This is a genomic window from Methylobacillus draconifructus (genome assembly GCF_045984355.1).
GTDB classification, from domain to species: Bacteria; Pseudomonadota; Gammaproteobacteria; order Burkholderiales; family Methylophilaceae; genus Methylobacillus; species Methylobacillus flagellatus_A.
This window is the reverse complement of the sequence record NZ_JBJQII010000003.1, coordinates 172,241-228,008: the sequence shown is the minus strand read 5'-3', so window position 1 is coordinate 228,008 and position 55,768 is coordinate 172,241. Positions and strand designations below refer to the sequence as shown.

The following is a 55,768-nucleotide window of genomic DNA, read 5'->3' as shown; positions in this document are numbered from 1 at the left end:
GCCGTCGCTCAAGGAATCGGCCAGGGCCTGGCGCTCGTCGCGCAGGAACTGGCGCGGAATGGGCTTGGGAGAAGGCGGCTGATGGTATAGCCGGGATGGCTTGAGCGGGCGCACATCCTTGACTGCATCAAGGAACAGCCTGCTTTCATCGTCCTTGTCGTCTTGTTCTGCCATCTGCTGCCAACCGAAAAAGAGGCCCGCAGGGAGGCCCTGCGGGAGTGTGGTTTAGGACAATTGATCCAGGTAGCGCTCGGCATCGAGCGCCGCCATGCAGCCTGTACCGGCGCTGGTCACCGCCTGGCGGTAGATGTGGTCCTGCACATCGCCGGCAGCGAATACGCCGGGCACGCTGGTGGCAGTGAAGTTGCCTTCGCGTCCGGCCTTGGTGACGATATAGCCGCCCTCCATGTCCAACTGGCCCTCGAAGATGTCGGTGTTCGGCTTGTGGCCGATCGCGATGAACACGCCCTTGAGCGCGATCTCCTTGGTCGAGCCGCTGTTGACGTCCTTGAGGCGGACGCCGGTGACGCCGGAGTCGTCGCCCAGGACTTCGTCCAGGGTCTGGAAGGTTTCCAGCACGATACGTCCTTCCTTCACGCGCTCCATGAGCTTGTCTACCAGGATGGCCTCGGCCTTGAACTTGTCGCGCCTGTGCACCAGGGTGACCTTGCTGGCAATGTTGGCAAGATAAAGCGCTTCTTCCACTGCGGTGTTGCCGCCGCCGATCACGGCGACTTCCTGGTTGCGGTAGAAAAAGCCGTCGCAGGTGGCGCAGGCGGACACGCCCTTGCCGGCGAAAGCTTCTTCCGAAGGCAGGCCAAGGTACTTGGCGGAAGCGCCGGTCGCAATGATCAATGCATCGCAGGTGTATTCACCGGAATCGCCGACCAGCCGGATCGGCTTCTCGGCGAGATGGGCGGTGTGGATATGATCGAAGATCATCTCCGTGTTGAAGCGCTCCGCATGCTTCTGGAAGCGTGCCATCAACTCCGGGCCCTGTACGCCGTCGGCGTCGGCTGGCCAGTTGTCCACCTCGGTGGTGGTCATGAGCTGGCCGCCCTGGGCGATGCCGGTAATCAGCACGGGCTTCAAGTTGGCACGTGCCGCATACACGGCGGCAGAATAGCCTGCCGGGCCGGAACCCAGGATCAGCAAGCGAGCATGTTTTGTTGCCATACAGTGAGTACTCCTAATGCAATATTTCTAAAGGTGCGATGTTCGAAAGGTCGGAATATTAGGGTTTTTCCAGCAGGCTGCGCAACATCCATGCGGTTTTTTCATGGATTTGCAGGCGCTGCGTCAGCAGGTCGGCCGTCGCTTCGTCAGCTGCCTTTTCCGCGGTCGGGAATACCGAGCGCGCAGTGCGCACCACGGCCTCGTGACCGGCTACCAACGCCTTGATCATGTCCTGGGCATGCGGGACGCCGTCGGTCTCCTCGATGGAGGTGAGCTTGCTGAATTCCTTGTAAGTGCCGGGAGCGGGGAAGTCCAGGGAGCGGATGCGCTCTGCAATCTGGTCGACTGCGGTCCATAGCTCGTTGTATTGTTCCTCGAACATCAGGTGCAAGGTGCGGAATTGCGGGCCGGTCACGTTCCAGTGGAAGTAATGGGTCTTGAGGTACAGCGTGTAAGTATCTGCAAGGAAACGCGCAAGCCCTTCAGCGATTTTCTTGCGGTCTTTTTCACTGATGCCAATATCTACCATCTTATTCTCCTTTATTTGAGGTGAAGTACCATCCGCAATCAATGCATGCGGAATCTTTGCGGATGAGCTTAAGCCTGCTTGTTACCAGACCATTATGGCAATGCTTAGTTTCGCTAGTTTAGGCGTCGCTACAGGGGAGTGCAAATTGATTATGTTTATAGGAATGATAGCCTGGGTTAATTGCCGCGGCCCCATCAAAAGAGCCGGCAGGTGATATGAGCATGGGTAAAACGGCGAAGTAGGAACTATCTGACAAGGATGTCATCCAACTGCGTGACGGGAACACAATTCCTGTCGAGTCGATTCACCTCCCAAAAGGAAAAGGAAGTAGCATATGTTGGTACTAGAAGTTCGTCACCCTCCAGGACATGCGGACGACGTTCTGCATCCTGAGCAAGTTGTTCCGCGTTTCAACCACGCTCAATATGTTCCCGCAGAAAATGTCGCAGAAAAAGAAGCGGCATTCGACCGTATCAGCCGCGCAGGCAATCAAGGCGCGCTGGTCAGGAACATCGATGCGTTTTGCGATTGTGTCTGAAGCGGTTCGATAGCACGAGTGGAAATGGCTGGGGCGCGCTCCGGCCATCATGTATTTGCCGCTTCATGCTGCTGAGCAGCATGCCGGAGCGAAACAGGGTTGATGCTGATATAATCGGGACAGCTTAATTTTGTGCCGGGTACTGAATCATCTTGTTTTTCCAGAAAAAAAGCACGCCGCTCAATAGCCGTCGTCAAGCCGAGCCTGAAGCCACCCCTGGCATCGTCAAGGAAGCCTGGTGGCTTGTGTTGGTCGTCGTCGGCCTTTATCTTGCCTTAATCTTATTCACTTACCGCAGCACCGACCCTTCATGGTCGCATAGCACCAGCGACGGCGACGTGACGCAGAACGCAGGCGGGGCGCTGGGCGCCTGGCTGTCCGATATCCTGCTGTACCTGTTTGGCTTTTCCGCCTGGTGGTGGGTGGTGCTGGCGTTTTACGCCATGTGGCTGGTATACCTGCGCCTCGAAGTCGTCGATGCCGAGCGCAAGCCATTGATCTGGCTCAACCTGGCTGGGTTCGCCATGTTGCTGCTGTCCTCGGCTGCATTGGAGGCAGGGCATTTTTACGCCATGACGGTGGAATTGCCGCTAGCCGCCGGCGGTATGCTGGGTTCACTGGTGGATGCCGGCCTGCAGGCGATACTGGGCTTCGCGGGTTCAACACTGGTGCTGCTGTTGCTGCTTGCGGTGGGCTTCAGCCTGTTCACTGGCTGGTCGTGGATCGCGATTGCGGAAAAATTCGGCGCCGGGCTGGAGTTCAGCTATCACTACGTTATCGAGCGCTGGCAGGATTACCAGGACAGGAAAGTGGGCAAGGCCGCCGAGCAGCAGCGCAACGAGTTCGTGGGCAATGAGCGCAAGCGCACCGAGGACCGCCTGCCTGTACAGATCGAGGTGCCGCCTACGTTCGAGATCGCGAAAAGCGAGCGGGTGCAGCGCGAGAAACAGACGCCGTTGTTCGAGGCATTGCCGGATTCTCCTCTGCCGCCCTTGCATCTGCTGGATGAACCCAGCGGCGTGGTGGAAGTGCAGTCTGCCGAGACCCTCGAATTCACTTCGCGCCTGATCGAGCGCAAGCTCATGGATTTCGGCATCGAAGTCAAGGTGGTGACCGCGTTGCCCGGCCCGGTGATTACGCGCTATGAAATCGACCCGGCGGCAGGAGTCAAGGGCAGCCAGGTCGCCAACCTCTCCAAGGACTTGGCGCGGGCCTTGTCTGTCATCAGCGTGCGCGTGGTGGAGACCATCCCGGGCAAGACCTACATGGGCCTGGAAATCCCCAACCCCAAGCGCCAGATCGTCTATCTTTCCGAGATTCTCGGCTCTCAGGTGTATGCCGACGTGAGTTCGCCATTGGCGATCGCCATGGGCAAGGATATTTCCGGCAAGCCCGTAGTGGCCGACCTTGCCAAGATGCCCCACGTGCTGGTCGCGGGGACTACCGGCTCGGGCAAATCGGTGGCGATCAACGCCATGATCCTGAGCCTGGTCTACAAGGCGGAACCCAGCAAGGTGCGCCTGATCCTGATCGACCCCAAGATGCTGGAACTGTCCGTGTACGACGCGATTCCGCATCTCCTGGCCCCGGTGATTACCGATATGCGTCAAGCGGGCAATGCGCTCAACTGGAGTGTGGCGGAGATGGAGCGGCGCTACAAGCTGATGTCCATGCTGGGCGTGCGCAACCTTGCTGGCTACAACCAGAAGATCCGCGATGCGGAAAAAGAAGGTAAGTCGATTCCGCACCCGTTCAGCCTGACGCCGGACGAACCCGAACCGCTGGAAGAACTGCCATTGATCGTCGTGGTGATCGACGAATTGGCCGACCTCATGATGGTGGTCGGCAAGAAGGTGGAAGAGCCGATCGCGCGTCTCGCCCAGAAGGCCCGCGCCTGCGGCATCCATCTCGTGGTGGCGACCCAGCGTCCGTCGGTGGACGTCATCACCGGCCTGATCAAGGCCAATATCCCGACCCGCGTGGCGTTCCAGGTCTCGAGCAAGATAGACTCGCGCACCATCCTCGACCAGATGGGCGCGGAAGCGCTGCTGGGCCAGGGCGATATGCTCTACCAGCCGCCCGGCACCAGCGATCCGCAGCGCGTGCATGGCGCCTTTGTTTCCGACCAGGAAGTGCACCGCGTGGTGGAATACCTCAAACAGCAAGGCGAGCCGAATTACATCGAGGGCATCCTCACCGGCGGCAGCGAGGATGGCGGCGAGGCAGGTGAACTCGGCGAGAGCGGCGGCGAGGCAGACCCGCTCTACGACGAGGCCGTCGCCATCGTGCTCAAGTCGCGCCGCGCGTCCATTTCATCCGTCCAGCGGCAGTTGCGCATCGGCTACAACCGCGCTGCGCGCCTGATCGAGGAAATGGAGCGGGCCGGGCTGGTGTCTGCCATGCAGAGCAATGGCAACCGGGAAGTGATTGCGCCCAATAACCATGAATAAGCACGAAAGATTGAGCAAATGAGGGTTGTAGCAGCATTGTTAATGATGATGCCATTGATAGCACAAGCTGATGGTGTCGAGTCGCTCAAGGCGTTTTTCAAGTCCACCAGCGCCATGCAGGCGCATTTCCACCAGGTCGTCACCGACGCGCAGGGCAACAAGGTGCAGGAAGTCGCAGGCAATATGCAGTTGCAGCGTCCCGGCAAGTTCAGGTGGGATTACGACAAGCCCTATGTGCAGCAGATCGTGGGCGACGGCGAGAAGGTCTGGCTCTACGATCCCGACCTCAACCAGGTGACCGTGCGGGCGATGGGCAAGGCGATCGGCTCCAGCCCGGCCTCTCTGCTGGCCGGTGCGCAGGATGCCGAGCGCAATTTCACCTTGACCACTGTCAGCCGGTCCGACGGCCTGGAGTGGGCGCAGGCGGTGCCCAAGGCGGAAGAGAGCGGCTTCGACAAGGTATTGCTCGGCTTCAAGGGCGACGAATTGCAGAAGATGGAGCTGCACGACAGCTTCGGGCATACCACCAGCATCCAGTTCAGCAAGTTGCAGCGCAATCCCTCTATCGCCAACAGCCAATTCAAGTTTGTGGTACCTGCGGGGGCCGATGTGGTGGGCGAGTAAGTGGCCGTATTCAAGCAATGTATGGCGGGCAGCAAGGCTGTATTATTGTACAGGGCCGCTTTCCACGGCATGGTGGGGGCGGCCTTGCTGTTGATGGGCGGAGCTGCGGCTTGCGGGCAGGATGCTGACTTGCTCGTCAAGGCAGGAAGCCTGATAGCAGGCCGCGACTATGCCGCCGCATATGCCCTGCTGGAGCCGGTGGAGTCCGAGCATTCGGGCGACCCGGCGTATGACATGCTGTTCGGGCTGGCCGCGATTGACAGCGGGCATGTGACGCGCGGTGTGTTTGCACTCGAGCGCGTGCTTGCGGTGCAGCCGGATAACGCCAACGCCAGGGCGCAGATCGCCCGCGCGTATTTCCTTTTGGGCGAGCAAGAAGCCGCCCGCGCCGAATTCAGGAACGTGCTCGACCGGCAGCCGCCGGAAGACATGGCCCGGGTGATCAATCGCTATATGAGCGCGATCGACAAGGCCCAGGGGCTGGCGACGACGTTCTCGGCGTATCTTGAAGGCACGCTGGGCCATGATTCCAATGTGAACAGCGCTACGACAGCATCCTCAGTGGCCGTTCCTGGAATCGCGAATAATCTGGATTTGGTGCTGTCTCGCGCATCTCGGGCGAGTTCGGATAACTTCATGACAGTTGCAGGCGGCATGTCGATGAGTACACCGTTGACTTCGCGCTTATCTGTGTTTGCCGGGGCTAATGGTTCGCAACGTCTGAATCATGATGAACATGCGTTCGATATAGGTTCGCTAGACGTGAATGCAGGTCTGCGCTATCGCCGGTTTGTCGATACGTTTACATTGGCTGTACAGGATGCCAATATCTGGGTAGATGACCAGCGTTTCCGCAGGGCTTATGGCTTGAATACCCAGTGGCAGCATGATGTGGATAATAAGAATCAATTGAGCCTGTTTGCCCAGTTGGTGCGTATCAGCTACCCTGAGAACGAGATTCGCGACGCAAACCGCTATGTGGCGGGAGCTGGCTGGGCACACGTTTTTTCCGGAGATAAGACCCCTGTGCTTTTCACTAGCGTTTATATGGGACGTGAAAAAGTCAGGTCATCGGGATATGATTTCCTGAGTAATGATCTCCGTGGGGCAAGAGTAGGGGGGCAATTGACGCTCACACCGGCAGTGGTTGCATACGGCGCCCTGAGCTATGAACATCGTCACCACGATGCACAGGACCCTTTCTTCCTCAAGACGCGCCAAGATAATCAATTTGATATCAGCATGGGCCTGAGATACCTGCCTGGCAGCGATTGGGTGATCAGGCCGCAGTTGAGTTATATCCGTAATCAGTCCAATACCCAGATCAATGATTTTGATCGGTATATGTTTTCAGTGAGTGTACGACATGATTTCAATTGGTAAGGCATTGCAGCGTTTCGCCCTTCGTCCATCGCCTACAGTGATACTGCTGGCATCGTCCCTGCTTGTTCCGCTTTCTGGTATGGCGGCTGCAGGCAAAGTAGAGTTTGTACATGGCCTGGCTAGCATTGTCGATCAGCAAGGCAACTCCAGGGTTGCTAGTAAAGGCAGTGAGTTTGACAGCGGCGAAACATTGCAAACGGTGGATGGACGCATGCAGGTCAAGTTTATTGATGGTGGTTACATTTCCTTGCAGCCCAATACCAGCTTTAAGGTCGAGGAATATCACTATAACGGCCAGCAAGACGGCAGCGAACGAGGCATCTTCCGCCTCATCAAGGGAGGTTTGCGTGCTATAACCGGCGTGATTGGACATGCAAACAAGCCTAACTACCGTATGGATACGCCCGTTGCCACTATCGGTATACGCGGAACTGAATTCACGGCTTCTCTCAATGACGCCCAGCGCCTGTTGGTGAAAGTGGGGGATGGAGCCGTCTTTATTGAAAATGATGTCGGTAACTTGGTGCTTTACAAGGGGCAAGCTGGTGAGGTCGGTGAGTTGAATAGGCCTGCTTATAGCGAGCAGCAGCCATTGCTCGCTGCTGCAGGGCCTAGCGGAGCAACTTCTGAGGATGCACAACAGGACCAAAAGCGAGAGCAGGCGGAAACCCAAAGTTTTGTGCTTGGAGATAACAAAAGTATTAGCGGGGGGCCTTGCTTAGGCGGGTTGGGCGGGCAATGCGTCTGGGGAACAGATCCAAGCGAACGTCTGATCAGTGCCTACCACTTGGCTGGAGTGCAGGGACAATGGTCAGGGACGTCTCAAATAGAAAGCACCGCAGGGGAATTGGAAGCCAAAGGTTCGTTGAGCGTTGACTTCAGTCAATATAGCGCCAGATTTGGTTTGGAGCTAACCAATATTATTGAAAGCCGTAATGAAGTTGACATGAGTGGCGGGGCTACCGGTAAGCTATCACACGATGGTAGTTTTGCCTTTTCGCAAGGTACTTTGGAAGGAGTTGGTTGTACCAATACTTGCGACTTGGTTGTGCATCAAGGTCAGCTAAGCGGTAATCAGCTTTCTGATGCTAGTGTTAATTTTAGTGTAATCAGAAATAACCCTGTTTTCGGCCCGTCTCTTCCTGAGCAGCCATTTGTAAATAATCAGGTTGTAGAAATGCAACGTGTCGATAATCAATCAAATGTGCGTTAATCAGGATTTCATACCTTGTCTGAATATGGATCTATAGATAGGGGACGATTGTGACCGGACTATTCGAACCCGTTGCTCCCCAAGCCCCGCTGGCAGAGCGCCTGCGCCCTAAGTCACTGGATGAAGTGGTCGGGCAAAAGCACCTGTTGGGCGAAGGCAAGCCTTTGCGCTTGGCTTTCACCTCGGGCAAGCTGCCGTCGATGATACTGTGGGGGCCGCCGGGCGTGGGCAAGACCACGCTGGCCAGGCTGATTGCCAATACCGCGGATGCCGAGTTCATTCCCTTGTCCGCCGTGCTGGCCGGGATCAAGGACATCCGCGAGGCCGTGGAGCGCGCCGAGCATACCTTGCAGCAACGCGGCCGCCGCACCATCCTGTTCGTCGATGAAGTGCACCGCTTCAACAAGGGCCAGCAGGACGCTTTCCTGCCGTTCGTGGAAAGCGGCCTGATCACCTTCATCGGCGCCACCACGGAAAACCCTTCGTTCGAGGTCAACAGCGCCCTGTTGAGCCGGGCGCAGGTGTTCGTTCTCAACGCCTTGTCCGAGGACGAATTGAAACAGTTGCTCGAGCGCGGCAAGCAGGAAATGCAGCTGGATATTCCCTTGACGCCGGATGTCGTGGAGCAGGTGCTCGGCTATGCGGACGGCGACGCCAGGCGGCTGCTCAATTTTGCCGAAGGCTTGTTCAATGCGGCGATTGCGGCCGGCGTATCGGAGATCAATGCCGAATTCCTGCAGTCGACCATGGCGAGCAAGCTGCGCCGGTTCGACAAGGGAGGCGAGGCTTTCTACGACCAGATATCCGCCCTGCATAAATCCGTGCGCGGCTCCAACCCTGATGCGGCCCTGTACTGGTTCCTGCGCATGATTGATGGCGGGGCCGATCCGCTTTACCTGGGCCGCCGCATCGTGCGCATGGCGGTCGAGGATATCGGCATTGCCGACCCGCGCGCGCAGACCATGGCGCTGGAAGCCTGCCAGATTTACGAACGCCTGGGGTCGCCGGAGGGGGAGCTGGCATTGTCCAATGCCGTGATCTACCTGGCGGTGGCGGCCAAGAGCAATGCGGCCTATATGGCCTACAACCAGGCCAAGGCCTTTGTCGCCAGCGACAAGTCGCGCCCTGTGCCCTTGCATCTGCGCAATGCGCCGACCAAGCTCATGAAGGCATTGGACTACGGCAAGGAATACCGTTACGCGCACAACGAGCCGGGGGCTTATGCCGCCGGCGAGGACTACTTCCCCGACGACCTTGAGGCGATGCAGTTTTATGTGCCCACGCCGCGCGGGCTTGAAGGTAAAATTGCCGAGAAAATGGCGCACTTGAGGGCGCTTGACGAGGATGCCCGTGCCAAGAAGCGGAAAAAATAACTCAACGTGCCTATGCACACTTGCAATCAAACCCAGGAATTTTCATGTTAGACATCCAGCAGTTACGCAATGACCTCGATAACGTCGTGGCGCGCCTTGCCAGCCGAGGCTTTGCTTTTGATACCGATGCTTTTACAGCACTTGAGAACGAGCGTAAGACCGTGCAGACGCGTACGCAGGATTTGCAGGCCAAGCGCAATGCCACTTCCAAGCAGATCGGCATCGCCAAGTCCAAGGGCGAGGATGTCGCCCCCATCATGGCGGAAATCGCCGGCCTGGGCGCCCAGTTGAAGGAAGATGAGGAACGATTGGCAGTTATTCAGGCCGAGCTGCAGCAACTCCTGTTGAACGTGCCAAACCTGCCGCATGAAAGCGTGCCTTCCGGCAAGTCGGAAGAGGACAACGTCGAGGTACGCCGTGTAGGGACGCCGCGCAGTTTTGACTTCCAGATCAAGGACCATACCGATATCGGCACGCCGCTGGGCCTGGATTTCGACACCGGCGCCAAGCTGGCCGGCGCGCGATTCACCCTCATGCGCGGGCAGATCGCCCGTTTGCACCGCGCGCTGGCGCAGTTCATGCTAGATACGCAGACGGAAAAGCACGGCTATACCGAATGCTACACACCCTACATCGTCAATGCGGACACCCTGCGCGGGACCGGCCAACTGCCCAAGTTCGAGGCGGACTTGTTCGCAGCACAGAAGGGCGGGCAGGGGGGCGACAGCAACGAAACCCTTTACCTGATCCCGACCTCCGAGGTGACGCTGACCAATACCGTGCGCGACGAGATCGTGGCGCTGGATAGCTTGCCGATCAAACTTACGGCGCATACGCCATGCTTCCGTTCCGAGGCAGGTTCTTACGGCCGCGATACGCGCGGCATGATACGCCAACACCAGTTCGACAAGGTGGAAATGGTGCAGATTACGCATCCCGAGCGCAGCTATGAAGCGTTGGAGGAGATGGTCGGCCATGCCGAGCATGTGCTGCAGGCGTTGGGATTGCCGTATCGCGTCGTGCTGCTCTGCACCGGCGATATGGGCTTCGGCGCGGCCAAGACCTATGACCTGGAAGTCTGGCTGCCTGCGCAGAATACCTACCGCGAAATTTCTTCGGTCTCCAATTGCGAGGCGTTCCAGGCGCGCCGCCTGCAGGCGCGTTTCCGCAATGAAGGCGGCAAGCCCGAGTTGCTGCATACCTTGAACGGCTCGGGCCTGGCAGTGGGCCGTACCCTGGTGGCCGTGCTGGAAAACAACCAGCAGGCGGACGGCAGCGTGGTGGTGCCTGAGGCGCTGCGGCCTTACATGGGCGGGCTGGAAGTCATCAACGCCTAGAAATAAGCAAGCCTCCGTCAACTGATGCCGCAGCGAGCAATCGCTCGCTGCGGCATCAATGTTCTTCCTTTTCTTGGCTCAACGTTTCGATCAGGGCAATCTGCATGCGGTAGTGCAGCATCACGAACCAGCGCCAGAGCAGGGCAACCAGTCCTGCGACGATCAGCAGCACCACAACCCAAACATCCAGCGGCGGCATGATGCGATGGCTCAACGCCAGGATCAGCAATGCCATGCCAACGACAGCCAGCACGTTCACCGCCTTGGCGATAAAGCGCTGCACGCGGCCACAATCGTTTCCCGTCATGCCTTGCGTGGTATGGTCGGCAAGCAGCAGGCCGAGGGATTGCAGCTTCCTGAAGGCCGCGATCAGGAAAGGCGCTGCCAGCAGCAATGCCGAACCCCAGGTGAGAGCTTGCTGCCACATGATGTCGCGCATGGGAGACGGCAGGCTGACCAGGTGCACATTGACTAGCCAGACAGCCCCCAGGAACAGCGCGCTGACCATGCACAGGTTGACGAACACTTGCAGCAGCAGCTTGCGGTAAATGCCGGCGAGGATGGCGCCGTCGCTGTCCGGGGCATGGTTGTTGGAGGCCAGCCAGTCGCTGTACAGCCGGAAGAATTGCGAAATCCTGGCCGGCATGTTGCGGGCCAGGGTGCTGGACAGCGGGTCGGCGGCCTTGATGAGGTAAGGCGTGGTGAGCGTGGTAATGACGGAGGCGGCCACGGCGATCGGATAGAGGAACGAGCTGGTGACGCCGAGCGTCAGGCCCAGGGAGGCGATGATGAACGAGAACTCGCCGATTTGCGACAAGCCCATGCCCACGCGCAAGGAAGTGCGTCCGTCGTTGCCAGCGGCCATGGCGCCCAGGGTGCAGGCGAAGATCTTGCCGAAGATGATCACCAGGATGACCACGATCACGGGCTCGGCATATTCGATAATGATGGCGGGGTCGAGCATCAGGCCGATGGCGACGAAGAAGATGGCGCTGAACATGTCGCGGATCGGCATGATCAGCCGCTCGATCGCCCGGATGCGGCGCGATTCCGCCATGATGGCGCCGATCATGAATGCGCCGAGCGCCACGCTGTAGTCCAGCTTGATCACCAGCAGGCAGAAGCCGAAACACAAGCCGAGGATGGTGATCAGCAGCATTTCGTCGCGCTTGAAGCTGGCGACGTATTCGAGCAGCTTGGGCACAAGGATAATACCGAGCACCAGCGCAACCACCATGAACAAGGTGAGATTGGAAATGGTGACGGCGGCATCCAGGGTGGATACCTGCCCGGTGACTGCAATGCCGGAAAGTAGCGCAATAATGCCGATACCGAGGATATCCTCGACGATCAGCACGCCGAAGATCATCTGGGCGAAGCGCTCGTGCTTCATGTTGAGCTCGTCGAGCGCCTTGACGATGATGGTGGTCGACGAAATCGCCAGCATGGCGCCCAGGAAGATCGAATCCATGGATTTCCAGCCAAAATAACTGCCTATCTCATAGCCCAGCCAGACCATCACGACGATTTCCACCAGCGCCGCCACCACAGCAGTGGCGCCTACCGCCCGCAACTTACGCAGGCTGAACTCCAGGCCCAGCGAAAACATCAGGAACACGATGCCCAGTTCTGCGAGGATCTCGATCGTATGGTTGTCGTGCACCATGGCGAAGGGCGGGGTGTGCGGGCCCAATATCAGCCCGGCAAGGATGTAGCCCAGCACCACCGGCTGTTTCATGCGGTGGAAGATAATCGTGACCATGCCTGCCACCAGCATGATGACAGCCAAGTCCTGTATGAAGGCGGCGGCGTGCATAATCGTATATTTTCTCTATGGTAGAGACATGACTGGAGCCAATGGCTGCGTCATGTTTTGATTGAATAGAACTGTTTCAGCCCTATTTTATAACGATCCCGGCAGAGCCAAGGGCAGGATAAAGCTTGATTCTGCTACTTATTCTTGGCTAAGCGTATTGCCGAAGCCGTTCAAGCTTGCCACCTCGAAACTCGGGAAGATGGGCGTATGCCGGGGCTCACGCCGCGCCAGTATCTTGTGGTAGGTACGCACGGACTCCACAAACACGACAGGAGCGCCACCGCGTGCAAAACCATATTTGAGCGTTGAAAAGTGTTCTTCCTTGCTCAGCAACGGCAAGGCCTTTTTTACGTCCACCCACCGGTCAGGATTGAGCTTCAACCGTTTTGCCAGGATGCGCGCATCCTGCAGGTGGGCATAACCGATGTTGTAGGCCGCAAGCGCCATCCAAGTCCGGTCCGGCTCATGTACGCTCTCCGGGATCAAGTCCTTGAGCATAAGCACATACCGTGCCCCGGCGATAATACTTTGGCGCGCATCCAGCCTATCGGTGACGCCCAGCCTGTCGGCGGTGTCCTCTGTCAGCATCATCATGCCCCGCACATTGGTGGGCGAGGTGTTGAACCTGTCCCAGTGCGATTCCTGATATGCAATCGCGGCCACCAGGCGCCAATCCAGCCCGGTCAGTTCCTGGGCTTCGTGGAACAGGCGCCTGTATTGAGGCAGCAAGGTCTCGGAGCGCTGCATGAAGGTGGTGACGTCCACCGGCTTGAGGCGGTCGGCATGGCCATAGTAGCGGTCGATCAGGTTGCGCAGCGTGCCATCCTGGCTGATGCGCGTAAAAAACGCATTGGCCTTTTCATACAGCCATTTGTCGCTGGTTTTCGGAAAGGCCCAGGCCACTTGTTCGGGCTTTCCTAGCGTCAGGCTTGCACCAAGGTTGGGATAATAGTTCTGCACCAGTGCAATCAAGTGTCCGTCCGCCACGGTGAAATCCAGCTCGCCTTCGGCGACCTGGGCCATCAGCTCGTCGGAATTCGCATTGGGGGTCTCCGTCCAGCTGAGTTGGGGCTCGTGCTCCTTCAAGCGTTGAAGGCGTTCGGAGTAGCTGGTGCCGGAGGAGACGGTAATCTGTCTGCCCAGCAGTTCCTTGATATTTTTTGGCGCTTTTGTCAGCTCGCTGTTAAAGACAATTTGCTGCTGCACTTTCTGATAGGGCAGGGTGAACCTGACCAAATGCTCGCGCGTATGCGTAATGCTGAGGTCAGCAGCCGCAAAATGCGCCTTGTGCTTGAGCAGTGCGGGAATTACCTGGGAGATATTATTGACTACAAGGAATTTGACACTGTACTCAGGACCGAGCTCACGTACGAAGTTTCGCACCAGATCGTGCTCAAGCCCGGCATATTGATTATTGCCGCTATAGTAGTACGTACTTGGTCCATTGTGGGTGACCACAATGATTTCCTTGGTGGTGCGAGGGTCTGCCAGCGGTTTGGGCGCTTCCTTACAGCCCATCAGCAACAGCGCTAATAAAAAGATAACCAGTGAACGCATCCGGTCAAGTTTCCTAAAGATTGCTGTCTTTGTCCAGTCTGAGCATCTTTTAGTTCTTGCCCGCAAATGAAAATACTTGTATTTCTTTTATTTAACAAGTAGTTAGTGCGCTGCAAACAAAAAAGGCTGCGGAAGCCGCAGCCTTGAAGAAAACTTGATTGCTGATTAGGCGAACTTGCTTGCGTTCTTGCGGCTGCGAGCAGCAAAACCAACCAAACCAAGACCCAGTGCCAGCATGCCATAGGTAGATGGCTCAGGAACCGCAGCGGTGAACGTGATGTTGCCGCCGTAGGAAGCCTTTGCAAATTCTGTCGCGGTAGTACCGGCAATACCGGCAACAGTCAAGTTATATGTGCCAGCACTCAAGCCAGCCAGGGAGAATGTCCAGGTGTCAGTGGTGGAAGTCGCGTTACCCAGGTTCAGTGTCAAAAATGTTTCCGTCGCGGATGTGCCTGCCAAGGTGACGCTGGTCAGATCGACGCCTTGGAAAACCAGGCCGCTGATAGAAATATAAGTCGAGCTGGCTGTGCCGGAGATATCGGTAAGATCGGTCAGTGTGAATGTGAAAACATCAGTAAATTCACCGCCGGATGCAAAATCGTTGCCGAAATGCACAGAACCGTTTGTTACTTGAAGTTCAATAGGATCAGCAGCAAACGCGCTGGATGCTGCCAGAGTGGTCAAACCAAAAGCCAGTGCGATAGCACCTTTCTTGAATGTAGTAGCTAACATGATAAACCCCTAAAAAATTTAAGTATGGACAACTAAGGTCAAGCTTCTATTGAATTTATTGTCAGCCTGTGGAGCAGATATTCACTGATCTCTCGTTGCTCCTCAATAGTGCGAATGGACTAAATAGTCTGATCGGACTAGAGGTGAGGAATCAAACGAAACGCAAGGGATTGGATTGGGATTGCAGAGATAGAATTACGGATGGCGGAGAGGGAGGGATTCGAACCCTCGATACGCTTTCACGTATGCCTGATTTCGAGTCAGGTACATTCAACCAGCTCTGCCACCTCTCCGGGAGCGCGGATTATAGCTTACGGACATTTCTAAGTAAAACTCATCGTCTGCAAGCCTATTGGCGAAAGGAATCGCTTTGCAGCCTTTTACGCTGCCGTCCTGGGTTTTTGCGATAGCACCAGTATGCCGCTGGTGCAGATGATGGCGATGCCAATAAAACTGTATAGGTCCGGCACGTGGCCGAAGATCAGGTAGCCGATCAGTCCGGCGAATATCAATTGTCCATAGGTGAAGGGGGCCAGCGTCGCGGGGTTGGCATGATGGTATGCCTCTGTCATCAGCAGGTGGCTCAGCAGGGCGGAAACCCCCAATGCAAGCAACAGGATGGCATGGTGTGCGCTGGGGGTTTGCCAGAAGAAAGGCGCAATGAATGTCAGGGCGGCGCTGCCTATCAGGCCGCTGAGCAAGTTGGTCGTGGCGGAGCTGTCGGTGGCGTTGAGCTTGCGCGTAATGATCTGATACAGGCTGAAGGTGAATGCCGCGCCTACGGCAAGCAGGCTGACAGGGGTGAACAGTGCGCCGCCAGGCCGCAAGATCACGAGCACGCCTATAAAGCCAAGCGATACGGCAAACCATTGCAGCGGCCTGACCCGCTCGCCCAGCAACGGACCGGACAGCATGGTGACGATCAACGGGGTCAGGTAGACGATCGCGGTGCCTTCCGCCAGGGGAATGTAACGCAAGGCGGAAATGAAGAACATGTTGGTGCCTACCATGCATAAGCCGCGCAGCAGCTGCAAACCTGGATTGCGGGTTTTGAAGATGGCGAAGCCGGAGCGCGGGAACAAGACGGCCAGCATGAGACTGCTGTGGATGACGTAGCGTATCCAGATGATCATGACGACTGCATAGAAGCCTGCCAAGTATTTGGAAAGCGCGTCGCTGCCTGCAAACAGAAAAATGGCGCCACACATGCAGAGGATGCCTTGGAGCAGCTGATGCCTGAAGGTTGGGTTCATATTGGGATAACTTGAAAGAGTGCAGCAGATGGTTCGATGCTGTAGCTGCGGAGTGTATCACGGCCATCGATGCAATGATGTATCGGGCTCATCAATCACGTCGTTGCGAGTTTCCACATCAAATATCCAATACGAAGCCCCGTGAAGCCTCTTTCGCTGCCTCCATCAGGTGAGCGCGTATAATGCGGTACTTTTCGGCCATGCCTTTCGGGCGTTCATGGGTAGTGATCATGCATTGTGGAATAGATTACGGGACTTCCAATTCGTCGCTGGGAGTCGTGAAAGACGGAAAGGTCGTTCAGGCCAAACTGGAGCAGGATAGCGTTTACCTGCCTTCGGCGATTTATCGGGCATTCCCGGAGCATGAGCTCAACGAGGATATGGAGTCGCGCAGCATACGCCAGCAGTTGGGCAACGCGCAGGGCTTGTTGTATGGTTCCGAGGCGATTGATGCCTATATCCGCAACCCGGGCGATGGCTTGTTCATGAAGTCGCCCAAGGTGTTTTTGGGGAGCGACCTCAATAAGGACCAGATGGATTTTTTCGAGGTGGTCATTGCCAAGATGATGACGCACATCTTGGAGCAGGCCAGGGCTTTTTATGGGAAGGATCTGCGCCAGGCAGTGATCGGCAGGCCGATCCGCTATCACGGCATCCGCGGCGAGCAGGGCGATAAGCAGGCATTGGCGATCATGGAACATGCCGCCGCCGAGGCAGGGCTGGAAGAGATTGTCTTCATGTATGAACCGCTGGCTGCGGCGCTGGATTATGAGCAGGGGCTCGACCAGGACGAGGTGCTGCTGGTGGTGGACGTGGGCGGCGGCACCACGGATTGCTCGGTGGTGAAGGTCGGGCCATCCTACCGGGACAAGCGCGAGCGCAGCGACGATCTGCTGGCATATTCCGGCAACCGCATCGGCGGGGTGGACCTGGACGTCAACCTCGGCTGGCATAGCATCATGCCGCTGTTCGGGCGCGGCACGGACGAGTTGCACAACAAGGCGTTTGACGCGATTGCCGTAAACAGTATTCCCAGCCAGCAGGCATTCTATTCGCGCTTCGAGATGCCGGTGCATGCCAAGGCGGATACTGCGCGCGAACGGCTTTACAAGGTATGGCAGGATAAGCTCAGCAGTCATCTGGTGCGCAGTGCAGAGCTGGCAAAAATTGAATTGTCGACTACCCAACGGCACACGCTTGGGCTGGAGTATGTCGAAGATGGTTTAGATGTGCAGGTGGCACGCGAGGATTTCCGCGAGGCCATTACACGTTCTACAGAAAAAATCCGGCAGGTGATCGACGATGCACGGCAGGCGAGTGAGTCCAGGCTCGACAAGATTTACCTGACCGGCGGTTCCGCCGTCTCTCCCGTCATCCAGCAGGTGATCCGGGAAGTGGTGGGCGATGCCGTGCCGTTTGTTTCCGGCAACATGCATGGCAGCGTCGCTTGCGGCCTGAGCGTGTTCGCCAGCCGGCATTTTTCTTAGAGCTTGTTCACCGTCTTTTCATGGATACGCATGATTCCAAAACATGTCCGGTCAGTCCGCAGGTGATGCTCATTGCCCCGCCAAGGATTGCAGCGCGGAGCAGGCCCGTCTTGGAACATGTTGTCGTGGGTTGTCCTAGGGGCGTAGCTGGGCAACGCACTCATGAAAAGATTCTGAACAGGCTCTTAATCCTTGCTGTCACTCCATTGAATCATATAAAGTATTGCCATGTAACAGCGGCTTAGCCATTGTGGCTGGTGTTGCGCGTGGATACTTGTTTTCGTCACGATACGGCCGCAGCTCTTGTTTCCAGCCGGTCCTGACCAGGCATGGATATCGGGGGTGTCCATCCACGTAGTGTTTAAGTACCAATAGAAGCATTGTCGAAGAGGTAACGAGATACTGGCAGCCAGGCTGCATCTCGCGTACTTCATAACAATTACACTTGACGAAAGTGCTTATGGGAAAGAAAAAGCATGGCTGGCCGTTGGCACTGGGCGTATTCATTCTCGGCATGGTGGTTACTGCGATCATCGCCCGCGCCCAGTTCTATAACAGTAGCTTGCAGTCGCGCCAGTTCGAGTTGGCGAGGGCGGCCGGGCAGGAACTGCACCATTCCATCCAATCCGAGATACAGCATGCCGTAGATTTTGTACAAGCCACGGGATGGCTGTTCAATGCGAGCGAATCCGTCAGCCGCGCCGAGTTTACCGAATTTTCGGTTAACGCAATCCATCATAGTCATTTGCTGAAAGAACTGCAGTGGCGGCCAAGGGTCAAGGCTGCCGATGTGCCGGGCCTGGTCGAGGCCGCAGCCAGAGACGGACTGACCGGCTTCCGTTTGCTGGAGCAGGACGCCGGCAGTGACGCGTTTATCCCAGCCCGCGCACGTGACGAGTATTTCCCCATCTTTTATAGCGAAATGGCTTTCGAGGAAACGGCAAACCCTTCCTTGCTGGGGGTGGATACATTGATCGGCACGCCGGACTTCAAGACGCTAGAGCAGGGCATTGCCGGAAAGCACAGCGTGGTGATGTCCATCATGGATGCGAATCAATTCATGGTCATGGTGCCAGTGTTTGCTGGTGATGAACGGGATATTGAGCATCTTGCCGGTTATGTGGCCGGGCGTTTGTCTATCCAGCAGTTGCTGCATACCTTGGAGCAGCAAGCGGCGAAACTGGATATGGACGTCATCCTGCTGGACCGGGCAGGCATGAGGCTTCCCATATTGCAGGTGGTGGCTCCTGGTAGTCCTTTGCGCCAGTTGGATTCTCAACAGCCTTATGAGCCTGAAATATGGGATGTCAGCCTGCCTTTCAGCATTGCCGATTTTTCCGGTACGCTGGTCGTGCATCCCCATGCCAGCCTGTCTTATCAGCATGCCGGGTCGATACTGGCGATCGTCGTATTGGGCATGTTGATTTCCGCACTGCTTGCGGGCTTGCTTTATCGCATGCTGGGTGAGCAGCGCGCGGTCAAGCTGTCCGAGGAGCAGTTGGATAGCCTGACCGGCAATCTGCCTGTGGGCGTTTTCCAGATGCATGCGGGCAACGGTACGCCAGCACGCTTCACCTTCGTCAATGCCAGCGCCTGCCAACTACTCGATGTGCCGGAGGAAAGGATACTGGCGGATTGGCAGAACGCGTTCCTCCACGTGGTACCGGAGCAAAGGTTGGAACTGTTGGCTGCTCTGCGCCGGGCCAAGGACAACAAGCAGGTATGGGACGGAGAATTCAGGCTGCAAGTAGGGCCCGATACGCGCTGGCTTCGTGCGCGTGCCGTTCCTAGGCATACGATGTTGGGGGAGCTGGTGTACAACGGTTTCGTCGAAGACGTGACCGAGCGCAGGCGGATTGAGCAAGAGGTCAGGTCGCAAAGCCTCTTCCTGCAGCAGTTGATCGATAATATTCCCAGCCCCTTGTTCTTCAAGGGCAGCGACAGCCGCTTCCTGGGCTGCAACCGCGCCTATGAGCATGAGTTCGGCGTGTCCCGCGACCGCATGATAGGCAAGACCGTGCTGGAGATGGAGTACTTGCCATACGAAGACCGCATGGCCTACCAGGAGGAGGACGAGCATGTGATATCCACCGGCGCCACCGTGCATAAGGCGCTGTCCCTGCGGTTTGCCGATGGCAAGATGCACCAGGTGCTGTACTGGGTGAGCGGGTTCAAGTTGCCGGACGGCTCTGTTGGCGGGATGGTGGGGTCCATCGTCGATATCACCGCCCAGCGCGAGGCGCAGCAGGCGCTCAGCGTGGCGATCGACCAGCAGAAGGCATTGTTTGATTCCGCCCCGCTGGGCATCATCGAGCTTAAGAACCGCCGCGTGGTGCAATGCAACCGCAAGTTCGAAACCATGCTGGGATACCAGAGCGGCGAGCTGTTGGGCCACTCCACCCGGGAATGGTTCAGCAACGACGAGGACTTCGCTGCGGTAGGCAAAGGCTATGAGGTATTGCGCCGAGGCGAGACTTATACCGGCGAGTACCAGTTTACCCGTAAGGATGGAAGCAAGTTCTGGTGCCGCATCTTCGGCCACGCGGTGGACATCAACGATCCCGAGCATCACAGTGTCTGGCAGTTCGAGGATGTCACGGAAAAGCGCGCAGCCGAAGAGCAATTGCACCTGGCACGGGATATGGCGGAAGAGGCAACGCTTGCCAAGTCCATGTTCCTGGCCAATATGAGCCATGAAATCCGTACGCCGATGAACGCAGTGATCGGGCTTGCCCATCTGGCGTTGAAGACAGAGCTTGATGTGAAGCAGCGCGATTACGTGACCAAGATTCACAGCGCGGGCATTTCCCTGTTGTCCGTCATCAACGACATCCTGGATTTCAGCAAGATCGAGTCGGGGCGGATGGATCTCGAGGAAGTGGAATTCTCGCTGGATCAGGTGTTGAGCAGCGTGACCAATACCTTGGCGTATACTGCCGCTGATGCAGGGCTCGAGCTTCTGTTCGACGTTGCCGACGATGTGCCAGGCAACCTGGTCGGCGATCCCTTGAGGCTGGGGCAGATATTGCTCAACCTGGTCAGCAACGCCATCAAGTTCACCCATGAGGGTGAAGTCATCATCCGCTGCCAATTGCTGGATTCCAATGACCAGCAGGTCAAGTTGCAGTTCCTCGTGATTGATTCCGGCATCGGCATGGACGATGAAACCTGTTCGCGCCTGTTCCAGCCGTTCATGCAGGCCGACGGCTCCACCACGCGCACATACGGCGGCACTGGGCTGGGGTTGACTATCTGCAAGCGCTTGGTAGGCATGATGCAAGGGGATATCTGGGTGACCAGTGTGCCCGGGCAGGGATCCACATTCACGTTTACCGCATGGTTCGGCAATGGTCATAAGGCCCGGCCCTATACCTTGACCAATGAACTCAACGACCTGCACGTGCTGGTGGTGGATGACAACCTCGCCGCGCGCAGTATTCTCGCCAGCCAGCTTGGCTTCCTGCCATGCAAGATCAGCCATGCCAATTCCGGCATGGAGGCCGTGGAGACGGTGCGCGACATGCAGCATGTATTGCCGGTGGACCTGGTATTGATGGACTGGAAGATGCCGGGGTTGAGCGGCCTGGAGGCGGCACGCCTGATCAAGCATGACGCCAGCCTGGGCAAAATACCCGCCATCATCATGGTCACGGCGTACGGGTGCGAGGAAATTCGCAAGGAGTGCGACGACCTGAAGCTGGAGGGCTTCCTGGTCAAGCCGGTCAGTCAGTCCACCCTGATTGATACTTTGGTGGGCATTTACAGTGCATCCGTGAAAAAATGGTCTTATGTGCCACAGAGCCCGAATTACGATCTCAGCGGCATGCGGCTGCTGGTGGTCGAGGATAACGAAATCAACCAGCAGATCGCCTCCGAACTGTTGCAGGCCGTTGGGGCGACAGTGCAGATTGCGGAGCACGGGCAGGCGGCGCTGGACAAGCTGAACGAGCAAGGCGCGCATTACGATGCGGTATTGATGGACTTGCAGATGCCGGTAATGGACGGCTATGAAGCGACACGCCGTATTCGTGCCAATCCCGCGTTCGATCACTTGCCGGTGCTGGCGATGACGGCACATGCCACTGTCGAGGAGCGTCAGCGCTGCATCGAGCTCGGCATGGCGGCCCACATCACCAAACCCATCAATCCGGATATGTTGTACCAGGCCCTTGTCTGTATCCATGTCGGCCAGGCCGTGCCGGAAGACGCATTACAAGCCATGGGAGGATATGCCGAATTGGAAATCGAAGGGTTCAATGTCCCGGAAGCGTTACGACGCGTCGCGGGAAACCAGGAACTGTATCGCAGACTGTTGCGACAGTTCTCCCAGAGCCAGCAGGGCGTGCCAGAACAGATAAGAAGCGCCTTGCAGGAGGGCCGCCGCCCTGACGCGGTCAGGCTGACCCATACGCTGAAAGGCGTGGCGGCCAACCTCGGAGCGCAGGCGTTGTCTGACGCCGCGGCCGTGCTTGAGCAGACCTTGGTGGAAAATGCCGACGCCGGGCCGGCCCTGAAGCGGATTGAATCGGCCCTTGCCAGTGCAGTTGCCGCCGTGGCCCGTGTATTGGGCCAGCCGGCAGCCGGCGCTGGGTCATCATCTTTTCAAGTTACGCAGCAAGAGGGTCAGACATTGCTGCTGCGGTTGACCCAATACCTCGAAGCGAGGGATGCCAGCGTGCAGGATTTTCTTGCAGACCAGGCCCAGGCGCTGAGAGCCATGCTGACAGCGCAACAATATGACAAGCTGGTGGGGCTTGTAGGCTTCTACCAATTCGATGCGGCTTTGCTCGTGGTGAAGCCGTTATTGGCAACGGCTTCACATGAGAACCTATCCTAAGGACAAGCGGCGATGGACAAGACATCGGATACAAACAGCAAGCAAACGATCCTGGTCATTGACGACACACCGGAAAACCTGTCGGTCATTAATGCCCTGCTGAAGGAGTTCTACCGGGTCAAGGTCTCCACCAGCGGCGTCGATGGATTGAATGTAGCGCAGATGCTGCCTCAGCCCGACCTGATCCTGCTGGACATCATGATGCCGGACATAAACGGCTACGAAGTTTGCCGCCAGCTCAAGGCCAACCCGGTCACGGAGAGTATCCCGGTCATTTTCCTCACCGCCAAGATCCATATGGAGGACGAGCAGCGCGGGTTCGACGTCGGGGCGGTCGACTACATCGTGAAGCCGATCAGTCCGCCGATCGTATTGGCGCGTATCCAGACGCATTTGTTCCTCAAGGACCAGCGCCGGTTCCTTGAATACCAGGTCGAGCAGCGCACGCGCGAGATCGCCTTGATCCAGAATGCGACCATCTTCGCGCTGGCTTCCCTTGTGGAGGCGCGCGACAACGAAACGGGCAACCATATCCGCCGCACGCAGAACTACGTGCGCCTGCTGGCGGAGAAACTGCGCGAGCATCCGCGATTTGCCGCGCAATTGACTACCCCGGTGATCGACCTGATATACAAATCCGCGCCCCTGCACGATATCGGCAAGGTGGGTATCCCGGACCGCATCTTGCTCAAGCCCGGCCCGCTGACCGAGGAAGAGTACGAGGTGATGAAGAGGCATGCGAGGCTGGGCGCCAATGCCTTGATCGAGGCGGAGAAGGTGATCGGCCGCGACAACAATTTCCTGCAGTATGCCCGCGAGATCGCCATGTGGCATCACGAGCACTGGGACGGCTCAGGCTATCCCGACGGCTTGCGCGGGGAGGACATCCCGGTCTCCGCCCGCTTGATGGCGATTGCCGACGTCTATGATGCCTTGATCAGCGAGCGGGTGTACAAAAAGGCGTTCGATCATGAAGTGGCGGTACAGATCATCCTCGAAGGGCGCGGCAAGCATTTCGACCCGGATATCGTCGATGCCTTCATGGCGGTCAAGGATGAGTTCTGGCGCATCGCGGAGCAATACCAAGACCGGTACGCCGGCAAGGCATGAATAAAAAAAGGATGGCGGATGCCATCCTTTTTTATCGAGAAGGGCTTACTCGACGCCTTGGCTGGCCAGGTAGTCCTCGTAATTGCCGAGGAAGTCGACAATGCCGTCCGGCTTCACTTCCAGGATACGCGTGGCAAGGGAGCTGACGAACTCGCGGTCATGGCTGACGAAAATCAGCGTGCCCTTGTACTTGTCCAGCGCGGTATTGAGCGCCTCGATGGATTCCATATCCATGTGGTTGGTCGGTTCATCCATCAACAGCACGTTGGTGCGGGCCAGCATCAGCTTGCCGTAGAGCATGCGGCCTTTCTCGCCGCCGGATAGCACCTTGACCGATTTCTTCGTGTCCTCGCCGGAGAACAGCAAGCGCCCCAGCATGCTGCGCACGGACTGGTCGTCGTCGCCGGGCTGGGTATGCAATGTCATCCAGTCGAACAATGATTCGCCGTTCTCGAACTCGTATTCGTGATCCTGCGCGTAGTAGCCGATCTTGGCTTTTTCCGCCCACTTGACGCTGCCGTGGTTGGGCTGGATGTCGCCCGCGATGCAGCGCAGCAGGGTGGTCTTGCCCACGCCGTTCTCGCCGATGATGGCGATGCGCTCGCCGGCTTCCACCATGAGGTTGAAATCGTTGAACAAGGGTTTGTCGTAGCCATGGCTGAGCTTCTCAATTTCCACGGCCTGGCGGTGCAGCTTTTCCCTGTCGTCGAACTCGAAGCGGATGAACGGGTATTGGCGGCTGGAAGGCTTGAATTCCTCGATCTTGATCTTGTCGATCATCTTCAGGCGGCTCGTGGCCTGCTTGGCCTTGGACTTGTTGGCGGAGAAGCGGCGCACGAAATCCTGCAGCTCGGCCACCTTTTCCTTGGCGCGGGCGTTGTCCTTGGCGGCCTGGGCACGCGCGGCGGTGGAGGCCTCCATGTAGTCGTCGTAATTGCCCGGGTAGACCTTGAGCGTGCCGTAATCCATGTCGCAGGTATGCGTACAGACCTGGTTGAGGAAGTGCCGGTCGTGCGAGATGATGATCATGGTGCAGTCGCGGTTGTTGAGCACGTCTTCCAGCCAGCGGATGGTGTTGATGTCCAGGTTGTTGGTCGGTTCGTCCAGCAGCAATACGTCGGGGTTGGCGAACAGCGCCTGCGCGAGCAGCACGCGCAGCTTCCAGCCCGGCGCCACGGAACTCATGAGGCCGTTGTGCTGGTCGGTGGGGATGCCCACGCCCAGCAGCAGTTCGCCCGCACGCGCCTCGGCGGTGTAGCCGTCGTACTCGGCAAACACGGTTTCCAGCTCAGCGGCCTTCATGTAATCGTCTTCGGTGGCTTCCGGGTTCATGTAGATTTCGTTCTTCTCTACATTGGCCTTCCACATTTCCTCGTGCCCCATCATCACCACGTCCAGCACGCGCTGGTCTTCATAGGCAAACTGGTCCTGGCGCAGGAACGCCATGCGCTCGTTCACGTCGAGCGCGACATTGCCGGCGGTTGGCTCCAGCACGCCGGCCAGGATTTTCATGAAGGTGGACTTGCCGCAGCCGTTGGCGCCGATCAGGCCGTAGCGATTGTTGTCGCCGAACTTGACCGAGACATTCTCGAACAAGGGCTTGGCACCGAACTGCATGGTGATATTGTTTGCGATTAACACGTCGGTTGTATTCCTAAAGTAAAACTATCGATCAATGAATTAAAACTTGTTGCGGATGACGACTTCATCCAGTGCCAGCTGGCCGCCGCGCGGGCGAGGGGGCTGGATACCCTTGCCAATGGCGACAAACATCGCCGGGATATGGTCGGCAGGCAGATTGAGCAGCTTGGCGACCGCGTCGAAATCAAACCCGTCCATCGGGCAAGAGTCATAGCCCAGCTCCTTGGCAGCCAGCATCAGCGTGGCGGCCGCCATGCCGCAGGAGCGCATGCCCTCGTCGCGTTGCACCTGCTCCTTGCCGCGGTAGTAATTGTCGATGGCGTTGACCAAATAATCCTGCACAGGCTGTTCCGCATTACGCCAGTAGCGGCGCGGTTCCTTTTCCCAGGCTTTCAGGTCCGCCGTCAGCACCACCAGCAACGAGGCATCCGTGACTTGCGCCTGGTCCCAGCTGGCGGCGCGGACTTGTTTGCGCAGCTCAGGATCCTGCACCAGCACGAAGCGCCAGTTCTGGATATTGAATGCCGTCGGCGAGAGCACGGCGAGCGACATCAATTTCTCTATCTCCGCCTCTGGCATCACATGGCTGGCGTCATAGGCTTTTACCGAGCGGCGGCTTTCAATCGCCTCAATCACATTCATGTACCGAATTCCTCAATAGTGGATTGCAATAATTTCCAGTTCCAGGTCGCCTGCCGGGCGATGCCAGGCCACGCTGTCGCCGACTTTCTGCCCGATCAGCGCCTTGGCCAGCGGCGATACCCAGCTGACGCGGTTGGCGGCGATGTCGGCTTCGTCCTCGCCCACGATCATGAAGGTATGAACATCGCCATTCTCATCTTCGACTTCCACCGTCGCGCCGAACAGGACGGTATCGGCTGGCTGTGCGGCAGGGTCGACCAGGATGGCGGACTCCAGCCTGGCATGAAGATAGCGCAGGTCGCGGTCTATCATGGCCAGCCGTTGCTGCGCCACCGGGTCTTCCTTGCGCTGCGCGAGCGGAAGGCGCTCCTGCTCCAACTCGCCGGCCTGCAGCTGCAATTGCTTGAGGCCATGCGGGGTGACGTAATTGGGATGCGGGCTGATCGGGCGTTCCGGCAGATCCGTGCCGGCATGCTCCAGGTCATCCTCTTTTACAAATCCACGGCTCATGGCGTGACCTATAAAACGTTGAATTATAACTCAAGTAGAGTGAGGCGCAGCGCCTTATTCCTGACGTGGAACAGAAGGTTTATTTTTAATGGCGAAAATGATGGGGCGGGGAAACACAATGTCATGAATATGCATCAGTACATAATGTTTACAAGCCGGGAAAGCAGAAAATAAAAAACGCGACCGGCAGGTCGCGTTGGTGTGAAGCTCGGTGGGTCGAGCCATCCATACTACCGAAATGTGATATTCAGAAATAATTCAAACCCAGCGCGGCCTTCACCTCGTCCATGGTCTTGGCGGCGACTTCGCGTGCTTGCTCCGTACCTTCACGCAGCAATTGCAGGATGTAGCCCTTGTCTTCAGCCAGCTCGGCACGGCGGGTACGGATCGGTTCCAGCAGTTCCTGCAGTACGGCTTCCAGGCGCTTTTTCACGATGCTGTCGGCCAGGCCGCCGCGGGTATAGTGCGCTTTCAGTTCGGCTACTGCAGCCTTGTCGGTGTCGAACGCGTCCAGGTAGGTGAAGGCGATGTTGCCTTCCACGTGCCCCGGGTCTTCGATCTTGAGATGCAGCGGGTCGGTGTAGACTTTCTTCACCGCCTTGCTGACTTCGTCCGCACTTGCACCGAGGTTGATGACGTTGCCCAGGGACTTGCTCATTTTGGCTTTGCCGTCGATGCCTGGTAAGCGGCCAATTTCCGGCACCAGAGCCTTGGTTTCCACCAGGATTTCCTGCTTGGTCGTTGGGTTTTTGTACTGGCGGTTGAAGCGGCGCACGATCTCGTTGGTCTGCTCGATCATCGGGATCTGGTCTTCGCCCACCGGCACCAGGGTCGCCTTGAAGGCGGTGATGTCCGCAGCCTGGCTTACGGGATAGGTGAGGAAGCCAGCGGGGATGTCGCGCTCGAAATCGCGCAGGCGGATTTCTTCCTTCACTGTCGGGTTGCGTTCGAGCCGAGCGACCGTCACCAGGTTGAGGTAGTAGAAGGCAAGTTCGGTAAGTTCGGGCACCTGCGACTGGATGAAGATGGTGGACAGCTTGGGGTCGATGCCGACCGCCAGGTAATCCAGGGCCACCTCGATCACGTTGCGGTGCACCTTGTCGATATCATCCATATTGTCGGTGAGCGCCTGAGCGTCGGCGAGCATGATGTACTGCTTGTATTCATGCTGGTAATGCACGCGGTTGCGCAGGCTGCCAACGAAATGCCCGAGATGCAGCGGGCCGGTCGGGCGGTCGCCCGTGAGGATAATGGGTTTTGTGCTCATCGTCTTGTTCTCATTTGTCTGAAGCTAGGCAAGCAGGCAGGGTGATGATGTGACTCAATCACTCCCACTCGATCGTTGCCGGAGGCTTGCCGGAGATATCGTATACCACGCGGTTGATGCCGCGCACTTCGTTGATGATGCGGTTGGATACCTTGCCCAACAGGTCGTAAGGCAATTCGGCCCAGTGCGCGGTCATGAAGTCGGTGGTGACCACTGCGCGCAGGGCGACCACGTAGTCATAGGTGCGGCCGTCGCCCATCACGCCGACCGACTTGACCGGCAGGAACACGGCAAAGGCCTGTGAGGTCTTGTCGTACCATGACTTGCCGTCCGCATCCTTGTTGTTGCGCAGCTCCTCGATGAAGATATGGTCGGCCTGGCGCAGCAGGTCTGCGTATTCGCGCTTGACCTCGCCCAGGATGCGCACGCCGAGGCCGGGGCCGGGGAAGGGGTGGCGGTAGACCATCTCGTGCGGCAGGCCGAGGGCAATGCCGAGCTCGCGGACTTCGTCCTTGAACAGTTCGCGCAATGGTTCGAGCAATTGCAGCTTCAGGGTGTCGGGCAGGCCGCCCACGTTGTGGTGGCTCTTGATGGTGTGGGCCTTCTTGGTCTTGGCGCCGGCGGACTCGATCACGTCCGGGTAGATGGTGCCCTGCGCCAGCCATTTGGCGTTGGGCAGCTTGGCGGATTCCGCCTGGAATACTTCCACGAATTCGCGGCCGATGATCTTGCGCTTGGCTTCCGGGTCGTTGACGCCTGCCAGGTCGCCGAGGAATTTGGCACTGGCGTCGACGTGGATCACCTTGACGCCGAGGTTGTTGCCGAAGGTTTCCATGACCTGCTCGGCCTCGTTGAGGCGCAGCAGGCCGTTGTCGACGAAGACGCAGGTCAGCTGGTCGCCGATCGCGCGGTGGATCAATGCTGCGGCAACGGATGAATCCACGCCGCCGGAAAGGCCGAGGATGACTTCGTCGCTACCGACTTGCTCGCGGATGCGCTGCACTGCGGTTTCCACATAGTCAGGCATGTTCCAGCTCTGGTCGCAGCCGCAGATGCCGTGCACGAAGCGGTTGAGCAGGGCCTTGCCTTGCCTGGTATGGGTGACTTCGGGGTGGAACTGCACTGCATAGAAACGGCGGCTTTCATCCGCCATCCCGGCAATCGGGGTGGAGCTATTGCTGGCAATGATCTTGAAGCCTTCGGGCAAGGCCGTGACCTTGTCGCCGTGGCTCATCCAGACGTCCAGCAGGCCGTGGCCCTCGGCGTTGCTTTTGTCCTGGATGTCCTTGAGCAGGGCGGAGTGTCCCTGGGCGCGGAGCTCGGCATAGCCGAACTCGCGCTTGGCGGCATTTTCCACTGAGCCGCCGAGCTGTGCCGCCATGGTCTGCATGCCGTAGCAGATGCCCAATACGGGCACGCCCAGCTCGAATACGCTTTGCGGGGCACGCGGGGTTTCATCCTCGTAGACGGAGTTGGGGCCGCCTGACAGGATGACGCCAGCAGGGTTGAAGTCGCGGATGAAGTCATCGCTGACATCCCACGAATGCAACTCACAGTAAACATTGGCTTCGCGCACGCGGCGGGCGATCAGTTGGGTGTATTGGGAGCCGAAATCGAGAATCAGAATTTTTTGTTGCATGGAAGCTCAAGCGCTGGGAATAAGGTTGAAGGGTGACCGGCCAAGTAACATCAGCTCGCTTGGCATCAGTCGGAAAGGTAATACTCTACCGTGGACACCACGCGGACTTTCTTGATATGCGCGGTGCCGGCGTCTCGGTTCTCTATGCTGAACGTGCCCTGGTTGGCGCGTTTGATCTTGCCCAGCGTGCTGTCGGAATCCTTGGCGAACTTGTTGGCGGATTCGCGCGCGCTCTTGGTGGCTTCTTCGATCATGGCGGGCTTGATCTCGTTCAGCTTGCTGTAGATAAATTGCGTATTGTAGCTGTCGCCCGCAATCGGGATGCCTTGCTGGCCCAGTTCGGCGACCTTGATCATGGTGTCCCGCACCTTGTCGACCTGGGCGGAGTACACCGTGATGGTGGAGCTGGCGGTGTAGCGGTACCTGGCATTGGCGCCGGCGTCGCCATATTCGCGCGCCTGCTTGTCCACGACGGAAGGCGCGGAGACGCTCGCTTCGTCAGCGCTGAAGCCGTTGCCCTTCAGGAAGGCGAGCACGCTGGCGTTCTTTTGCTGGATGTTCTGGTACAAGGCGCTGAGGTCGTTGTCCGCGACGCTGAATGTAATCGGCCAGATCGCGATATCGGCCTTGACTTCACGTTCGGACAGGCCCTTGACTTCCACCGTACGCTCGAGCTGCTTGATTTGCAGCGCGCTATGCGCAAGCTGGTAGCCGAGACCGCACAACCCTGCGAACAGCAGCACGCCAAGAATGGCATAAGCAGGGATGGATGCGGTCTTTTCGGTTGCCATGGCTTTCTCGCTGGTTAGTCGACGCGGTAGTTGGGGGCTTCTTTGGTGATCTGCACGTCATGCACGTGGGATTCGCGCATGCCCGCCGCCGTGATCTGCACGAACTCGGCACGGGTACGCATTTCCTCGATGGTGCTGCAGCCGACGTAGCCCATGGAGGCGCGCAGGCCGCCCATCAGCTGGTGGATCACCGCGAGCACGCTGCCCTTGTATGGCACGCGGCCTTCGATGCCTTCAGGCACCAGCTTGTCGGCATTGCCGTTGTTGTCCTGGAAGTAGCGGTCGCTGGAGCCTTTTTCCATCGCGCCGATGGAGCCCATGCCGCGGTAGGACTTGTAGGAACGGCCCTGGAACAGCTCGATTTCGCCTGGCGCTTCCTCGGTGCCGGCGAACATGCCGCCCAGCATGACGGAATAGGCGCCTGCCGCAATCGCCTTGGAAATGTCGCCGGAGAAGCGGATGCCGCCGTCGGCGATGAAGGGCACGCCAGTGCCGCGCAAGGCTTCTTCCACGTTGCTCACTGCGCTGATTTGCGGCACGCCGACGCCGGCCACTATGCGGGTGGTACAGATGGAGCCGGGGCCGATGCCGACCTTGACGCCGTCGGCACCGGCATCGACCAATGCCTTGGCCGCGCTGGCGGTGGCAATGTTGCCGCCGATCACTTGCACTTGCGGGAAATTCTTCTTGACCCAGTTGACGCGGTCCAGCACGCCCTGGGAGTGGCCGTGGGCGGTGTCCACCACGATGACGTCCACGCCGGCCTCTGCCAATGCGGCGACGCGGTCTTCGGTGCCGTCACCGACGCCGACGGCGGCGCCGACGCGCAGGCGGCCCTTTTCGTCCTTGCAGGCATTGGGGTGATCGCTGGACTTCTGGATGTCCTTGACGGTGATCAGGCCCTTGAGCTCGAACGCGTCGTTGACCACCAGCACGCGCTCCAGGCGGTGTTTGTGGAGAAGCGCGGTGGCTTCTTCCAGGCTGGCGCCTTCACGCACTGTCACCAGGCGTTCGCGCGGGGTCATGATGTTGGAGATGGCCTGGTCGAGATTGTTCTCGAAGCGCAGGTCGCGGTTGGTGACGATGCCGACTACCTTGTTGCCGTCCACGACCGGCAGGCCCGAAATCTTGTGCTGGCGGGTCAGCGCCAGTACATCGCGTACGGTGAGGTTGGGCTGGATGGTGACCGGGTCGATCACGACGCCGGACTCGAAGCGCTTCACGCGTGAAACGTGCGCTGCCTGGTCGGCAATGGTCATGTTCTTATGCACGATCCCCATGCCGCCTTCCTGGGCCAGCGCGATCGCCAGAGGCGCTTCCGTCACGGTATCCATGGCGGCGGAGATCAGGGGAATATTGAGTGTGATGGAACGGGTAAGCTTGGTAGCGAGGCTTACTTCGCGGGGCAGCACGTTGGAGTGTGCAGGTACCAGTAAAACATCGTCGAAGGTAAGCGCTTGTTGCAACAGACGCATAAAATATCTTTCCGGCAAAAGGCAATTATACCGGGTAGTGCCGTCATGGTAAATCTCCCCGACATTTTGCCGATAATGATTTGGGAGCCGAGTTTTTCAATTGACGGCAAGGATGAAGCTGCTTACTGTGTGGGCGGGATTTCGATGATTCGGGGGGTTCATGAGTAAAGCTCGATGGCTGGCATTCGTGATGATGATGGTATTGCCGTGGATGGCGCATGCCCAGGTATACAAGTGGAAAGACAAGAACGGCGTCACGCTGTACTCCGATTCGCCCCCGCCTGGCAATGTGCCTTACGAGCTGGTGGACAACGTCAGGTCCGCGCCTAAAACAGCCGCTACTCCCTCGGGCAATGCCGAGTCCCAAGCTGCGCGCAATGCCGCCGCCTTGCGCCGCCAGGCAGAGGCCGAGCAGGAACGGCGCAATGACGAAAAGAAAAGGGCGGAAGACGAGGCTAGGAAAACAAATTGCCAGAACGCCAGGGCGAATTACCAGAATTTCAAGGTGGGTGGGCGTATCTACAAGATGACGCCCGAAGGCGAACGCGAATACCTGGGGGACGAGGATATACAGCGCGGCCTGGAAGAGGCCACCAAGGAAGTGAAGCAATATTGCTCGGATGAAGAGTAGCTAAACAGTCCGCTATCTAGCATGCCCCGTGCTTTGTAGGGCATGCCCAATGAATGGCCAGGGCGCAGACTCAACGCGTCCTGACCGCAACAGGCGGGGCCTTGCGCCGCACTTTCCTGGCGGTGGCGTTTTGCTTGGCGCGGTTGCGCCTCGCTAGTTTCGGGTCTGCCTGCAGCGGCCGGTAAATCTCCACCCGGTCGTGCGCCTGCAGCACGGTATTGGCCGCCACCGCCTTGCCAAATATGCCTAGCTTGCTTGTTTCGATATCCAGTCCGGAAAAGTGCCCGGCAATGCCGGATTGCCTTACGGCCTCGATTGCCGTTGTGCCGGGCTCCACTTCCAGTTTCAGTATCAGCTGCTTGGCCGGCAACGCATAGGCGACCTCGATGGCAAGCTTGGCGCTCATGGCGTCTTGTTGTCGCTTTCCGCCCGCTGCACGAAGGCTTCGACGAAGGTATTGGCGATATGGCTGAAGACCGGTGCGATCAGTTTTTCCAGTATGATGCTCGAGAATTCATATTGCAGCTTGAATTGCACCTTGCACGCATCGTCTGCCAGCGGGATGAAATGCCAGAAACCTTCGAGGTGCTTGAACGGGCCGCTCTTGAGGCGGATTTCCATGCTGGTGGGAAACACCTTGTGGTTTTCCGTGGTGAAGTTCTGCTTGAGGCCGTGGTAGTCGATATGAAGCGTGGCCTCGGTCACGGCTTCGTCCCGGCGGTGCAGGTCCACGCCGCCGCACCAGGGCAGAAAGCGCGGATAGGATTCCACATCGTCCACCAGATTAAACATGCGCTCTGCGGAATGCCCGACCAGGACTGTTTTTTCAACCTGTGCCATTCGTGTTGCGATCTAGAGTAAAATGCCGATTTTAAGTCATATTTTCCGGTTGCTAGCAAAATGGCGTGAATTGACCTGCCATCGCATATCAAGCCAGGCGGGAAAACGCCCGGGCACCGGCCTCACATTGAAGCAGCAAACACCATGAGTATCGCTCAGAACAAAAAAGCGTTTCACGATTATTTCATCGAGGAAAAATACGAAGCCGGGATTGTGCTGGAAGGCTGGGAAGTGAAGGCGATCCGTGAAAACCGCATCCAGCTCAAGGAAGCCTACGTCATCATCCAGCGCGGCGAGATCTACCTAATCGGTTGCCATGTGACGCCGTTGGGCTCCGCGTCCACCCACGTACGTCCCGATGCGATCCGTACGCGCAAATTGCTGCTGCACTCCGAGCAGATCGCCAAGCTGATCGGCAAGGTCGAGCGTGCCGGCTATACCCTGGTGCCGCTGGACATGCATTACACCCGCGGGCGCATCAAGGTGCAGATCGGCCTGGCCAAGGGCAAGAAGCAATACGACAAGCGCCACAGCGAGAAGGAAAAAGACTGGAAGCGCGAGCAAAGCTCGCTGATGAAGAAATACGTCAAAACCCAGGCCGGTTCCTGACCGGCTGTATCTCGGAATCATCTGACACGCATCATGGCGATGCGCTGACTGTCCATGGTTCAGCTCCCTGGTATGGTGTGGCTGGTACATTCACCGGGGACACGACAATGAACATCTTCGAAGCCTTGCGGCAAAGCCATGAGCGTCAGCGCGACCTGCTCGCGCAATTGGTCAATACCAGCGGGGACACGCCCGAGCGCAAGCAGCTATTCCTGGACGTCCAGCTTGAAATCGAGGCCCACGAGAGGGCGGAGGAGCGGCATTTCTACCGTCCCATCATGATGGACGACAACGGTATTGACCCTTCCCGGCATGGGATCGCGGAACATCACGAGATCGACGAAATCCTGGAATTGCTGAACGAGACCGAACTTTCCTCCCCGGCATGGCTGGTGCATGCCAAGGAGTTGCAGCACAAGGTGCTGCATCATCTGGAGGAGGAGGAACACAAGTTTTTCCAGATGGCGGGCAAGATCCTCAACCAGCAGGAAAAACAGCAGCTTTCAACCAAGTACCTGCGTGACTACGAAGAGGCGCTTGCGCAATAATAGCCTTGCTATGACTTGCCGCGCCGGAATTCCCAGGGCGGAACCGGTTTAGCGTCCTGCCATAGCCCCTGCTTGTCGCGCTTGGCCTGGTATTCTGCCTGGGCGTAGCTTGAGCGGTCTTCGGGCTCCTGTTCCCGCTCGAAATACTTGTAGTGCCAGGCCATGCCTTTCTGGATTTGCTGCAGGTTGATATCCTGCCCGTTGTAGACCACCTTGCCGACAATCCGGCCATAATCGTCCCGCTTGTTCCAGTCCACGGTGACCTGTTTGCCATTGATGGCGCGGTTGAGCGCCACGCGCGATTGCTTGCCATATGCCTGGTTTTTTTCGGGGGCGTCTATGCCCAGCAACCTGATCTTGTGCTGGGTATTGTTCACCATGATGGTAAGGGTGTCGCCGTCCGCAATATGGATGACCTTGCCGGTCAGCGTTTCGGCATGCACATTGAAAGCGAGCAGTGCGCTAGCCAACACCTTTAGCAAGAGTGTTTTGCCGCGCATGCCGGTTGCGGATATATCGGAAATGGCAGGTTTCATGGGTGGATTATTGCGCGCATGACGTCCCATTGTCCAGAACGGGGAGCCTGATCAGCCGATGCTCTGCAGCATCAGCTGATCATTCCAGTCAATCATTGGCTTGATAAAGGATTCAGGCTGGAAGCCGCCCGATTATAAAGTCAGTATCCACTGGACGATGGCCTTGATGTCTTCATCCTTGACGTGGGCATTGGGCGGCATCGGCATGTCGCCCCAGCTGCCGCTGCCGCCGGCCTTGACCTTGGCGACCAACCTGGCCTCGGCACCTTTGTCGTTTTTGTATTTTGCCGAGACTTCCTTATAGGACGGGCCCAGAACTTTTTTATCCACGTTGTGGCAGGCAAGACAGCCGCTTTTTTTCGCCAATGCTTGCGCTGCGCCTTCATCCGCTGCGTTCGCCGATCCGCCACAGAGCAGCGCATGTGCCATGAATCCTGCGCATAGGAATTTTTTCATATGTCACTTTCTCCAGATGTTGTTATTGGGTAAACCTTGATGCAATGCCTGGAAAACCATTTTTCAGGCATTGTTTAAATGATAGGGCGTCGTGCCGGCTTTATGAATGCGGCAAATTGTCACGGAGGGGCATTGAGCTGACCTGCAGTCCGCAGTGAATGCAGCAAAAAATTGATAAAGAAAAGCCCGCAGGGAGCGGGCGTTTAATGAAGAGCTTCCCTCGAGGCTTACGCGGGATACATCACTTCGGCTGTCCAGGAAGCTTGCGGTTGCGAATGCAATTGCCAGAATTGCTCCGCAATGTCTTTTGCCTCTTTCGATTCCGGCGAGACAAAAGTGGCGACCGTGACAGTGGCAATATGCACATTCTTTTGCTTGGCGGACTCGAATAGACCCAGTGCGATGGTGCGTGTGCCGGCCTTGCCGATACTCAGGGATAGATAGTCCGGGCTGGGGTAGAGCGCAAAGCCGCCGCCTGTGATGAGGATGGTGCCTTGCCCGCGGCTTTCCTGCCTAGGCTTGACTGCCTGAACTGCGGCAAGCGCTCCCCCAATGTTGACGGCGAGATCGCTGACGAAACTATCCGCAGGTTGCGCTTCCACTGTTGCCTGGCGAAGATTGGCCGCGTTGTAGTGCAGAACGTCTATGGCCCCAAGGGTATTCTCAATCTCATCGACCAAGGCGATTACACTTGCCGGGTTGCTGGCGTCGACTGTGCGCACCTCCACCTGGTGATTCGCTTCCCGCAATGCCTTGGCCAGCGCATCAAGCTTGTCCGCATTGCGGGCGCTGAGCACTACGCGGTAGCCTTCCCGGGCAAAACGCGCTGCGGTTTCAAACCCGATTCCAGGGCCTGTGCCAATGCTTAAGAAAGTTTTCATCTCCATCTCCATGTCAAATTGAAGGGATATTGTATAGATGTGGAATCAATGGATAATGGATGGTTTCAGCAAATGAAAACTGCAGAAAATGCATGAATTGCTAAGCCGTGTCTCCCTGGATGAGCTTGTCGCCTTTATGGCAGTGGCGGAAACCAGTAGTTTTTCCGCCGCCGCCAAGCGCATTGGGAGGGATGCCACCATCCTGTCCCGCAGGGTGAGCCAGCTGGAAAGCCGCCTCGGCGTGCGGCTGTTGACTCGCACCACCCGGCGGGTGGTATTGACGGAGGTGGGCAATTTCTACTACCCGCGCATACGCACCATTATCGATGAACTGGATGCCGCCAGCCTTGAAGCCAGCAGTTTCGCCTCCAGCCCGCAGGGGCTACTGCGCATATCGCTGCCGCTCACATTCGGCAAGCAATGGATAGCTCCGCTTATTCCAGGCTTCATCGCGCAACACCCACGGATCAAGGTAGACGTCAGGTTCACCGACCGCCTGGTAGACCTCGTGGCCGAAGGCTACGACATCGCGATCAGGCTGGGCTCTTCCTTGAGTAGCAGTTCGCTGACTGCGAAGAAAATTGCGCCATTCCGCTACGTGCTGCTTGCCGCTCCCAAATTCATCGCAGAGCATGGGCTTCCTGCCGGCCCTGAAGATTTGGCGCATTATCCTTGCCTGGGTTTCACCAGCCTGTCGACCTGGCCTGAATGGAGGTTGAAGAACGGCGCTCAACGAAAGACGATCCGCCCAGAAGGGCCGCTGGTGACCGATAACTCAGAAGCCTTGCTCCTGGCTGCTATCCAAGGCGCCGGTATCATACTCACTGCGGATTGGTTAGCTGCTGCCGCAATACGTGAAGGAGCATTGATCGAAGTCCTGCCTGGATGGGAGGGGGCGGGGGAAGGCGGGATTTATGCAGTAATGCCGCCTGGACGCCTCATTCCGACAAAAACCAGGCTCTTCGTGGATGAAATCACTGCATCAATACGCAAGGGGTTAGGCTGATCAAACAATCATTGATGAGCGAATATGCAGTTCTCTTCCGTAGACATCGGCCTCAAGCTTGTCTCAAGCTGTTCCACTGTAAGGGAATGTCGGACTATGTCCGATAGTGACGATACGGCTCCGAAGATAGTATTGCTTAAGCGGATTGTTATTCCTTATGGATAGGCCGGAGATGGAGGTTTCCACGCCATACGCCTCATCGGATGCTGGGAACCCAAGCTATAAGCTATTGAGGAGATTGGATACGATGACTCGGAAGAACCTGTCGAACATCCTGATTTTTATCATTCTTTTATCCGTATTCAGCGGGCTGGGGCTGTGCCTGTTCTACTCTTTGTCGATACCGGTAAAGTGACCTTGCCAGGAAATCTAAAAATAAAAAAACCTGCTGTTCAAAAAGAGATGAAAACAGGTTTTTTTATTTCGTAGCAGAGCCTTAAAAGACCAGTGCGGCAGATGGAGTTGCCGGCCTCATTATTAACGGTTGAAGAGTAGAGATATTTCTTTTCGGATCGGAATACCTCTTTTATCAATGTTGCTCCCGCGGCGGTTCTGGTTCAACAGGCTCTTCTGCTAGTGGAACTGTCATCCATTTGCTGGGGTTGTTGTCTCCATCAGCCTGATCCTCGGCAGCACGCTGCTCTATAACGCGTGCCTGCGACTCGAGTTCGGTACGGGCTGGCTCAGGCAGTGGTGGTTCCGGTCCGATAACGCGATAAATGCCTATGCCGGCCAGCACGGCAATGAACAAGCCTAATAGGGTCCGTTGCAGAGAACTCAAACGGCGCTTGTCTGGTGTGCTCATCTTTAGACCTCTCGTGTAAGGGGTAAAACCATACGACAATCAATATGCGCCAAGGTGCCGTCCAGCATTTCATTGGCGTTTCACAGTTTCATTGATTGATGCCATATTCTTTTTCGATAGCGGTAAGCGGCCAAGAGATTTTTGCGTGCCAGAATGTAAGACAACGCCCGATAGTGAAAATGAAATTCCCTCTATATGATCCTTCTTAAAATGATTCAACAAGTTAAGGATAAACAATGGAAAACCTAAAGGGAGACACTATGCGACCAGAGCTTGAACCTTGGATTGCGCTGGGATTGGCTTTTGTTGGGACGTTGTTGATGGGTGTCATTTGTTGGATGTATCAGTTTTACCTCACTTGACCTTAAGTCGTTACGTAGGAGGTTGGTATGCTGAGTCGACAAGAAGTCGCCGAAATTAGCATTTGGGTGCTCATTCTGTTAATGATCAATGGCGTGGGGCTATTCGTGTTTTACCAATTAATGTCCTACGCAGAGTGAGCCTATGCCCGGCGGCGTAAAATACATCAATCCCAAGGGCGAGGATTTAGAGATTTACTTTCCCGATCCCCAAGCTTATCTGCCCGTACAGCGTAAGTTGGGCCTAATCGAATGGTTGAAGTGGGGCAAGCGTGACGAGGAAACCGCTCCCGAGCTTGCTGAGTTCCTGCAAGGAGGATGGGCTCGCAAGGATTTGCTTGATGCTGGTGAATGGAAACAGTTAGACACAGAGATCGTGAGCCTGGCTGTGCATGCCTTTATGGAAAAGGACGAAGACAACGCTCCACTCTGGTTTGAGGTTCCCCAGGGGCATGCGATCCAGGCGTTGATTATTAAAGAGCACAATGAAGAACGTGTCTATGTGATCATCTCTGATCCGCCCTTGGAATATTCCTGGTTGCATGATGGATGGCCCTTGTTGGCTTCGATAGACCAGTTGACCGGTTGACTAAGCGGGCAAAGCGACAAAACCTGTCTTCAGTGTTCCCTGAAGGACAATGTAAGACAAAAGCCGATGTTTGCCAGTGAGAATCACGTTTATGCTTGATAGCGCTGGTTGGCTCAGGCGGGATATTAATGGCTTCCCCCCAGACATTTGCTCCTAGTTCATGGTTGAGCCGATCAGCAACTCCTCTACAAAGCCCCTGGCTACTTGATAGTCCAGTATTAATCCCCATTTGGCAAACGTCAAGACATGACAAACACGCGCGGGAAATCTGAAGAAAGGTTATAATCCGCCTCCCGGCTCTCGTGAGAACTTTCATTCTCAAGGGGAGTCATACGATAGCTTTAAACCATCAGGGGCCGACCAGGTTTCGACGTGGGTTGCAAAGCAGCGCAGGGCATACCGAGGCCTAGTCACCTCGTAAATAAACTAGAACAAGTATAGTCGCAAACGACGAAACTTACGCTCTAGCCGCTTAATCCCGGCTGGACGCTGCACCGGAAGGCCTCTCGGCCGGGCGGGTAACCGCAGCAGCGTCATTTAGAGAGGATCGTGTTGTATTGGGTTACTTAATACAACATTAAATCCAAGGTAACTCGCCTGCTGTTCGCTTGCTCGTTGGTGGGCATCAGGTTAAATCAAACAACACAGCTAAGTATGTAGAACTGTCTGTGGAGGGCTTGCGGACGGGGGTTCGATTCCCCCCGGCTCCACCAAATACTAATTCAGCGCAATTCAAAGCGGTACACAAACCCCGGTAATCCCAGTGATTCCGGGGTTTTTGTTTATTTCCTTTCAAACAAGGAGTTATGAGATAACTTTGGGTAACAGGACTTACCCATTTATATTTGATGCAAATAAGTTTAACGCTTTTAAAGCAGCCTATTGTCTTGAAGCGGTCAGCGATCTCCCGCAGGAGATTATGGGAAAGAAAACATTGGGGCAAGATCAGTTCGCACTACGAATTCCATCATTAAAAAACAGCATTCAAAATCCATTCTCATATTTTGATGATTTCTCAGAATCAGCCTGCGGTAACTCAGATAATGCCTCAATGACTACCCGATACTCAGGCTCGCGAAAATGCTGTCTTAAACCGTCAAGGATATGATACTGCGCATCTTCACTCCAAGGCGTGAAAAACAAAGGCCAGTAAGCTGATTTGGGGCCGCCCCACGTACTTGGGGTTTTAAGGAGTTGTTCCACAATTACTCGATATTGTACTGTCATAAGGTAGGGCCGTTTTCAAAGCATGAGGCCAAGTGCGTCACTTAACCAGCAAAAGCATTATTATGGCAATAATCGAGATGGTGAGTGCTTTCAATTAATTGCTTCCCTATGGAGAGCGGTGTTTCCATTGCTTATGCTCAGTAATGGCCTCTTCAGGCTATCATTGGCCTACCGGCGCGCTACCTCGGAAAGGATGTACGGAAAGCAGGGCTAACCCTGCTTTCCTAATACAGAGTGAGGCTATTCGATCATTTCTTTACCTTGCCCTGCAGGTTTCGCGCTTCCGCTAAGTGATGCTGCAGGGTGGGCAAGGTCTTGGACGCCAATTTCTTGACGTCGGCATCGTCCGCTTCTTTCGAGGTTTCATCAAACAGCTTGACTGCATCTTCATGTGCGGCCACGCCTATTTCCTCTGCATAAGCTTCATCGAAATCCTTGCCGTCTTTGCTTTCCAGCAATTTGGCCTTTCCTTTTTGTACTAGGCTTGGTTCTGTTGGGATTTCAACGCCTTTCTGCTTGGCAAGGTCGCTCAATTCGCTGTATGCCTTCTTATGATCGGTAATCATGGTGTTGGCAAACTTGAGCACTTCCGGATTCTTGGACTTGGTCTTGGCAAGTTCACTAGCTGCGATTTCCGCCTTGCCCGCTTGAGCCGCATTTTCTATGAAGTGCTTATCGGCCATGGATAGATCAGCGGCAATCCCGGACGATGCGTATACCAATAATACAAACCCAAATATCAGGCAGGGCTTGGCTAATGCGTAAGGCAGTGTTTTCATTCTGGTCTCCCACTTGGATAATGAAGAGGGGAAACGTATCACTTTGAAATGGTTGCACTAATAAGAAGGTGTCTGATTGATATGTCGGAATTTAACAATATAGTCGTACTCCAGATGCCGTGATGCAATCAAGGCGCATTGCCGGTATAGGCAAGCTCAATCTCATCCATGAATAATCCGCAGGTCCAGCCAGACTGTGCGATGTGCATTTCGCCTACGCACGCCTCCTTAAGCTCCTACCCTTTTTCAAGCTTCTCTCGTACATCATCCTTGGCGTGAATGGTTCATAGTGATGTCGCTGGGTTTGATCAACAAAATATAAATCTAGGAGATACCATGACAAGAACTGTGACTGGATTATTCAAGGATAAGGATAGCGCCGAGCGCGCATATCTAAGTGCTACAAATGCTGGTTACCGGCCTGATGAGATCGATGTTGTCATGTCGGAAGAGACCCGTGAACGATTTTATGGCAAGGATACGACCCTTGTTACCGAGGTAGGCAACAAGTCAGCTGAAGGCGCTGCGGTAGGAGGGGCTATCGGCGCCTCTGTCGGCGCGATTGCGGGCGCAATCGCCGCTACCGGGACAGTGTTGGCGCTGCCTGGGCTCGGCTTGGTGATTGCTGGCCCTCTGGCGGCCGCAGTGGCTGGCGCTGGCGCGGGTGGCGTCTCCGCAGGGATCGTAGGAGCCTTGGTGGGCTGGGCCATTCCTGAGGACAGGCTCAAAGAATATGAGGAAGGCGTGAACAGGGGCGGGATACTGGTAGGCGTCCGCTCCCGCAGCGATGAGGATTCCCGTCGGTTCGCTGAGGACTGGGAATCCAACAAGGGTCATTATATCCATTCCTGATCAGGGGCCTCGCCCTTGTTGCCAAAACGCGCCTTGAAGGCGCGTTTTGCATATCTGGGAACCAGGAAAAGCTGAATAATAGGCTTGGGTTTGCAACCACCAAAGAGCTTCTCACCCCGTATGCTTATTTCTCCTAACTGGAGCGAGGGCCAAATCGCTGATGTTCATTAGTGCTGGGTGATCAAAGCCTCATTGGGCTCGCCGTTCTTCTGGAACAGGTTGGCTTGGTGCTTGAGCAATTTGGTGATGTTTTGAGCTGGCAGGGGTTTGCTGAACAGGTAGCCCTGCATTTTGCTGCATCCCATCCTGTGCAGGGTTCTCATTTGCTGCAAGGTTTCCACGCCTTCTGCGATCAGGTCCAGTTTGAAGCCTTTGGCGATTCCCGAGATGGCCGTGATGATGGGCACGCTTTCGTTATGCGTATTGATGTCGCCGACGAAGGATTTATCGATCTTGATATTGTGGATGGGGAATTGCCTGAGGTAGGAGAGGGAGGAGTAACAGGTGCCGAAATCATCCAAGGCGATTTTGATGCCTTGCTTGCCCAGCGCCTTGAGTTTTGCGACGGTGTTCTCGAGGTCCCTGACCAACAGGTTTTCGGTGATCTCGATTTCGAAGAATTCCGGTTTGAGGTGCTGGGCCTGGATGTAGTTGAGCGTTTTGGCGACGAAATTTTCTTCCTCCACCAGCTGGGGCGAGATGTTGATGGCGAGCCTGAAGCTCAACAAGCCTGCTTCCTCCCATGACTGCATCTGCTGGCAGGCTTCTGCCAGCAGCATCTCGCTGAGCGAGAAGATGAGGCCGGTTTCTTCGGCCAGGGGAATGAATTCCGTCGGCGATATAATGCCCAACTCGGGGTGATGCCAGCGCGCCAGCGCTTCGAGGCCGATGATCTTGCGGGTTTCCACGTCCACCTGGGGCTGATAGTGCAGGATGATTTGCTTTTTCTCGATCGCGCGCCTGAGTTCGTTTTCCATGGAAAGCTTTTTGTGGAACATGGCGTTCATGCTGGCTTCGTAGTATTGATAGCCGTTCTTGCCACGCCACTTGACGTGGTACATGGCGATGTCCGCGCTCTTGATCAGCGTTTCGATAGAGTCGCCATGGTCCGGGTATAGCGCAATGCCGATGCTGGACGAGATGAAGATTTCGCGTTCGTCCAGCAGGAACGGGCGCTTGAGTTCCTCCACAATCTTGGCTGCGACCAGGCTGGCGTCGTCGGGCTGCTGCAAGTCATGCAAAAGCAGGGTGAACTCGTCGCCGCCCATGCGCGCCAGGGTGTCCTGCGCGCGCAAACAGCCTGAAAGGCGTTGCGCAACGTGCTTGAGCAGCTCGTCTCCGTAAAAGTGGCCCAACGTGTCGTTGACCCATTTGAAGCGGTCGAGGTCAAGGAACATGATGGCGAGTTGCTGCTGGTTGCGCTTGGCATGGTTCAGGGCCACATTGAGCCTGTCCTTGAACAGGGCGCGGTTGGGCAGGCCTGTCAGGGTATCGTGATAGGCCTGGCGGGTGATGACTTCTTCCACCTTCTTGCGGTCGCTGATGTCGCGCGCGACGCCATAGGTGCCGCTGAAGGGGGTGCCTGACTCATGGGTGCCGGCGTAGGTGCCGGTCGCATTGAGAACGACGGTGATGAAGTTGATTTCAAAATGCCGCACTTCAGTTTCGCGGTCCTTGCATTTCAAGCGCAGCTCGATGTTGCGTGTGGCGCGGTTGCCGGTACGGCGCTCATTGAAGGCATAGGAGGCGCGGTCGAAATCATCGCTATAGATGATTTCCGTGTAGTGCTTGCCGATCAGGGATTCGCGCCTGTAGCCGAGCAGGGTTTCCACCCGGTGGTTGATGAAGGTGAAGCGTCCGCTGTCATCCAGGGTGTAGATGATGTCGGGCGAGCTGTTCACCAGGTAGCGGTAGAGGTTTTCGGATTCCTCGAGCCTGGCGTGGATGCTGCGGTTCTGGGTTTCCAGGCGCGATTTCTCGATCGCGTTTTCAATCGTATGCAGCAACTCTTCCGGCTGGTATGGCTTGCGCAGGAAATCGTAAGCTCCCAGGCGCATGGCCTCGATGGCGGCGTTGAGGGTTTTCGTGCCGCTGATGACAATGACGGGAGGAGGGGCCGTGTGGGTAGCGAGCTCGGTCAGGACGTCGAAGCCGTTCATATCGGGCATGGAAAGGTCGAGCAGCATGAGGTCGAACTTGATGTCCATGACTAGTTGCAGCGCGTCCTCGCCAGATGAGCACATTTCGGCGTTGTAACCGTGTAATTGCAGCAATTGCTGCAGGCTTTGCGCCAGGCGTTCATTGTCGTCGACAATCAATACATTGGGCCTGGACATCAGTTTGTTCACGACTTGCGAAGGGGTGGAAGCGGCCATCGGGTTTGCCTTATTTGATCAGCTCAGGTTGCGGGCTGGCTTGGATGGGCAGGCGGATATCAAAGCTGGTTCCCGCGCTGGAGGTGCGGCAGGCAATGCTGCCCCACAACCCTTTGACGAGATCGTGGCTGATGGACAGCCCGATGCCGCTGTGTTTCCCACCCTTGGTGGTCTCTACGGGCGTGAACAGCTTGCTGAGCACGCTTTCGGGAATGCCGGGCCCGGTGTCGCTGACCTGGATCAGGATGCCTTGGCCTGAGCCTGACTGGTTTTCCACGAAGGTGGAAATGCTGAGCTTGCCGCCGTTGTGCATGGCTTCCGCCGCATTGCGGATCAGGTTGACGAGCACTTGCCGTAATTGGTAGGGGATGGTCGTAATCTTGGGCAGGCCGGGGTGCAGGTTCAGCGCGACTTCCACCCCAGCGGGCTGCAAGTAGGTCTGGCGATGCAGGGCGACGATGTCCTGGATCAATTCGTTGATATCCGTGCTGGAGGCAATATGATCCTGTTCCTTTGAGTACAGGTTGCCGATCAGCGAGCCGACCCGGTCGATTTCTTCGTTCACGATCGCGATGTCGCGATTGGGCATGCCGTTCAGCAGCATCTTTTGCTCGAGGATGGCGAGATAGTTCTTGATCGTGGATAGAGGCGTGCTGGTTTCATGCACGAAGCGCTTGAGGCGCTCCTCATGCACGGCGGCCTCAAGCTCGGGTTCTGCCGGATTTTGGTCCGGCGCCAGGCGGGAAGCGACGATTCTTGCCAGGGCGGATTGCACATTCAGCTGTTGTTTTGCAATCAAGAATTCCGCCTGGTCCAGCGCGAATACCATGACGCCGACGATTGTGTCTTTTGCAAACATCGGGAAGCAGAGGATGCCATCCACCCCGCATAGCCGCATGATCTGCTGGTCCGGCAGCGAAGGCTTGAAGCCGTCAAACGCCTGGAAGCTATGGCAATGCGACTTCTTAATCCAGGCCGCAGTGATGATGCTGGTGGCGGGCTTGATGGGAAGGTGGAAGCTTTCGATCCAGTCCTGCTCGGCTGAAATGGCTTTGCCTGAGAGTTGCTGCCTGGCCTCGTCTGGCACGAACAACAGCACCTCCCGCGCATTGCACAGCAGCTTGGAGAGTTTGGACAATAGCTCAAAAAAGCCGTCTTGCTGTTCTGCCTGGCCGCAGGTGGACTCGAGGTGGTTGATCAGGGCGGTGTCCATCACGCCTTTGACCAGCTTGTTCTTGCTGGAGGATGAGGAAGCGTGGGTCGGGCTGAAGTTCTTGCCTAGGGCTTGTACCAAAGCCTCGATGTCCGGCTCTTGCTTGTCCCAGTTGTGCTGGCTGGTATGGGCATTGCCGATATTGATGCCAAGCGAGTCGGAAAGGATGTGCACCTGGGAGATTCCCTGGCTCATGATGTCGTTGATGACTGTACTGTCGAGCTGGAACCATTTGTTGGCGAGGATCAGCGCCGATTGGCGTTCCGACCTGCGTTCGGTCAGCAGCAGGTTGGCAAGGTAGACGATCTTGACCAGGGCAGGCGTGTGTTCCACCTGCGCAGCAGGGAGATGATGGTACGCCACCGCGTCTTCAAGGAAGGATTTGATGTTCCAGTTGCGGATGATCCAGGCGCCGAGTTCGCAATGGTCGATGCCGAAATGGGCGACTTCGCTTTCCAGGTAGCCGGACAGCGAGTCGTCGATCGCGAAGAATGGCGGGTATTTGTTCTTGAACCCTGCGAGCAGGCCAAGCCTGCCGATGTTGTGCAGCAGCCCGGCGACATAGGCTTCGTCGGCGGAGGCGGCTCCGGTGCGTGCGGCAAGCGATTTGGCTATCACGGCGCAGCGCAGGGAATGGTACCAATAGTGCTCGATGTCCTGGTTGCTCTGTTCATAGTAGTCGTTGAACATGCGCTGGCAGATGATGCTGAGCGTCAACATCTTGACCATGTCCCAGCCCAGGATGATGATGCCGCTGCGGATCGAAAGCACGGCATGGCGGTCGCGACGGTAGGCTGCCGAATTGGCGACCTCCAGCACGCGTGCGCTGATGACGACGTCCATTTCAATCAGGTTGGCCAGTTGCTCCAGGCCAGAGTTCTCGTCCTGCAGCGTTTCCAGTAGCTTGGTCAGGATTTGCGGAACGGAAGGTAATGCGCTGATTGTGGCATTATTCAGAACAATTTGGGCTCCTGCTGCACTGCACATTCTCTAAACGTTCCCCATTAGGTGTCTTGCATAGTAGGCCAGTCACTTATTGTCGGCTTGAGTAATAAGTATTGTGCCGAACTTTATTCGATGTGCGAGCCGCGTGGACGGCGTTATAGCGTGAGGGGCCTTGTGCCATTAAAGATTGATTTTAGGTTTATCAATAAATCGCTTTTAATATTTCTTAAGAAAGTACTTTAACATTGCATTTCAAGATAGTTAATACTTTTTTGCGTACGGATCTCGGCGCTTCAGTCAATAACGGCTTTGGAAGCCTTTTATTTAGCCGATCCAGCTGGTTTTTCATTGTACGGCCTTTTATGGCATCGACATGAAACGAGGTATGGTCTATCGATTGGTCAAAACACTCTGGCAATGGCGGGAGTTTTTGATATTGCAAGCACGGTTGCCTGCCTCTAGACTGGTGCGGCGATGAGAGTCGCCAAGTAACGATAATGATGAGATAGAACCGAGGAGTGATCATGGCCGTGCAGCATTTGAACAAGAGTAACTTCAAGCAAGCGATAGAAAGCAATGCGTTTGTGATCGTCGATTTCTGGGCGCCCTGGTGCGAGCCCTGCGTGTCATTCACGCCTGTCTTCGAAGCAGCATCCGATGCGCATCCCGATGTAGTGTTCGCCATGGTCAATGTCGATGAAGATCCGGAGATCAGCAATTATTTCAACGTGAAGCAGATTCCTGCAGTGATGCCGATCCGCGACCAGATCGTGGTGGATGCGCAAGTCGGGGAAATGAGCCATGCCGAGCTTGAGAACGCGATCCAGGCTTGGGCTGCGTTTGACGTGACTGAAGTCAACCGCCACTTCAATGAGAAGACATCGGTCTAGGCTGTGAGATGAATTTAAAAAAACGCCGGGTTATCCCGGCGTTTTTTATGGTCACTGCGCTGTCCTGAGCTGTTTCAGGTCGTCTATGATTTCTTGGGAGTGGCGGGAAGTGTCCACGCTCAGGTAGGTCTTGGCGATATTTCCCTTGGGATCGACCAGGAAGGTATAGCGCTTTGCAATCTTGATGATGCCCAGCTTGGTCAATGCGCCGTAACTATCCGCCACTTTGCCGTCCACGTCGGAAAGCAGGGGAAAGGGCAGGCTGTATTTCTCGGCGAACTTGGCATGTGAATCCGAGTCGTCCACGCTGATGCCGACCACCTTTGCGCCGAGTTTTTCCAATTGGAACAGGTCGTCCCTGAAGCTGCACGCCTCTTTGGTGCAGCCTGGGGTATCGTCCTTGGGATAAAAGTACAGCACTAGCCATTGGCCGGCATAATCCGTGAGCCGGTGCTGTTCCTTCTTGGCATCCGGCAGTGTGAAGCTCGGCGCTGGCGATCCTGGTTTGGGAGCGGATGCGGCATTGGCCGAGCGGAAGATGAAGAGGACCGCCAAGCCCAACACGATAACGATAGAAAAAATTTTCAACATGTTTTCTCCGGAAGAATATGCAAGCAGGTACGGGCTATCCAGGCAAGCGGCCTGGCAAGTAATTGAAATAGAATGACATCAGTATAACGCGCCCGGGCGAAATGATTGAGCCCCTGTTTACTGAGGTTGGGGTTTGTGCAAAAAAATTAATTCGGCCTCTTCCCAAATCAAAAAAATGCTGTAGAATGCCGCTCCTCAGTCAGGCACGGGTGATTAGCTCAGTTGGTAGAGCGTCGCCCTTACAAGGCGAATGTCGGCGGTTCGACCCCGTCATCACCCACCATCCTTGCCTGGTGACAAAAGCAGGAAAGCCATCAGGCGTGACAACCTGGTGCAGAGTCATGGAGCGGTAGTTCAGTTGGTTAGAATACCGGCCTGTCACGCCGGGGGTCGCGGGTTCGAGCCCCGTCCGCTCCGCCAGAAAAAGCGAACCTTCGGGTTCGCTTTTTTTATTTCATATGCGTCATTTGACTGATATGCATGGCCGCTTGTTGTATAGCAACATCATGCTAACTGTCAGGAGTTAACGCATATGCATCCATACACCTTGTTATCTGCAGCCTTGTTCCTGTCTCCGACCAACGCCTTGGCTACCGAGTGGGAGTCATTGGCCAAGAAAGCCGGGGCCGAGTTGTCGGTGGACCTGGACTCTTACGATGAGAAAGGCGCTTACTCTTCAATACTGGCCAAACGCGAAGTGCATGGCAAGCAGGCGTTCGCCAAGCAGATGAAGCTGGAATTCGATTGCGGCAAGCAGACTTACCGTACGGTTGCTACGGCGTCGTTCGACGCTAAAGGCAAGTTGTTGAGCCAGACCGCAGGCACGCGCGAGTTCCAATCCCTGCAGCATGATGAAGACGCCAGGATGATTGCAGGCCTGGTATGCCAAGTCAGGCGTATGGTGAACCCGTCATCCTGAGCAAGTTGTCCTGGGATACATTAGTTTTATGCGAATGGCCTAATGGCCGGCCGAGGTCATTTTGCATTTATTATCAACTATTGATTGACATCCCTGGAATAAGCACGTAAAACCTTAATCAAGGTGTTTGAACTTTGATTTTTTACAGAATTTGAAATACAAACTTTTGGGGTGCCTTCCCCACACTGAAATGAATGGAATCAATTATGGCAACAGGTGTAGTTAAGTGGTTTAACGATAGCAAGGGCTTTGGGTTCATCACGCCGGATGACGGCGGCAGCGATCTGTTCGCGCATTTCTCCGCTATTGTGAACGAAGGCGGTTACAAGAGCTTGGCAGAAAACCAACGCGTCAGCTTCGACGTGACCGATGGCCCTAAGGGCAAGCAAGCTAGCAACATCAAACCTGAATAAGCTTTGATATAAAGCAATGAGCTAACGGAGTGCAGATGCATTCCAGATGAGGCTTATCAAGTGCCCGGCATGTCCGGGCATTTTTACGGGCAGCGCTTATAGGGCTCGATAGAGATTTCCAAGGAAATTAAGTAATCATTTCCTACATGGCTGCGGCCTAGCCTCCGATAGGCAGTATTAAGTTGCTCCTATTACAGTCGAGCTATATTAATCCGGCCTTGATGTCATGAGTAATCTCAAAGAAGGCAGACCTTATCCTCGTGGTGCCTATTTCGATGGCAAGGGCACAAACTTCGCATTGTTTTCCGATAATGCTGCCAGCGTCACGTTGTGCCTGTTTGATGAGCATGGCGAATCGGAAACCGAACGTATCAACCTCCGGGAATGCACGAATGGCGTCTGGCATGGCTACCTGGAGGGCGTAACGCCGGGGCAGCTCTACGGCTACAGGGTAGATGGCGTTTGGGCGCCGGCAGAAGGTTTGCGCTTCAATCACAACAAGCTGTTGCTTGATCCTTATGCACGCAAACTCTCAGGCGAGATCCAGTGGGACAATGCGCTGTTTGGCTACACCATCAGCGACGATCCGGATGCCGACCTGCATATGGACGAGCGCGACAGTGCCAAGTTCATGCCCAAGGCCATCGTGGTCAAGCCCGATGTCCTGGTCAAGTCTCCCAAGCCCGATATCCGCTGGCCCAAGACCGTCATATACGAAGCCCATGTGCGCGGCCTGACGATGCAGCACCCGCTGATCCCGGACGATATCCGCGGGACATTCGCCGCCCTCAGCGATTCCGCCATCATCAGCCATTTGCAGCGCATAGGCGTCACCGCCATCGAATTGATGCCGATTCACGCGTTCGCCCAGGACCGCCATCTCCTCGACCGCAACCTGTCCAATTACTGGGGCTACAACACCTTGGCGTATTTCGCTCCCGAGCCGTCCTACCTGGGCTCGGGCGCGCTTGAGGAGATCGCCAAGACGGTAGATGCCCTGCACGACGCCGGGATAGAGGTGATACTCGACGTGGTCTACAACCATACCTGCGAAGGCAACCACCTGGGCCCGACCTTGTGCTGGAAGGGTATAGACAACCTGAGTTATTACAGGGAGCTGCCAGGCAATCCGCGCTATTACGACAACCTCACCGGCTGTGGCAATGCGCTCAACACCTCTCATCCCAAAGTGATGCAGATGATCATGGACAGCCTGCGGCTTTGGGCTTCCGTCTACGGTATCGACGGCTTCCGTTTCGACCTGGCATTGACACTGGGCAGAAACGACAACGGCTTCAACCGGGACCATGCATTGTTCCATGCTATGTTGCAAGACCCGATATTGACCCGCTGCAAGCTGATTGCCGAGCCTTGGGATGTCGGTCCGGGAGGCTTCCAGCTTGGCTCGTTCCCGCCTGGTTTCTCCGAGTGGAACGGCGACTATCGCGATGTCACCCGCGATTTCTGGGCGGGCAAGGAGAGCATGTTGTCCCGCTTTGCTAGCCGTTTCGCCGCTTCGAGCGATTTGTTCAACGACCAGCATCGGCGGCCATGGTCCAGTGTGAACTTCATCACGGCGCACGACGGTTTTACCCTGCACGACCTCGTTTCCTATAACGAAAAGCACAATGAGGCGAATGGCGAGGACAACCAGGACGGCGCCAATGACAACCACAGCTGGAACTGCGGCCACGAGGGGGACACCGACCAGGAAGAGATATTGGCGCTCCGCGGCCAGCAAAAGCGTAATTTCCTCACTACGCTGTTTTTATCGCAAGGCATTCCCATGTTGCTGGCGGGCGATGAACTCAACAATAGCCAGCAAGGCAACAACAATACCTATTGCCAGGATAACGAGATCGGCTGGGTGAATTGGGACAATGCCGACGACGCCTTGATCGATTTCGTCGGGGAGCTGGCGCAACTGCGCAAAAAGCACAGCGCCATTTCGCGTGCCGAATTTGTCACGGGCAAGCTGAACGAGCATGGCAACTCAGACGTGGCCTGGTTCAACGTCAACGGGGAACCCATGAGCAACGAGGACTGGAATGATCCGTGCAATAAAGCCATGACAGTCAAGTTCGTGCCTCCTGACAAAACAGGGCGTGCGATATTGGTCATGATCAATGCTTCGCATGTGACAGTGCCTGCCCGTATTCCCTACTGCGATAGTTATGATTGGAAGCTGTTGCTGGATACGCCGCTCAAGCCGATTCCCAACCAGCAAGGGGAAGAGTTGGAGTTGGAGCCGCGCTCCATCTATGTCTACGAAGGCAAACTGATCGTGTAGGTGCGCCGCTAGAAATAAAGCGTATTCAGTATTGCCAAGTCTTGGCTTATGCCGCTTTCCTGTTTTCGAGCTTGTTGCAGAACATCTTGATTGAGGACTTCATCGGGTCTTCATGCGCCTTGCTGTTGTAGTCTTCCCAACACGCAGCGATTGCCGAGTCGTCATACTGGATTGCCATGCCGGAAAAGGTGTGCGCTTTCTTATAGGCGAAAAACAGCAGCGTGGACAATATAATCGCCAGCACCCAAAACCATTTTATTTGCCTTTCCTTTTTATATCCGCAAGATGGGCACCACAGGCTCAGTGCACCGGTCTGCTTACCGCATTTTTGGCAACGAGTGCTGGACATGGCGACCTCCGGTTCAAAAAGGGCAAGCTAGCACGGTGAGGTGAGGGGTACTGTAAGAAAGCGTCTGATTGAAGCAGAGGAATTGCTTAGCAGAACAAGAGGAGGCGGAAGCATTGTGCCGCTGTTGGAAGTTGATAACGCCGGTAACGCAAAACAAAAATTAAAGAGGAGAGTATGAGGGGCCATGCCTGATTGATCATACTTTGAAGGGCTGTCTTTACCGGATTTCTCAATCTGGCCACTATGCACCGCTACAGAATCGTATGGATGTTATGTAATTCGCATATTATAAAAAGCAACACGAACATGACTGTAATGACTCAGAAACGACTGACATGCAAATCGGACGCCATCTCCTTCAAGTCATTGGGCAGCCGGCGGTATGATGCTCTTAACCATGACGACAAGGAAAAGCATCATGTTCAAATTTAGCCTGACTGAAATTACAATCTTGTTTATTGCCATGTCTTGGCTGACATACAATTTTTTGCTGCTGTAAGCCTACTGTAAAGCAAACTTTATCAAAGCCAAAACACTAAGGCTTGCTTTCAACTCTCCTGCCGGTAAGCTGGCCTAGAGTCTTGCGAGCCAGCGTGCGTATCTTGTAACGGGCTGCCGGATCAGCCTGTCAGAATTCTCCTGCAAGAAAATCAGCCCCATCCTATAGAGGCTTTGCAGCAATACTCCTATTATTGTCCCGCTGATTGGCTCAGGTCGAGCTAGCTTTCCGGCGAGGCTCGCTTATATACGGACAATAAGAGATTGGGCTGATCAGCCATTGAGCACGAATAATTCATGCTATTTGAAAGGCGTATAGACCCTATCAAAGCATTATTTATTGATTATGAAGGAGCCCGATTTTTTCTTTTGGTTTGTCATCGCAGTAGTCGTATTGTTCATCCTTTTGATGGCGACAGGTTTAAAACTAATTTAGTTCAAGCGCCTCTTATCGATTCAAGCAGGGCGTACTTTTCCCGATCGATTTCGCTTCTGGTTCGAACTCCCAGCCTTCGCAAGATGGGCAGTGGAGGGCACCACCCCTGAAGGCCATGCTGCAACAAAAAAGTTAATACACCGGCAGGCAACAGAAGCCATCTCTTATTGACGAATACCCCAAGCGCCAACCCTGCGAGGGATAGGGTAGAGGCATTGACTTCCAATACCCTCTCAATATCCCACTCCTTATCCAATCGCTGGATACGCGCTTTTATTTCCTCTTCGCCGAGCGCGGAAAACGTTTCAATATTGCGATCGGTTTGACGGTCAATCTCATCGTTGACGGTATCGGACGTAGCATTGCGGACCCGGTCGGTATTGTTGTTAAGTTCAAGATTATCTGTCGGCATGATGATTTCCTTGTAGTGTCATTTGTTGAAAAAATAAGACCTTTTTTATGCTGCTTAATTCCTGGGTTTTTTTGAGATTGTCAATTTATAAACAAGATTATGGCGCTTATTTTTAAGTTATTAATTCTTACAAGTTGCTAGGGTTTTGCTGACAAACGACATAGATGTCCGCTGATATGTATTTTTCAGGAGAGCTGCTTAAATTCGGTCGTAGAAAGTCAATAATGGGGGCTAAAATGATAGAGTCATTTAAGTACAAAGATTTCGATGTGCAAATCAAAGGGTCTAATTTCTTTGATGCAGGGTTCACTTATTCCGTCTTGATTGACCGCATAGAGCATCATCCTTGGGTTAAGCCCCTGTCATCTTGGGAAGAGGCAAAACTTCAGGCTCGTCAATATGCCATTAAATTGATTGATCAAATCTTTTGATCAAATTTTGTAATGGATCAGATGGAGTTTCTCAATGAAATGGATAGTGATCGCCACGGATAACGCTAAAAGGCTGTTTACTTTAAAAGCCTATTCCTCAGGGAAATACTCTGTGGTCGAAACATCTGAAAATATCCCACTAAACTTCCATGATGCAGTATTTGGCGACTTCCACTCAGCAGGTTTCCGATCCATGGAAACCGCTAGTGGCCAGAAATTCCTTATAGAGGTGAAATTGGCCGACGTGGGAATGGTCGATGCGTTGAAAACTACATTAAGTAACGGCGTTCCCGCCCGCTTGAAAAAGATCTCCCCTGGGATTATTTCGTGAATCAGGCAAGAATGCACAACAACCGGGCGTCAATTAAGCACGGTACGGCCGCGTCTGGAGTGTAGTTTTCAAACACGGCCTTATTAGCACCGCCTTGATTATTCAGGATCTTTCGACAGGCTATCTACCAAGGCTATGTTGATTTGTACTGCTTCATGAATTTTCTCATGCAGGTCGCAATTCGTTGGCACTACTTCCAATGCACTGATCAACAAGTCTTACATTCTCAGGTTGGAGGAGACGATCTGGGAAAGGATATTATCGGCGTCCATATGAACCTCTTAGTAGAAAACCCGCGTATCGCGGGCTTTCCTTTTGCATGCGAGCATCAGCAAAGGGTGGACCCATTCGCTGATGTATGCCTACACTTGCTTAGCGGTTTTTATGGCTTTGGCTACCTGCCTTGGCATGCTGCTCCCGGCTGCCGCCGCGGGTATTGCTGCCTGCCGACTGCGGCTGGTTTTTGTGGCTTTGGCTGCCAGCCTTGACGTGCTGCTCATGGGTACCGCCTTGTTTGTTTTGTGTAGTATTTGCCATGGTTTATCTCCTTTGGGTCCTTGTCCAGACGGTACGTTGCTGAAAATGTAATTCATCTGGAGCGAGGATCATTGGTTAAAAGCAACGTGATTCCACTTTATGCCGTTCGCGCTTACCACTTCATCCGTCATTGGCTGATAGGTTTGTCAGATTTCCGCAACGGACCGGCTGCTTGGCTGTTTCGCGCAAAACGCATATCGCAATTCGAGTAGCAGCTTTATCTGGAAGCATCGGTATGTTTGGGCTCTCAATAAAAAAGGTTCAATAGCGGGCAGTTTTCTATCGCAGAAGAATTAATTGTGCGATGCCGGATTTCTCGTAAAACACAATGGCGTTCTGGTGATACTGCCTGCCTAGCTCCATTGCAGAATCCAGGGTTATGCCGATCACTGCGAAATTTTCCTCAGGCCACTGGTTGGACCTTGATCTTGCCAAGCCTTTCCTGAATTCAAGATGACGACTCCTGAGCTCCTTGCCCAGTTTCTCGGTGTTTTGGATGTTGATAGCCTCATCCGCTGGCTTGCTGAGCGGGTTGAACGCGGAAATGATGGCCGCGGCGGTAGCCGCATGCTGCTCTAGGATTATGTTCATTTCCGGGCTGCCAAGGCCGATTCGCATTACGAAGGCCTGTTGCTCATAGTTCACCACATAGTCGGCATCCTGATATGCCTCAATCAATTCTGGCGATAGGACGGTTTGCGCTTGCGAGATATTCATGACAGAGTCCAAAAAAGTTAGTCGACAAAAGTGTTTTACAAATAAAGCCTGCAATCCGGCCTACCGGTCGGTTCCGGGCTGGGGAAGCAGCCACCGCAAGCTGATAAAGAGCGCCACCAGCAAATAAGCCAAGCTTGCTGGAACCCACATGATCAGGCCTCCAAGCTGTTGATCTTCCAATAGGTCCAAACCCAATGCCGTCGTCGGCCTTAGATAGGCCGGATACCATATCGCCGTGGAGAGCGTTAGCAGGGTGCCAAGCGCTGCGGTATGCAGCATGGTGGTAAATACCAGCAACATGCTCCATCCGCGCTGGGCAGTATGCATCCCATTGATCACTGCCCACCAGAACAACAGTGCGGATAGAAAGAAACTGGCATGTTGCAGCACATGGATGCCTTCATTGCGGAGCGCCGCCTGGAACAGCGCGGGGATATGCCATAGCCAGAGCGCCAAGGCATGTAGCCACCAGGCGGACAAAGGGGCTGTCAGCCACCGCCAGCCGAGGCGGAGCCAGCGCATATGCGTTGCAAAATGCAGTCGATGGCGGCAGGACTCGGGCAAGGCCCAAGCCCATGCGCCGAGCGGGCGGCCCGCCACTATCAGCGGGGCGGCAATAATCATGAGGATTTCATGCTGCAGCATATGCGCGGAAAACAGCCAGCCGCTGAGCGTATCGATCGGGGAGCAGAGCGCCACGCCCAAGGCCAGCCAGCCGAAAGAAAAGCAGGCAGCCTGGTTGCGGCTGACGCCATGGCCGATGCCGGCTTTGCGCCACAGCCGTAAAACACCTTTGCCGTAACCGTAGGCGCTTGCCAGCAGGCACGCCAGCACCCACGGCTCGAATGTCCATACCCAAGGCAAAGGCTGAATATCGGCAAGGCCATGAGCTTCTGCCTCTTGGCTAAAAGCGATACCCACGG

At 55.7% G+C, this 55,768-nt stretch carries 52 protein-coding genes, 3 tRNA genes and 1 other RNA gene (2 of these 56 cut by a window edge); 25 read left to right on the top strand and 31 right to left on the bottom strand.

Going from position 1 to position 55,768, the window contains the following annotated elements:
• The 3 genes in view from ACJSDX_RS07530 to ACJSDX_RS07520 are tightly spaced (at most 58 nt apart) and all read right to left on the bottom strand, a layout consistent with a single transcriptional unit that may run on beyond the window.
• On the bottom strand, nt 1-174 hold the beginning of the coding sequence (locus ACJSDX_RS07530; RefSeq protein WP_309564915.1) for a Smr/MutS family protein. The gene continues 366 nt to the left of window position 1, outside the view; the window shows 174 of its 540 coding nt (coding positions 1-174); the start codon lies at nt 172-174; the stop codon falls past the left edge of the window.
• Between the two features lie 51 nt (nt 175-225).
• Nucleotides 226-1,176, bottom strand: a complete 951-nt coding sequence (gene trxB / locus ACJSDX_RS07525; RefSeq protein ID WP_309564916.1) for a thioredoxin-disulfide reductase — start codon at nt 1,174-1,176, stop codon at nt 226-228.
• A gap of 58 nt (nt 1,177-1,234) precedes the next feature.
• Nucleotides 1,235-1,705 carry a Dps family protein gene (locus ACJSDX_RS07520; RefSeq protein WP_309564917.1) on the bottom strand — a complete coding sequence of 157 codons (471 nt, stop codon included), beginning with the start codon at nt 1,703-1,705 and terminating at the stop codon, nt 1,235-1,237.
• 334 nt (nt 1,706-2,039) lie between these two features.
• On the opposite strand from ACJSDX_RS07520, the gene ACJSDX_RS07515 reads away from it, so the two are divergent.
• From ACJSDX_RS07515 to serS, 7 genes are all read left to right on the top strand, one after another.
• Nucleotides 2,040-2,243, top strand: coding sequence for a hypothetical protein (locus tag ACJSDX_RS07515; protein WP_407994173.1), 204 nt, complete (start codon nt 2,040-2,042; stop codon nt 2,241-2,243).
• A 152-nt stretch (nt 2,244-2,395) separates the two neighbouring features.
• Complete coding sequence (locus ACJSDX_RS07510; RefSeq protein ID WP_407994172.1) at nt 2,396-4,693, top strand: DNA translocase FtsK; 2,298 nt, start codon at nt 2,396-2,398, stop codon at nt 4,691-4,693.
• A gap of 18 nt (nt 4,694-4,711) precedes the next feature.
• A complete protein-coding gene (lolA, locus tag ACJSDX_RS07505) occupies nt 4,712-5,317 on the top strand; it encodes an outer membrane lipoprotein periplasmic chaperone LolA (RefSeq protein ID WP_473234708.1) in 606 nt (201 codons plus the stop codon).
• Nucleotides 5,318-5,338: 21 nt separating this feature from the next.
• The gene (locus ACJSDX_RS07500; protein WP_407994171.1) at nt 5,339-6,700 is read left to right on the top strand and encodes a surface lipoprotein assembly modifier; all 1,362 of its coding nucleotides are present in this window, start codon (nt 5,339-5,341) and stop codon (nt 6,698-6,700) included.
• Nucleotides 6,684-7,913 carry a FecR family protein gene (locus ACJSDX_RS07495; protein WP_407994170.1) on the top strand — a complete coding sequence of 410 codons (1,230 nt, stop codon included), beginning with the start codon at nt 6,684-6,686 and terminating at the stop codon, nt 7,911-7,913. Before ACJSDX_RS07500 ends, ACJSDX_RS07495 begins: the two co-directional genes overlap by 17 nt.
• 50 nt (nt 7,914-7,963) lie before the next feature.
• Entirely contained in the window at nt 7,964-9,286 is a 1,323-nt protein-coding gene (locus tag ACJSDX_RS07490) for a replication-associated recombination protein A (RefSeq protein WP_309564923.1), read from the top strand.
• Nucleotides 9,287-9,330: 44 nt separating this feature from the next.
• Complete coding sequence (gene serS / locus ACJSDX_RS07485) at nt 9,331-10,623, top strand: serine--tRNA ligase (RefSeq protein ID WP_407994169.1); 1,293 nt, start codon at nt 9,331-9,333, stop codon at nt 10,621-10,623.
• Nucleotides 10,624-10,678: 55 nt separating this feature from the next.
• Here the strand turns inward: serS and ACJSDX_RS07480 are convergent, their stop codons facing one another.
• The 5 genes from ACJSDX_RS07480 to ACJSDX_RS07460 form a co-directional block, all read right to left on the bottom strand.
• Nucleotides 10,679-12,439, bottom strand: coding sequence for a cation:proton antiporter (locus ACJSDX_RS07480; RefSeq protein WP_407994168.1), 1,761 nt, complete (start codon nt 12,437-12,439; stop codon nt 10,679-10,681).
• Nucleotides 12,440-12,577: 138 nt separating this feature from the next.
• Nucleotides 12,578-13,996 carry a membrane-bound lytic murein transglycosylase MltF gene (mltF, locus tag ACJSDX_RS07475; protein WP_407994167.1) on the bottom strand — a complete coding sequence of 473 codons (1,419 nt, stop codon included), beginning with the start codon at nt 13,994-13,996 and terminating at the stop codon, nt 12,578-12,580.
• 165 nt (nt 13,997-14,161) lie between these two features.
• The gene (locus ACJSDX_RS07470; protein ID WP_407994166.1) at nt 14,162-14,728 is read right to left on the bottom strand and encodes an FxDxF family PEP-CTERM protein; all 567 of its coding nucleotides are present in this window, start codon (nt 14,726-14,728) and stop codon (nt 14,162-14,164) included.
• 202 nt (nt 14,729-14,930) lie between these two features.
• Nucleotides 14,931-15,021, bottom strand: a tRNA-Ser gene (locus tag ACJSDX_RS07465).
• A gap of 87 nt (nt 15,022-15,108) precedes the next feature.
• Nucleotides 15,109-15,981, bottom strand: a complete 873-nt coding sequence (locus tag ACJSDX_RS07460) for a DMT family transporter (protein WP_407994165.1) — start codon at nt 15,979-15,981, stop codon at nt 15,109-15,111.
• 278 nt (nt 15,982-16,259) lie between these two features.
• On the opposite strand from ACJSDX_RS07460, the gene yegD reads away from it, so the two are divergent.
• The 3 genes from yegD to ACJSDX_RS07445 all read left to right on the top strand — a co-directional run bounded on the left by yegD (nt 16,260) and on the right by ACJSDX_RS07445 (nt 23,415).
• Entirely contained in the window at nt 16,260-17,468 is a 1,209-nt protein-coding gene (yegD, locus tag ACJSDX_RS07455) for a molecular chaperone (protein WP_407994164.1), read from the top strand.
• Nucleotides 17,469-17,928: 460 nt separating this feature from the next.
• Nucleotides 17,929-22,305 carry a CHASE domain-containing hybrid sensor histidine kinase/response regulator gene (locus tag ACJSDX_RS07450; RefSeq protein ID WP_407994163.1) on the top strand — a complete coding sequence of 1,459 codons (4,377 nt, stop codon included), beginning with the start codon at nt 17,929-17,931 and terminating at the stop codon, nt 22,303-22,305.
• 12 nt (nt 22,306-22,317) lie between these two features.
• Nucleotides 22,318-23,415, top strand: a complete 1,098-nt coding sequence (locus tag ACJSDX_RS07445) for an HD domain-containing phosphohydrolase (protein WP_407994162.1) — start codon at nt 22,318-22,320, stop codon at nt 23,413-23,415.
• A gap of 45 nt (nt 23,416-23,460) precedes the next feature.
• Here ACJSDX_RS07445 and ACJSDX_RS07440 read toward each other — a convergent pair whose 3' ends face one another.
• The 7 genes from ACJSDX_RS07440 to guaB form a co-directional block, all read right to left on the bottom strand.
• Nucleotides 23,461-25,056, bottom strand: coding sequence for an ABC-F family ATPase (locus tag ACJSDX_RS07440; RefSeq protein WP_407994161.1), 1,596 nt, complete (start codon nt 25,054-25,056; stop codon nt 23,461-23,463).
• A gap of 39 nt (nt 25,057-25,095) precedes the next feature.
• Nucleotides 25,096-25,698: a nitroreductase family protein gene (locus ACJSDX_RS07435; RefSeq protein WP_407994160.1), complete on the bottom strand. Its 603-nt coding sequence runs from the start codon at nt 25,696-25,698 to the stop codon at nt 25,096-25,098.
• Between the two features lie 12 nt (nt 25,699-25,710).
• Complete coding sequence (locus ACJSDX_RS07430; RefSeq protein ID WP_407994159.1) at nt 25,711-26,208, bottom strand: GreA/GreB family elongation factor; 498 nt, start codon at nt 26,206-26,208, stop codon at nt 25,711-25,713.
• 247 nt (nt 26,209-26,455) lie between these two features.
• Nucleotides 26,456-27,475 (bottom strand): tryptophan--tRNA ligase, encoded by a 1,020-nt coding sequence (gene trpS, locus ACJSDX_RS07425; RefSeq protein WP_407994158.1) that lies wholly within the window; start codon nt 27,473-27,475, stop codon nt 26,456-26,458.
• A gap of 58 nt (nt 27,476-27,533) precedes the next feature.
• Entirely contained in the window at nt 27,534-29,114 is a 1,581-nt protein-coding gene (guaA, locus tag ACJSDX_RS07420; RefSeq protein ID WP_407994157.1) for a glutamine-hydrolyzing GMP synthase, read from the bottom strand.
• A gap of 65 nt (nt 29,115-29,179) precedes the next feature.
• A complete protein-coding gene (locus ACJSDX_RS07415) occupies nt 29,180-29,905 on the bottom strand; it encodes an SIMPL domain-containing protein (protein ID WP_407994156.1) in 726 nt (241 codons plus the stop codon).
• Between the two features lie 14 nt (nt 29,906-29,919).
• Entirely contained in the window at nt 29,920-31,380 is a 1,461-nt protein-coding gene (gene guaB, locus ACJSDX_RS07410; RefSeq protein WP_309564942.1) for an IMP dehydrogenase, read from the bottom strand.
• Nucleotides 31,381-31,540: 160 nt separating this feature from the next.
• On the opposite strand from guaB, the gene ACJSDX_RS07405 reads away from it, so the two are divergent.
• Nucleotides 31,541-32,011: a DUF4124 domain-containing protein gene (locus ACJSDX_RS07405; RefSeq protein ID WP_407994155.1), complete on the top strand. Its 471-nt coding sequence runs from the start codon at nt 31,541-31,543 to the stop codon at nt 32,009-32,011.
• 70 nt (nt 32,012-32,081) lie between these two features.
• Here ACJSDX_RS07405 and ACJSDX_RS07400 read toward each other — a convergent pair whose 3' ends face one another.
• Nucleotides 32,082-32,417, bottom strand: coding sequence for an RnfH family protein (locus ACJSDX_RS07400; protein ID WP_407994154.1), 336 nt, complete (start codon nt 32,415-32,417; stop codon nt 32,082-32,084).
• Nucleotides 32,414-32,851 carry a type II toxin-antitoxin system RatA family toxin gene (locus tag ACJSDX_RS07395; RefSeq protein ID WP_309564945.1) on the bottom strand — a complete coding sequence of 146 codons (438 nt, stop codon included), beginning with the start codon at nt 32,849-32,851 and terminating at the stop codon, nt 32,414-32,416. The genes ACJSDX_RS07400 and ACJSDX_RS07395 overlap by 4 nt, the downstream gene beginning before the upstream one ends.
• Before the next feature lie 144 nt (nt 32,852-32,995).
• Between ACJSDX_RS07395 and smpB the strand changes: the two genes are divergently transcribed.
• Nucleotides 32,996-33,460 (top strand): SsrA-binding protein SmpB, encoded by a 465-nt coding sequence (smpB, locus tag ACJSDX_RS07390; RefSeq protein WP_309564946.1) that lies wholly within the window; start codon nt 32,996-32,998, stop codon nt 33,458-33,460.
• Between the two features lie 107 nt (nt 33,461-33,567).
• On the top strand, nt 33,568-34,008 hold the full coding sequence (locus tag ACJSDX_RS07385) for a hemerythrin domain-containing protein (protein WP_309564947.1): 441 nt from the start codon (nt 33,568-33,570) through the stop codon (nt 34,006-34,008).
• Nucleotides 34,009-34,016: 8 nt separating this feature from the next.
• Here the strand turns inward: ACJSDX_RS07385 and ACJSDX_RS07380 are convergent, their stop codons facing one another.
• From ACJSDX_RS07380 to ACJSDX_RS07370, 3 genes are all read right to left on the bottom strand, one after another.
• A complete protein-coding gene (locus ACJSDX_RS07380; protein ID WP_407994153.1) occupies nt 34,017-34,544 on the bottom strand; it encodes a thermonuclease family protein in 528 nt (175 codons plus the stop codon).
• 132 nt (nt 34,545-34,676) lie between these two features.
• On the bottom strand, nt 34,677-35,000 hold the full coding sequence (locus ACJSDX_RS07375) for a c-type cytochrome (RefSeq protein WP_407994152.1): 324 nt from the start codon (nt 34,998-35,000) through the stop codon (nt 34,677-34,679).
• 227 nt (nt 35,001-35,227) lie between these two features.
• Nucleotides 35,228-35,881, bottom strand: coding sequence for an SDR family NAD(P)-dependent oxidoreductase (locus ACJSDX_RS07370; RefSeq protein ID WP_407994151.1), 654 nt, complete (start codon nt 35,879-35,881; stop codon nt 35,228-35,230).
• An 88-nt stretch (nt 35,882-35,969) separates the two neighbouring features.
• On the opposite strand from ACJSDX_RS07370, the gene ACJSDX_RS07365 reads away from it, so the two are divergent.
• Nucleotides 35,970-36,887 (top strand): LysR family transcriptional regulator, encoded by a 918-nt coding sequence (locus ACJSDX_RS07365; RefSeq protein ID WP_407994150.1) that lies wholly within the window; start codon nt 35,970-35,972, stop codon nt 36,885-36,887.
• Between the two features lie 529 nt (nt 36,888-37,416).
• On the opposite strand, the gene ACJSDX_RS07360 is transcribed toward ACJSDX_RS07365, so the two are convergent.
• Nucleotides 37,417-37,692 (bottom strand): hypothetical protein, encoded by a 276-nt coding sequence (locus tag ACJSDX_RS07360; protein ID WP_309564951.1) that lies wholly within the window; start codon nt 37,690-37,692, stop codon nt 37,417-37,419.
• A 504-nt stretch (nt 37,693-38,196) separates the two neighbouring features.
• Here ACJSDX_RS07360 and ACJSDX_RS07355 point away from each other — a divergent pair.
• On the top strand, nt 38,197-38,640 hold the full coding sequence (locus tag ACJSDX_RS07355) for a hypothetical protein (protein WP_407994149.1): 444 nt from the start codon (nt 38,197-38,199) through the stop codon (nt 38,638-38,640).
• A gap of 352 nt (nt 38,641-38,992) precedes the next feature.
• Nucleotides 38,993-39,353: a transfer-messenger RNA gene (gene ssrA, locus ACJSDX_RS07350) on the top strand.
• A gap of 271 nt (nt 39,354-39,624) precedes the next feature.
• Here ssrA and ACJSDX_RS07345 read toward each other — a convergent pair.
• Together ACJSDX_RS07345 and ACJSDX_RS07340 are read right to left on the bottom strand one after the other, a co-directional pair.
• The gene (locus tag ACJSDX_RS07345) at nt 39,625-39,867 is read right to left on the bottom strand and encodes a hypothetical protein (protein WP_407994148.1); all 243 of its coding nucleotides are present in this window, start codon (nt 39,865-39,867) and stop codon (nt 39,625-39,627) included.
• A gap of 248 nt (nt 39,868-40,115) precedes the next feature.
• Nucleotides 40,116-40,646: a DUF4142 domain-containing protein gene (locus tag ACJSDX_RS07340; RefSeq protein ID WP_407994147.1), complete on the bottom strand. Its 531-nt coding sequence runs from the start codon at nt 40,644-40,646 to the stop codon at nt 40,116-40,118.
• A gap of 336 nt (nt 40,647-40,982) precedes the next feature.
• On the opposite strand from ACJSDX_RS07340, the gene ACJSDX_RS07335 reads away from it, so the two are divergent.
• Nucleotides 40,983-41,498 (top strand): hypothetical protein, encoded by a 516-nt coding sequence (locus ACJSDX_RS07335; protein WP_407994146.1) that lies wholly within the window; start codon nt 40,983-40,985, stop codon nt 41,496-41,498.
• Between the two features lie 167 nt (nt 41,499-41,665).
• Here ACJSDX_RS07335 and ACJSDX_RS07330 read toward each other — a convergent pair whose 3' ends face one another.
• Together ACJSDX_RS07330 and ACJSDX_RS07325 are read right to left on the bottom strand one after the other, a co-directional pair.
• On the bottom strand, nt 41,666-43,873 hold the full coding sequence (locus ACJSDX_RS07330) for an EAL domain-containing protein (RefSeq protein WP_309564956.1): 2,208 nt from the start codon (nt 43,871-43,873) through the stop codon (nt 41,666-41,668).
• A gap of 10 nt (nt 43,874-43,883) precedes the next feature.
• Nucleotides 43,884-46,073, bottom strand: a complete 2,190-nt coding sequence (locus ACJSDX_RS07325; protein ID WP_407994145.1) for an HDOD domain-containing protein — start codon at nt 46,071-46,073, stop codon at nt 43,884-43,886.
• 482 nt (nt 46,074-46,555) lie between these two features.
• Between ACJSDX_RS07325 and ACJSDX_RS07320 the strand changes: the two genes are divergently transcribed.
• On the top strand, nt 46,556-46,921 hold the full coding sequence (locus ACJSDX_RS07320; protein ID WP_407994144.1) for a thioredoxin family protein: 366 nt from the start codon (nt 46,556-46,558) through the stop codon (nt 46,919-46,921).
• A 51-nt stretch (nt 46,922-46,972) separates the two neighbouring features.
• Here the strand turns inward: ACJSDX_RS07320 and ACJSDX_RS07315 are convergent, their stop codons facing one another.
• Nucleotides 46,973-47,512 carry a peroxiredoxin gene (locus tag ACJSDX_RS07315; RefSeq protein WP_407994143.1) on the bottom strand — a complete coding sequence of 180 codons (540 nt, stop codon included), beginning with the start codon at nt 47,510-47,512 and terminating at the stop codon, nt 46,973-46,975.
• 207 nt (nt 47,513-47,719) lie between these two features.
• Here ACJSDX_RS07315 and ACJSDX_RS07310 point away from each other — a divergent pair.
• The 5 genes from ACJSDX_RS07310 to glgX all read left to right on the top strand — a co-directional run bounded on the left by ACJSDX_RS07310 (nt 47,720) and on the right by glgX (nt 51,134).
• Nucleotides 47,720-47,795 (top strand) — tRNA-Val (locus ACJSDX_RS07310).
• A gap of 60 nt (nt 47,796-47,855) precedes the next feature.
• A tRNA-Asp gene (locus tag ACJSDX_RS07305) sits at nt 47,856-47,932 on the top strand.
• Between the two features lie 112 nt (nt 47,933-48,044).
• Nucleotides 48,045-48,431, top strand: a complete 387-nt coding sequence (locus tag ACJSDX_RS07300; protein ID WP_407994142.1) for a surface-adhesin E family protein — start codon at nt 48,045-48,047, stop codon at nt 48,429-48,431.
• Nucleotides 48,432-48,637: 206 nt separating this feature from the next.
• Complete coding sequence (locus ACJSDX_RS07295; RefSeq protein WP_407994141.1) at nt 48,638-48,844, top strand: cold-shock protein; 207 nt, start codon at nt 48,638-48,640, stop codon at nt 48,842-48,844.
• A 226-nt stretch (nt 48,845-49,070) separates the two neighbouring features.
• A complete protein-coding gene (gene glgX, locus ACJSDX_RS07290; protein WP_407994140.1) occupies nt 49,071-51,134 on the top strand; it encodes a glycogen debranching protein GlgX in 2,064 nt (687 codons plus the stop codon).
• A 46-nt stretch (nt 51,135-51,180) separates the two neighbouring features.
• Here the strand turns inward: glgX and ACJSDX_RS07285 are convergent, their stop codons facing one another.
• Together ACJSDX_RS07285 and ACJSDX_RS07280 are read right to left on the bottom strand one after the other, a co-directional pair.
• On the bottom strand, nt 51,181-51,483 hold the full coding sequence (locus tag ACJSDX_RS07285) for a hypothetical protein (protein ID WP_309564963.1): 303 nt from the start codon (nt 51,481-51,483) through the stop codon (nt 51,181-51,183).
• 935 nt (nt 51,484-52,418) lie between these two features.
• Nucleotides 52,419-52,829 carry a hypothetical protein gene (locus ACJSDX_RS07280; RefSeq protein ID WP_407994139.1) on the bottom strand — a complete coding sequence of 137 codons (411 nt, stop codon included), beginning with the start codon at nt 52,827-52,829 and terminating at the stop codon, nt 52,419-52,421.
• A gap of 164 nt (nt 52,830-52,993) precedes the next feature.
• On the opposite strand from ACJSDX_RS07280, the gene ACJSDX_RS07275 reads away from it, so the two are divergent.
• Together ACJSDX_RS07275 and ACJSDX_RS07270 are read left to right on the top strand one after the other, a co-directional pair.
• Nucleotides 52,994-53,260 (top strand): hypothetical protein, encoded by a 267-nt coding sequence (locus ACJSDX_RS07275; RefSeq protein WP_309564965.1) that lies wholly within the window; start codon nt 52,994-52,996, stop codon nt 53,258-53,260.
• Nucleotides 53,261-53,294: 34 nt separating this feature from the next.
• Nucleotides 53,295-53,591 carry a hypothetical protein gene (locus ACJSDX_RS07270; protein ID WP_407994138.1) on the top strand — a complete coding sequence of 99 codons (297 nt, stop codon included), beginning with the start codon at nt 53,295-53,297 and terminating at the stop codon, nt 53,589-53,591.
• Nucleotides 53,592-53,963: 372 nt separating this feature from the next.
• Here ACJSDX_RS07270 and ACJSDX_RS07265 read toward each other — a convergent pair whose 3' ends face one another.
• From ACJSDX_RS07265 to ACJSDX_RS07255, 3 genes are all read right to left on the bottom strand, one after another.
• Entirely contained in the window at nt 53,964-54,128 is a 165-nt protein-coding gene (locus ACJSDX_RS07265; protein WP_309564966.1) for a hypothetical protein, read from the bottom strand.
• A gap of 279 nt (nt 54,129-54,407) precedes the next feature.
• Nucleotides 54,408-54,845 (bottom strand): DUF3293 domain-containing protein, encoded by a 438-nt coding sequence (locus ACJSDX_RS07260; RefSeq protein ID WP_407994137.1) that lies wholly within the window; start codon nt 54,843-54,845, stop codon nt 54,408-54,410.
• A gap of 60 nt (nt 54,846-54,905) precedes the next feature.
• On the bottom strand, nt 54,906-55,768 hold the 3' portion of the coding sequence (locus ACJSDX_RS07255; protein ID WP_407994136.1) for a cytochrome c oxidase assembly protein. Its footprint extends 19 nt past the window's final position; the window shows 863 of its 882 coding nt (coding positions 20-882); the start codon falls outside the window, past its right edge; its stop codon occupies nt 54,906-54,908.

What these genes read in the sequence shown, in the direction of transcription:
- trxB (WP_309564916.1), bottom strand. Translation starts at nt 1,176, where the DNA reads ATGGCAACAAAACATGCTCGCTTGCTGATCCTGGGTTCCGGCCCGGCA.
- ACJSDX_RS07520 (WP_309564917.1), bottom strand. Translation starts at nt 1,705, where the DNA reads ATGGTAGATATTGGCATCAGTGAAAAAGACCGCAAGAAAATCGCTGAA.
- ACJSDX_RS07515 (WP_407994173.1), top strand. Translation starts at nt 2,040, where the DNA reads ATGTTGGTACTAGAAGTTCGTCACCCTCCAGGACATGCGGACGACGTT.
- lolA (WP_473234708.1), top strand. Translation starts at nt 4,712, where the DNA reads ATGAGGGTTGTAGCAGCATTGTTAATGATGATGCCATTGATAGCACAA.
- ACJSDX_RS07500 (WP_407994171.1), top strand. Translation starts at nt 5,339, where the DNA reads ATGGCGGGCAGCAAGGCTGTATTATTGTACAGGGCCGCTTTCCACGGC.
- ACJSDX_RS07495 (WP_407994170.1), top strand. Translation starts at nt 6,684, where the DNA reads ATGATTTCAATTGGTAAGGCATTGCAGCGTTTCGCCCTTCGTCCATCG.
- serS (WP_407994169.1), top strand. Translation starts at nt 9,331, where the DNA reads ATGTTAGACATCCAGCAGTTACGCAATGACCTCGATAACGTCGTGGCG.
- ACJSDX_RS07480 (WP_407994168.1), bottom strand. Translation starts at nt 12,439, where the DNA reads ATGCACGCCGCCGCCTTCATACAGGACTTGGCTGTCATCATGCTGGTG.
- mltF (WP_407994167.1), bottom strand. Translation starts at nt 13,996, where the DNA reads ATGCGTTCACTGGTTATCTTTTTATTAGCGCTGTTGCTGATGGGCTGT.
- ACJSDX_RS07470 (WP_407994166.1), bottom strand. Translation starts at nt 14,728, where the DNA reads ATGTTAGCTACTACATTCAAGAAAGGTGCTATCGCACTGGCTTTTGGT.
- ACJSDX_RS07460 (WP_407994165.1), bottom strand. Translation starts at nt 15,981, where the DNA reads ATGAACCCAACCTTCAGGCATCAGCTGCTCCAAGGCATCCTCTGCATG.
- ACJSDX_RS07450 (WP_407994163.1), top strand. Translation starts at nt 17,929, where the DNA reads ATGGGAAAGAAAAAGCATGGCTGGCCGTTGGCACTGGGCGTATTCATT.
- ACJSDX_RS07445 (WP_407994162.1), top strand. Translation starts at nt 22,318, where the DNA reads ATGGACAAGACATCGGATACAAACAGCAAGCAAACGATCCTGGTCATT.
- ACJSDX_RS07435 (WP_407994160.1), bottom strand. Translation starts at nt 25,698, where the DNA reads ATGAATGTGATTGAGGCGATTGAAAGCCGCCGCTCGGTAAAAGCCTAT.
- ACJSDX_RS07430 (WP_407994159.1), bottom strand. Translation starts at nt 26,208, where the DNA reads ATGAGCCGTGGATTTGTAAAAGAGGATGACCTGGAGCATGCCGGCACG.
- trpS (WP_407994158.1), bottom strand. Translation starts at nt 27,475, where the DNA reads ATGAGCACAAAACCCATTATCCTCACGGGCGACCGCCCGACCGGCCCG.
- guaA (WP_407994157.1), bottom strand. Translation starts at nt 29,114, where the DNA reads ATGCAACAAAAAATTCTGATTCTCGATTTCGGCTCCCAATACACCCAA.
- ACJSDX_RS07415 (WP_407994156.1), bottom strand. Translation starts at nt 29,905, where the DNA reads ATGGCAACCGAAAAGACCGCATCCATCCCTGCTTATGCCATTCTTGGC.
- guaB (WP_309564942.1), bottom strand. Translation starts at nt 31,380, where the DNA reads ATGCGTCTGTTGCAACAAGCGCTTACCTTCGACGATGTTTTACTGGTA.
- ACJSDX_RS07405 (WP_407994155.1), top strand. Translation starts at nt 31,541, where the DNA reads ATGAGTAAAGCTCGATGGCTGGCATTCGTGATGATGATGGTATTGCCG.
- ACJSDX_RS07400 (WP_407994154.1), bottom strand. Translation starts at nt 32,417, where the DNA reads ATGAGCGCCAAGCTTGCCATCGAGGTCGCCTATGCGTTGCCGGCCAAG.
- ACJSDX_RS07395 (WP_309564945.1), bottom strand. Translation starts at nt 32,851, where the DNA reads ATGGCACAGGTTGAAAAAACAGTCCTGGTCGGGCATTCCGCAGAGCGC.
- smpB (WP_309564946.1), top strand. Translation starts at nt 32,996, where the DNA reads ATGAGTATCGCTCAGAACAAAAAAGCGTTTCACGATTATTTCATCGAG.
- ACJSDX_RS07385 (WP_309564947.1), top strand. Translation starts at nt 33,568, where the DNA reads ATGAACATCTTCGAAGCCTTGCGGCAAAGCCATGAGCGTCAGCGCGAC.
- ACJSDX_RS07380 (WP_407994153.1), bottom strand. Translation starts at nt 34,544, where the DNA reads ATGAAACCTGCCATTTCCGATATATCCGCAACCGGCATGCGCGGCAAA.
- ACJSDX_RS07375 (WP_407994152.1), bottom strand. Translation starts at nt 35,000, where the DNA reads ATGAAAAAATTCCTATGCGCAGGATTCATGGCACATGCGCTGCTCTGT.
- ACJSDX_RS07370 (WP_407994151.1), bottom strand. Translation starts at nt 35,881, where the DNA reads ATGAAAACTTTCTTAAGCATTGGCACAGGCCCTGGAATCGGGTTTGAA.
- ACJSDX_RS07365 (WP_407994150.1), top strand. Translation starts at nt 35,970, where the DNA reads ATGCATGAATTGCTAAGCCGTGTCTCCCTGGATGAGCTTGTCGCCTTT.
- ACJSDX_RS07360 (WP_309564951.1), bottom strand. Translation starts at nt 37,692, where the DNA reads ATGAGCACACCAGACAAGCGCCGTTTGAGTTCTCTGCAACGGACCCTA.
- ACJSDX_RS07355 (WP_407994149.1), top strand. Translation starts at nt 38,197, where the DNA reads ATGCCCGGCGGCGTAAAATACATCAATCCCAAGGGCGAGGATTTAGAG.
- ACJSDX_RS07345 (WP_407994148.1), bottom strand. Translation starts at nt 39,867, where the DNA reads ATGACAGTACAATATCGAGTAATTGTGGAACAACTCCTTAAAACCCCA.
- ACJSDX_RS07340 (WP_407994147.1), bottom strand. Translation starts at nt 40,646, where the DNA reads ATGAAAACACTGCCTTACGCATTAGCCAAGCCCTGCCTGATATTTGGG.
- ACJSDX_RS07335 (WP_407994146.1), top strand. Translation starts at nt 40,983, where the DNA reads ATGACAAGAACTGTGACTGGATTATTCAAGGATAAGGATAGCGCCGAG.
- ACJSDX_RS07330 (WP_309564956.1), bottom strand. Translation starts at nt 43,873, where the DNA reads ATGGCCGCTTCCACCCCTTCGCAAGTCGTGAACAAACTGATGTCCAGG.
- ACJSDX_RS07325 (WP_407994145.1), bottom strand. Translation starts at nt 46,073, where the DNA reads ATGTGCAGTGCAGCAGGAGCCCAAATTGTTCTGAATAATGCCACAATC.
- ACJSDX_RS07320 (WP_407994144.1), top strand. Translation starts at nt 46,556, where the DNA reads ATGGCCGTGCAGCATTTGAACAAGAGTAACTTCAAGCAAGCGATAGAA.
- ACJSDX_RS07315 (WP_407994143.1), bottom strand. Translation starts at nt 47,512, where the DNA reads ATGTTGAAAATTTTTTCTATCGTTATCGTGTTGGGCTTGGCGGTCCTC.
- ACJSDX_RS07300 (WP_407994142.1), top strand. Translation starts at nt 48,045, where the DNA reads ATGCATCCATACACCTTGTTATCTGCAGCCTTGTTCCTGTCTCCGACC.
- ACJSDX_RS07295 (WP_407994141.1), top strand. Translation starts at nt 48,638, where the DNA reads ATGGCAACAGGTGTAGTTAAGTGGTTTAACGATAGCAAGGGCTTTGGG.
- glgX (WP_407994140.1), top strand. Translation starts at nt 49,071, where the DNA reads ATGAGTAATCTCAAAGAAGGCAGACCTTATCCTCGTGGTGCCTATTTC.
- ACJSDX_RS07285 (WP_309564963.1), bottom strand. Translation starts at nt 51,483, where the DNA reads ATGTCCAGCACTCGTTGCCAAAAATGCGGTAAGCAGACCGGTGCACTG.
- ACJSDX_RS07280 (WP_407994139.1), bottom strand. Translation starts at nt 52,829, where the DNA reads ATGCCGACAGATAATCTTGAACTTAACAACAATACCGACCGGGTCCGC.
- ACJSDX_RS07275 (WP_309564965.1), top strand. Translation starts at nt 52,994, where the DNA reads ATGTCCGCTGATATGTATTTTTCAGGAGAGCTGCTTAAATTCGGTCGT.
- ACJSDX_RS07270 (WP_407994138.1), top strand. Translation starts at nt 53,295, where the DNA reads ATGAAATGGATAGTGATCGCCACGGATAACGCTAAAAGGCTGTTTACT.
- ACJSDX_RS07265 (WP_309564966.1), bottom strand. Translation starts at nt 54,128, where the DNA reads ATGGCAAATACTACACAAAACAAACAAGGCGGTACCCATGAGCAGCAC.
- ACJSDX_RS07260 (WP_407994137.1), bottom strand. Translation starts at nt 54,845, where the DNA reads ATGAATATCTCGCAAGCGCAAACCGTCCTATCGCCAGAATTGATTGAG.